The organism is Streptomyces sp. NPDC048018 (assembly GCF_043202995.1).
Lineage (GTDB): Bacteria > Actinomycetota > Actinomycetes > Streptomycetales > Streptomycetaceae > Streptomyces.
The window spans coordinates 1-44,831 of sequence record NZ_JBIDBK010000018.1; the positions used below are offsets into that span (position 1 = coordinate 1).

At 69.2% G+C, this 44,831-nt stretch carries 45 protein-coding genes and 7 pseudogenes; 31 read left to right on the forward strand and 21 right to left on the reverse strand.

What is annotated here, in order from left to right:
- Positions 1–94: 94 nt before the first annotated feature.
- Both ACGF1Z_RS34410 and ACGF1Z_RS34415 read left to right on the forward strand, forming a co-directional pair.
- On the forward strand, positions 95–232 hold the full coding sequence (locus tag ACGF1Z_RS34410; RefSeq protein ID WP_393010396.1) for a hypothetical protein: 138 nt from the start codon (positions 95–97) through the stop codon (positions 230–232).
- Positions 233–335: 103 nt separating this feature from the next.
- Positions 336–1,192 (forward strand): annotated as a pseudogene (locus ACGF1Z_RS34415) (IS481 family transposase); the annotation flags it as partial.
- Positions 1,193–1,350: 158 nt separating this feature from the next.
- Here the strand turns inward: ACGF1Z_RS34415 and ACGF1Z_RS34420 are convergent.
- A complete protein-coding gene (locus tag ACGF1Z_RS34420) occupies positions 1,351–1,998 on the reverse strand; it encodes a winged helix-turn-helix transcriptional regulator (RefSeq protein WP_393010398.1) in 648 nt (215 codons plus the stop codon).
- A gap of 112 nt (positions 1,999–2,110) precedes the next feature.
- On the opposite strand from ACGF1Z_RS34420, the gene ACGF1Z_RS34425 reads away from it, so the two are divergent.
- The 7 genes from ACGF1Z_RS34425 to ACGF1Z_RS34455 all read left to right on the forward strand — a co-directional run bounded on the left by ACGF1Z_RS34425 (position 2,111) and on the right by ACGF1Z_RS34455 (position 6,914).
- A complete protein-coding gene (locus ACGF1Z_RS34425; protein ID WP_393010400.1) occupies positions 2,111–2,671 on the forward strand; it encodes a dihydrofolate reductase family protein in 561 nt (186 codons plus the stop codon).
- Between the two features lie 45 nt (positions 2,672–2,716).
- Positions 2,717–3,394, forward strand: a complete 678-nt coding sequence (locus ACGF1Z_RS34430) for a DUF998 domain-containing protein (protein ID WP_393010402.1) — start codon at positions 2,717–2,719, stop codon at positions 3,392–3,394.
- Between the two features lie 83 nt (positions 3,395–3,477).
- On the forward strand, positions 3,478–3,690 hold the full coding sequence (locus ACGF1Z_RS34435; RefSeq protein ID WP_393010404.1) for a DUF4287 domain-containing protein: 213 nt from the start codon (positions 3,478–3,480) through the stop codon (positions 3,688–3,690).
- Between the two features lie 228 nt (positions 3,691–3,918).
- Positions 3,919–4,755, forward strand: coding sequence for a DUF4397 domain-containing protein (locus tag ACGF1Z_RS34440; protein ID WP_393010406.1), 837 nt, complete (start codon positions 3,919–3,921; stop codon positions 4,753–4,755).
- Positions 4,756–4,865: 110 nt separating this feature from the next.
- On the forward strand, positions 4,866–5,573 hold the full coding sequence (locus tag ACGF1Z_RS34445; RefSeq protein WP_393010408.1) for a class F sortase: 708 nt from the start codon (positions 4,866–4,868) through the stop codon (positions 5,571–5,573).
- Between the two features lie 47 nt (positions 5,574–5,620).
- Positions 5,621–6,178, forward strand: a complete 558-nt coding sequence (locus ACGF1Z_RS34450) for an RNA polymerase sigma factor (RefSeq protein ID WP_393010410.1) — start codon at positions 5,621–5,623, stop codon at positions 6,176–6,178.
- Positions 6,162–6,914, forward strand: a complete 753-nt coding sequence (locus ACGF1Z_RS34455; protein ID WP_393010412.1) for an anti-sigma factor domain-containing protein — start codon at positions 6,162–6,164, stop codon at positions 6,912–6,914. Before ACGF1Z_RS34450 ends, ACGF1Z_RS34455 begins: the two co-directional genes overlap by 17 nt.
- Positions 6,915–7,134: 220 nt before the next feature.
- Here ACGF1Z_RS34455 and ACGF1Z_RS34460 read toward each other — a convergent pair.
- A pseudogene (locus tag ACGF1Z_RS34460) lies at positions 7,135–7,675 on the reverse strand (IS701 family transposase); the annotation flags it as partial.
- Between the two features lie 188 nt (positions 7,676–7,863).
- Between ACGF1Z_RS34460 and ACGF1Z_RS34465 the strand changes: the two are divergent.
- Positions 7,864–8,337: a hypothetical protein gene (locus ACGF1Z_RS34465; RefSeq protein ID WP_393010414.1), complete on the forward strand. Its 474-nt coding sequence runs from the start codon at positions 7,864–7,866 to the stop codon at positions 8,335–8,337.
- A 19-nt stretch (positions 8,338–8,356) separates the two neighbouring features.
- On the opposite strand, the gene ACGF1Z_RS34470 is transcribed toward ACGF1Z_RS34465, so the two are convergent.
- The gene (locus ACGF1Z_RS34470; RefSeq protein WP_393010417.1) at positions 8,357–9,409 is read right to left on the reverse strand and encodes a transposase; all 1,053 of its coding nucleotides are present in this window, start codon (positions 9,407–9,409) and stop codon (positions 8,357–8,359) included.
- Positions 9,385–9,675 carry a transposase family protein gene (locus ACGF1Z_RS34475; protein ID WP_393010419.1) on the reverse strand — a complete coding sequence of 97 codons (291 nt, stop codon included), beginning with the start codon at positions 9,673–9,675 and terminating at the stop codon, positions 9,385–9,387. The genes ACGF1Z_RS34470 and ACGF1Z_RS34475 overlap by 25 nt, the downstream gene beginning before the upstream one ends.
- Before the next feature lie 278 nt (positions 9,676–9,953).
- Here ACGF1Z_RS34475 and ACGF1Z_RS34480 point away from each other — a divergent pair, with 278 nt between their 5' ends.
- Positions 9,954–10,634, forward strand: a complete 681-nt coding sequence (locus ACGF1Z_RS34480; protein ID WP_393010421.1) for a hemerythrin domain-containing protein — start codon at positions 9,954–9,956, stop codon at positions 10,632–10,634.
- Positions 10,635–10,771: 137 nt separating this feature from the next.
- On the opposite strand, the gene ACGF1Z_RS34485 is transcribed toward ACGF1Z_RS34480, so the two are convergent.
- Positions 10,772–10,993: a hypothetical protein gene (locus tag ACGF1Z_RS34485; RefSeq protein WP_393010423.1), complete on the reverse strand. Its 222-nt coding sequence runs from the start codon at positions 10,991–10,993 to the stop codon at positions 10,772–10,774.
- Here ACGF1Z_RS34485 and ACGF1Z_RS34490 point away from each other — a divergent pair.
- On the forward strand, positions 10,983–11,381 hold the full coding sequence (locus tag ACGF1Z_RS34490) for a hypothetical protein (protein ID WP_393010425.1): 399 nt from the start codon (positions 10,983–10,985) through the stop codon (positions 11,379–11,381). The genes ACGF1Z_RS34485 and ACGF1Z_RS34490 overlap by 11 nt on opposite strands.
- A gap of 216 nt (positions 11,382–11,597) precedes the next feature.
- Here the strand turns inward: ACGF1Z_RS34490 and ACGF1Z_RS34495 are convergent, their stop codons facing one another.
- The 4 genes and pseudogenes from ACGF1Z_RS34495 to ACGF1Z_RS34510 form a co-directional block, all read right to left on the reverse strand.
- The gene (locus ACGF1Z_RS34495; RefSeq protein WP_108999122.1) at positions 11,598–11,999 is read right to left on the reverse strand and encodes a DUF5958 family protein; all 402 of its coding nucleotides are present in this window, start codon (positions 11,997–11,999) and stop codon (positions 11,598–11,600) included.
- A gap of 2 nt (positions 12,000–12,001) precedes the next feature.
- Positions 12,002–12,628, reverse strand: coding sequence for a DUF6000 family protein (locus ACGF1Z_RS34500; protein ID WP_393010427.1), 627 nt, complete (start codon positions 12,626–12,628; stop codon positions 12,002–12,004).
- A 125-nt stretch (positions 12,629–12,753) separates the two neighbouring features.
- Complete coding sequence (locus tag ACGF1Z_RS34505) at positions 12,754–13,137, reverse strand: DUF6193 family natural product biosynthesis protein (RefSeq protein WP_393010478.1); 384 nt, start codon at positions 13,135–13,137, stop codon at positions 12,754–12,756.
- Positions 13,138–13,219: 82 nt separating this feature from the next.
- Positions 13,220–14,035: pseudogene (locus ACGF1Z_RS34510) on the reverse strand (IS5 family transposase).
- 103 nt (positions 14,036–14,138) lie between these two features.
- Here ACGF1Z_RS34510 and ACGF1Z_RS34515 point away from each other — a divergent pair.
- Positions 14,139–14,576: a hypothetical protein gene (locus tag ACGF1Z_RS34515; protein ID WP_393010429.1), complete on the forward strand. Its 438-nt coding sequence runs from the start codon at positions 14,139–14,141 to the stop codon at positions 14,574–14,576.
- A 21-nt stretch (positions 14,577–14,597) separates the two neighbouring features.
- Here the strand turns inward: ACGF1Z_RS34515 and ACGF1Z_RS34520 are convergent.
- Positions 14,598–15,178 (reverse strand): annotated as a pseudogene (locus ACGF1Z_RS34520) (IS5 family transposase).
- 267 nt (positions 15,179–15,445) lie between these two features.
- On the opposite strand from ACGF1Z_RS34520, the pseudogene ACGF1Z_RS34525 reads away from it, so the two are divergent.
- A pseudogene (locus tag ACGF1Z_RS34525) lies at positions 15,446–15,757 on the forward strand (transposase); the annotation flags it as partial.
- On the opposite strand, the pseudogene ACGF1Z_RS34530 reads toward ACGF1Z_RS34525, so the two are convergent.
- Both ACGF1Z_RS34530 and ACGF1Z_RS34535 read right to left on the reverse strand, forming a co-directional pair.
- A pseudogene (locus ACGF1Z_RS34530) lies at positions 15,750–16,233 on the reverse strand (hypothetical protein). The pseudogenes ACGF1Z_RS34525 and ACGF1Z_RS34530 overlap by 8 nt on opposite strands.
- Before the next feature lie 153 nt (positions 16,234–16,386).
- The gene (locus ACGF1Z_RS34535; protein ID WP_393010431.1) at positions 16,387–17,649 is read right to left on the reverse strand and encodes a beta-ketoacyl-[acyl-carrier-protein] synthase family protein; all 1,263 of its coding nucleotides are present in this window, start codon (positions 17,647–17,649) and stop codon (positions 16,387–16,389) included.
- Positions 17,650–17,716: 67 nt separating this feature from the next.
- Here ACGF1Z_RS34535 and ACGF1Z_RS34540 point away from each other — a divergent pair, with 67 nt between their 5' ends.
- Positions 17,717–18,334 (forward strand): TetR/AcrR family transcriptional regulator C-terminal domain-containing protein, encoded by a 618-nt coding sequence (locus tag ACGF1Z_RS34540; protein ID WP_393010433.1) that lies wholly within the window; start codon positions 17,717–17,719, stop codon positions 18,332–18,334.
- Positions 18,335–18,600: 266 nt separating this feature from the next.
- Here ACGF1Z_RS34540 and ACGF1Z_RS34545 read toward each other — a convergent pair whose 3' ends face one another.
- The 3 genes from ACGF1Z_RS34545 to ACGF1Z_RS34555 form a co-directional block, all read right to left on the reverse strand.
- Positions 18,601–19,008, reverse strand: a complete 408-nt coding sequence (locus ACGF1Z_RS34545; RefSeq protein ID WP_393010435.1) for a TipAS antibiotic-recognition domain-containing protein — start codon at positions 19,006–19,008, stop codon at positions 18,601–18,603.
- A gap of 448 nt (positions 19,009–19,456) precedes the next feature.
- Positions 19,457–20,254, reverse strand: coding sequence for a CAP domain-containing protein (locus ACGF1Z_RS34550; protein WP_393010437.1), 798 nt, complete (start codon positions 20,252–20,254; stop codon positions 19,457–19,459).
- 129 nt (positions 20,255–20,383) lie between these two features.
- A complete protein-coding gene (locus tag ACGF1Z_RS34555; RefSeq protein WP_393010439.1) occupies positions 20,384–20,974 on the reverse strand; it encodes an RICIN domain-containing protein in 591 nt (196 codons plus the stop codon).
- Between the two features lie 310 nt (positions 20,975–21,284).
- On the opposite strand from ACGF1Z_RS34555, the gene ACGF1Z_RS34560 reads away from it, so the two are divergent.
- The 4 genes from ACGF1Z_RS34560 (at position 21,285) to ACGF1Z_RS34575 (ending at position 24,275) form a co-directional block, all read left to right on the forward strand.
- Positions 21,285–21,845, forward strand: a complete 561-nt coding sequence (locus ACGF1Z_RS34560) for a hypothetical protein (protein ID WP_393010441.1) — start codon at positions 21,285–21,287, stop codon at positions 21,843–21,845.
- A gap of 149 nt (positions 21,846–21,994) precedes the next feature.
- Positions 21,995–22,630, forward strand: coding sequence for an ATP-binding cassette domain-containing protein (locus ACGF1Z_RS34565; protein WP_393010443.1), 636 nt, complete (start codon positions 21,995–21,997; stop codon positions 22,628–22,630).
- On the forward strand, positions 22,627–23,514 hold the full coding sequence (locus tag ACGF1Z_RS34570; protein WP_393010445.1) for a metal ABC transporter permease: 888 nt from the start codon (positions 22,627–22,629) through the stop codon (positions 23,512–23,514). The genes ACGF1Z_RS34565 and ACGF1Z_RS34570 overlap by 4 nt, the downstream gene beginning before the upstream one ends.
- Positions 23,454–24,275 carry a metal ABC transporter solute-binding protein, Zn/Mn family gene (locus ACGF1Z_RS34575; protein ID WP_393010447.1) on the forward strand — a complete coding sequence of 274 codons (822 nt, stop codon included), beginning with the start codon at positions 23,454–23,456 and terminating at the stop codon, positions 24,273–24,275. The genes ACGF1Z_RS34570 and ACGF1Z_RS34575 overlap by 61 nt, the downstream gene beginning before the upstream one ends.
- Before the next feature lie 50 nt (positions 24,276–24,325).
- Here ACGF1Z_RS34575 and ACGF1Z_RS34580 read toward each other — a convergent pair whose 3' ends face one another.
- A complete protein-coding gene (locus ACGF1Z_RS34580; RefSeq protein ID WP_393010449.1) occupies positions 24,326–25,984 on the reverse strand; it encodes a class I adenylate-forming enzyme family protein in 1,659 nt (552 codons plus the stop codon).
- 73 nt (positions 25,985–26,057) lie between these two features.
- Here ACGF1Z_RS34580 and ACGF1Z_RS34585 point away from each other — a divergent pair, with 73 nt between their 5' ends.
- From ACGF1Z_RS34585 to ACGF1Z_RS34600, 4 genes are all read left to right on the forward strand, one after another.
- A complete protein-coding gene (locus ACGF1Z_RS34585; RefSeq protein WP_393010451.1) occupies positions 26,058–26,255 on the forward strand; it encodes a hypothetical protein in 198 nt (65 codons plus the stop codon).
- Positions 26,256–26,426: 171 nt separating this feature from the next.
- Entirely contained in the window at positions 26,427–27,695 is a 1,269-nt protein-coding gene (locus tag ACGF1Z_RS34590) for an acyl-CoA dehydrogenase family protein (protein WP_393010453.1), read from the forward strand.
- A 308-nt stretch (positions 27,696–28,003) separates the two neighbouring features.
- Positions 28,004–28,603, forward strand: a complete 600-nt coding sequence (locus ACGF1Z_RS34595) for a hypothetical protein (RefSeq protein WP_393010455.1) — start codon at positions 28,004–28,006, stop codon at positions 28,601–28,603.
- A 151-nt stretch (positions 28,604–28,754) separates the two neighbouring features.
- The gene (locus ACGF1Z_RS34600; protein WP_393010457.1) at positions 28,755–29,453 is read left to right on the forward strand and encodes a sigma-70 family RNA polymerase sigma factor; all 699 of its coding nucleotides are present in this window, start codon (positions 28,755–28,757) and stop codon (positions 29,451–29,453) included.
- A gap of 256 nt (positions 29,454–29,709) precedes the next feature.
- Here ACGF1Z_RS34600 and ACGF1Z_RS34605 read toward each other — a convergent pair.
- A pseudogene (locus ACGF1Z_RS34605) lies at positions 29,710–29,871 on the reverse strand (DUF4287 domain-containing protein); the annotation flags it as partial.
- 504 nt (positions 29,872–30,375) lie between these two features.
- On the opposite strand from ACGF1Z_RS34605, the gene ACGF1Z_RS34610 reads away from it, so the two are divergent.
- The 4 genes from ACGF1Z_RS34610 to ACGF1Z_RS34625 all read left to right on the forward strand — a co-directional run bounded on the left by ACGF1Z_RS34610 (position 30,376) and on the right by ACGF1Z_RS34625 (position 35,139).
- Entirely contained in the window at positions 30,376–31,545 is a 1,170-nt protein-coding gene (locus ACGF1Z_RS34610; protein WP_393010459.1) for an AAA family ATPase, read from the forward strand.
- Between the two features lie 113 nt (positions 31,546–31,658).
- The gene (locus ACGF1Z_RS34615) at positions 31,659–33,275 is read left to right on the forward strand and encodes a Mu transposase C-terminal domain-containing protein (protein ID WP_393010480.1); all 1,617 of its coding nucleotides are present in this window, start codon (positions 31,659–31,661) and stop codon (positions 33,273–33,275) included.
- Positions 33,272–34,015, forward strand: coding sequence for an AAA family ATPase (locus tag ACGF1Z_RS34620; RefSeq protein WP_393010461.1), 744 nt, complete (start codon positions 33,272–33,274; stop codon positions 34,013–34,015). The genes ACGF1Z_RS34615 and ACGF1Z_RS34620 overlap by 4 nt, the downstream gene beginning before the upstream one ends.
- Before the next feature lie 11 nt (positions 34,016–34,026).
- Complete coding sequence (locus ACGF1Z_RS34625; RefSeq protein WP_393010463.1) at positions 34,027–35,139, forward strand: hypothetical protein; 1,113 nt, start codon at positions 34,027–34,029, stop codon at positions 35,137–35,139.
- Positions 35,140–35,171: 32 nt separating this feature from the next.
- Here ACGF1Z_RS34625 and tpg read toward each other — a convergent pair whose 3' ends face one another.
- Complete coding sequence (gene tpg / locus ACGF1Z_RS34630) at positions 35,172–35,729, reverse strand: telomere-protecting terminal protein Tpg (protein ID WP_393010465.1); 558 nt, start codon at positions 35,727–35,729, stop codon at positions 35,172–35,174.
- 467 nt (positions 35,730–36,196) lie between these two features.
- Between tpg and ACGF1Z_RS34635 the strand changes: the two genes are divergently transcribed.
- Positions 36,197–37,378, forward strand: a complete 1,182-nt coding sequence (locus tag ACGF1Z_RS34635) for a hypothetical protein (RefSeq protein WP_393010467.1) — start codon at positions 36,197–36,199, stop codon at positions 37,376–37,378.
- Between the two features lie 99 nt (positions 37,379–37,477).
- On the opposite strand, the gene ACGF1Z_RS34640 is transcribed toward ACGF1Z_RS34635, so the two are convergent.
- The gene (locus ACGF1Z_RS34640; protein ID WP_393010468.1) at positions 37,478–37,681 is read right to left on the reverse strand and encodes a hypothetical protein; all 204 of its coding nucleotides are present in this window, start codon (positions 37,679–37,681) and stop codon (positions 37,478–37,480) included.
- 265 nt (positions 37,682–37,946) lie between these two features.
- Between ACGF1Z_RS34640 and ACGF1Z_RS34645 the strand changes: the two genes are divergently transcribed.
- The 3 genes from ACGF1Z_RS34645 to ACGF1Z_RS34655 all read left to right on the forward strand — a co-directional run bounded on the left by ACGF1Z_RS34645 (position 37,947) and on the right by ACGF1Z_RS34655 (position 41,186).
- Positions 37,947–38,798, forward strand: a complete 852-nt coding sequence (locus ACGF1Z_RS34645; protein ID WP_393010470.1) for a hypothetical protein — start codon at positions 37,947–37,949, stop codon at positions 38,796–38,798.
- A 385-nt stretch (positions 38,799–39,183) separates the two neighbouring features.
- Complete coding sequence (locus ACGF1Z_RS34650) at positions 39,184–39,399, forward strand: helix-turn-helix domain-containing protein (RefSeq protein WP_055470006.1); 216 nt, start codon at positions 39,184–39,186, stop codon at positions 39,397–39,399.
- Between the two features lie 641 nt (positions 39,400–40,040).
- Positions 40,041–41,186 (forward strand): hypothetical protein, encoded by a 1,146-nt coding sequence (locus ACGF1Z_RS34655; protein ID WP_393010472.1) that lies wholly within the window; start codon positions 40,041–40,043, stop codon positions 41,184–41,186.
- Here ACGF1Z_RS34655 and ACGF1Z_RS34660 read toward each other — a convergent pair.
- Positions 41,134–43,806, reverse strand: a complete 2,673-nt coding sequence (locus tag ACGF1Z_RS34660) for a Helicase associated domain protein (RefSeq protein ID WP_393010474.1) — start codon at positions 43,804–43,806, stop codon at positions 41,134–41,136. The two genes, ACGF1Z_RS34655 and ACGF1Z_RS34660, sit on opposite strands and share 53 nt — an antisense overlap.
- A 43-nt stretch (positions 43,807–43,849) precedes the next feature.
- A complete protein-coding gene (locus ACGF1Z_RS34665) occupies positions 43,850–44,383 on the reverse strand; it encodes a hypothetical protein (protein ID WP_393010476.1) in 534 nt (177 codons plus the stop codon).
- Positions 44,384–44,831 lie beyond the last annotated feature (448 nt).

Sequence of the window (44,831 nt, forward strand, 5' to 3'; positions counted from 1 at the left end):
CCGGTACGACAAACTCGCCGTCCGTTACGAAGCGACAGTGCTGGTCGCAGCCATCAACGAATGGCTGTGACCAGCACTTTCGCAACAGGCCCTAGTGCTGGGCTCCGACCTGATCGGGGCCGACGAATGCGTGGTGGAGATCCAGCACGCGAGCATGTCCCCAACGAAGATCATGGGACGCGAACTGGACCACGGTCACATGGCGTGGATCTGGGACGGCCGCGCCGCCTAGGTGTATTGATCACGAGCGTTGTCGACACTGGTCTGGACTTGGACATGGCGAAGACCTCCGGTGTGGTGGGAGCTGTCTAGGAACTCACCGCACGGAGGTCTTCGTGGTCCACTGTAATGCCCGGCTGACGGTCTTCGGTAGGAGGCTGTTGGTCGAACGTGCCTGTTCGGGCCGTCCGGTCGCTCATGTGGCGGCCGAGATGGGCATCTCGCGGGCTACGGCCCACAAGTGGATCCGCCGGTGGCGGGCCGAGGGCGATGCGGGGCTGCATGACCGGCCGAGCCGGCCTCGCACGACCCCGCACCGGACCCCGGCTGCGCTCGAGGACCGCGTCGGCGGGCTGCGGCGGACCCGCAAGCTCGGGCCCGCCCGGACCGGGCCGATCCTGGGACTGCCCGCCTTCACCGTGCACCGGATCCTGACCCGCCACCGCCTGAACCGGCTGGCCTGGCTGGACCGGCCGACCGGAGTCGTGATCCGCCGCTACGAACGCGACCGGCCCGGCGAGCTGATCCACGTGGACGTGAAGAAACTCGGTCGGATCCCCGACGGCGGCGGCCACAGGACAACGGCCGCGAGGCCGGCCGCCCGGTCCGCGGCATGGGCTTCGACGACGTCCACTCCGCCGTCGACGACCACTCCCGCCTCGCCTACAGCGAGATCCACCCCGACGAGAAGGTCGCGACCTGCGCGGGCTTCCTCACCCGCGCGGCCGCCTTCTTCCACGACCATGGCATCACCCGCATCGAGCGGGTGCTGACCGACAACGCCTGGGCCTACCGCAAGGGCCTGGCCTGGAAGAACGCCCTGGCCGACCTCGGCGCCACCGGCAAACTCACCCGTCCCTACCGGCCTCAGACCAACGGCAGGGTCGAACGCTTCAAGCGCACCCTGCTCGACGAATGGGCCTACCAGCGGCCCTACACCTCAAACGACGAGCGGACCGAAGCCCTGGCAGACTTATTCGCCGGCGTGTCCGGCGAGGCCGTGCAGCAGTGCGATGGGCGGCCCCGAGCTGCCCCGGTCGCGGCAGGACAGACGGACACCCTTGCGTCCCACGGTGCGTTCGGACCAGGTTCTCCGGTGCCCCTTCGGGGCTGGTGGTGCGGTGGCGTTCATCAGAAGCGGAACATCTCCGCGAACCGGCTGAGCAAAGCGGGATCTCCTTCCAGACGCACACTGCCCTCGGAGACTGCTTCGGCAGGGGCCTTGCTGCCGCTCATCAGTTCCATGATCGCCTGGTCGGCAAGCCTTTCGATGACGAGGTCCGGAGCCGGGTGCGTGCCGATGTCGACAGCCAGTTCGCCATCGGTGACCTGCAGGCGGATGGTGAAGTCGCCCATGCGGACTTCAAAGCCGACGGTGCCGCCCTGCGCCGCTTCGGGCCGGTAGGTGGTGCGGAAGGACATGGCCACCGACTCCGCGGTGATGGCCTCGCCGGGGCGGGGCGCCGTCATCGTCCGGGCGCCCCAGCGTCCTAGCGCGATCAGCGCGGGTTCGAGATCACGTCCGTAGTCAGTGAGTTCGTAAACGACTGCGCGCGCGGGGTGGGACAACGCCCGGCGGGTCGCCAGTCCGGCCTCTTCGAGCTGCTTGAGGCGGGTCGACAGGACGTTGGTGGGAATGGCGGGCAGGCCGTTGCGCAGGTCCGTATAGCGCTGGGGCCCGCTGAGCAGGTTGCGGACGATGAGCATGGCCCACCGTTCGCCAACCATCTCCATCGCGCGGGCCAGGCCGCAGAACTGTCCGTACTCGCGAGTCGCCATGATGCACATCGTAATGCAAGGTTCTGTTGACAAAGTTCACTTGCAAAAGACAAGCTCACTTCTTGTTCGGATGTCGCAAGTTCGCCGAGGGACTCTCATGAGGAGTGATCACATGACAGCAGGACGCAAGATCGTGGCCGGACTGTTCGTCTCGCTGGACGGCGTCGTGGAAGGCCCGGAGAAGTGGGGCATGCCCTACAACACCGGTGAGGCGGCCGAGGCGGTGACACGGCTGTTCGATGATGCCGACACCGCCCTGCTGGGCCGCAGCACCTATGAGATGTGGAGCTCGTTCTTCCCGCACGTCACCAACGAGCAGGTGCCCACTGCCGACTGGCTGAACGCCGCGCCGAAGTACGTCGTCTCCTCCACTCTCACCGAGGTCGGTCAGTGGCAGAACAGCCGCCTGATCACGGGTGACGACATCGCCGGCCAGATCCGGGCCCTCAAGCAGCAGTCCGGCGGCAACATCAACGTCGGCGGCAGCATCACGCTCGTCCAGTGGCTCATGAGCAACGGCCTGCTGGACGACCTCTACCTGCAGATCGCCCCCGTCATCGCTGGCATCGGCCGTACCCTCGCCGACGGCGAGCAGATCCCGATGCACCTGGCGGCCACGCGGGCCTTCGCCAACGGCGTCATCGAAGCCCACTACACCCCCCAGCCCCGCTGACCCGCCAGACCGTTCCGTCCACCCGCGACCAGGAAAGACCTCCACGTGTCCCAGACGCTCGACGCGCCGGCCGCCGGCCTCGACGTGGCCCCGGCCCGCCCGGCACCACGGCTCCAGCTGGCCGCCGGCATCGCAGCAGGCCCGCTCTTCCTCGCCGCGGGCCTGGCCCAGGGCCTGACCCGGGACGGGTTCGACTTCACCCGCAACGCCCTGAGCCAGCTCAGCCTCGGCAGCCTCGGCTGGATCCAGGTCAGCGTCTTCCTGCTTACCGGCCTGCTGGTGATCGGCGGCGCGATCGCGATACGCCGGACACTGGGCGATGGACCCGGCGGCACCTGGGCGCCCCGGCTGCTCGGGGTGCTCGGCGCCTCGTTCCTCCTCGCCGGGGTCTTCCCCGCCGATCCGGGGGCCGGGTTCCCCGCCGGTGCCCCCGAGGGCCGGGTCGTCTCACTGAGTGCACACGGCACCGTCCACATGCTCAGCGGCACGGTCGGCTACCTCGCACTGTGCGCCGCGTGCCTCGTGTTCGCCCGGCACTTCGCCATCCGCCGTCAGCGCGGCTGGGCCCTCGTCTGCCGCCTGGTGCCGGTGGGAGTCCTCGCCGGCTTCGCGGGCTCCTCCGTCACCGTCATGGCCTTCACCGCCGGAGCGGGACTCGGCCTCCTCTGGCTCACCGCAGTGTCGGCCCGGCTTCTCACCGCCGCGCCGACAACACAGCGGTAGGCACGCCCCTGCGGCTTGCAGGTCAGGCGAAAGCAACGCGACAATCCAAGATCACTACGCACGGATAGACGGGACACTGCGACATGACTGAACCGGTGAAGGGCCCTGCCGGCTACTTCCCTTCGATCGAGAAGAAGTACGGCCGCCCGATCGCGGAGTGGAAAGACGCCATCAGGGCCTCGCCCCTGACCAAGCACATGGAACTGGTCTCCTGGCTCAAGGCCGAGCACGGTCTGGGCCACGGCCACGCCAATGCGCTCGTCGCGCACACCCTCGCCGAGGACACTGGACAGTGAACCGCGCGTAATCCCGTACAGGGGGCAGACCAGCGGCTACAGGGGGCAGACCAGCGGCTTCTCGCATGCCCCGGGTTGCGTGTGCTGTCCTGCCGGGCGGGGGCAGGGCGGCAGACGACGCGAAGTAAAGACTTCAAGCATCGGGTGCAACCAGTTGGCTGGTCGTGGCGGAATGCCTCCTCACACAGAGTTCGAGACCTTCTCGACCGGATGATGGGGATGATCGTCATGACCGCTCGTTCCGCTGGTGCGGCTCTCACCGCCGCTGTTGCCGTCGCACTGTCCGTCACCGCCGGCGCTCCCGCGTTCGCCCAGCCGCAGGCCGAGGCCGACGGGCAGGCCACGGTGTCGGTCCTGCACGCCGTGCCGGGCCTGACCGTGGACGTGTTCGCGGGGGACAAGGAACTCCTGCCGGACTTCAAGCCGGGCACGCTCACCGACCCGCTGAAGCTGGACGCCGGCTCCTACGACATCAAGGTCTTCAAGGACGGTGAGGGCCCTAAGGGCACCCCGGTGATCGAGAAGACCGTCGACGTGCCGGCCGGAGCGAACGCGACGCTGGTCGCCCACCTGACGGCGGACGGCAAGCCCGCCCTCGACGCGTTCGTCAACGACACCTCCAAGGTGCCGGCGGGCAAGGCCAGGCTGACCGTCCGCCACGTGGCAGCGGCCCCGGCGGTCGACGTCCGCGCGGGCGGAACCCCGGTGTTCAAGGGTCTGGAGAACCCCAAGGAGGCCACGGCCGAGGTGGCGGCCGGCACCGTGAACGCCGACGTCGTGCTCGCCGGCACCGACACGGTGGCGATCGGTCCGGCGAAGCTGGATCTGGCCGAGGGGAGCAACACGATCGTCTACGCCTGGGGCAGCGCGACGGACAAGAACCTCGCGCTGAAGACCCAGACGATCACCGGCATGCACTCCGCGCCGAACGGCGTGCCCGCCGGCGAGACCGGCCAGGCGGCGGGCGGGAACAGCGACGTCGCCCTGGGCGCTCTGGGCACCGGCGCGGTCCTGGCCCTGGGGGCCGGCGGGTACTTCCTGCGCCGCCGCACCGACGCCGCCTGATCCCCGGACTGCCCCGTTTCGAACACGTCATGTGGTGCGGTCATCCCGATCATCCCCGTCCATCCGGGTGACCGCACCACCCGACATCCCTCACGCCGGAAAGGCGGACCATGACCAGCACGCGCAGGATGGCACCTCGCAAGGCCCTCGGAGTGACTGCCGTACTCCTCGGTGTCCTGCTGTGCGCGGTGTTCCTCGTCCTGATCGTGCGTGAAGAGCCTGGGAGGGCCGCCGACTTCGGAAGCACTCCGGCCGGTACGGCTTCCGCCCTGCCGCCGGTGACCAGCACGCCTGCACCGCCCCCCGCACGGCCCACCAGCGCAGCGACCGGTTCGCCCTCTGCTGTCAACGCCGGCCCTTCACGCGTCTCGCCGCCGCAGAAGTTGTCGATTCCGCGCCTGGGCCTGAGTGCTCCGGTTGATCCGGTGGGTGTGGCTGAGGACGGCCAGACGGAGGTTCCGCCCGATCCCGACCGGGTCGGCTGGTACCGCTTCTCACCCGCACCCGGCTCCGACACGGGTTCTTCCGTGATCGTCGGCCATGTCGATGCCAAGGGCCGGGGCCTGGGCGTCCTCAACGCTCTGAACGAGGTCCGCCAGGGGGACCGGGTGCTGATCGGGCGCGAGGACGGCAGCACCGTGGCTTATGAGATCACCGCGCGCCGCACCGTGGGCAAGAAGGCTCTGCCCGCTTCGGATGCGTTTCGCCGGGAGGGGCGCCCGGTACTGACGCTGATCACCTGCGCCGGCCCCTACCTGCCGGACGCGGGCGGATACCAGAACAATCTGGTCGTCACTGCGGTGGAGGCAGCCAAATGACAGCAGTGTGGGGTGGGGCACGGGTGCTGGCGGCTAGTGTGGCCGCTGTGACCACCGTGACCGATGACGACCTGGGCGACGGGTTCGCCAAGGGCGACGAGTCGTGCCTGGCCGAGGCATACCGTCGCTGGGGCGCGCTCGTCTACACCGTCGCCACCCGCAAGGTCGGTGATCCGGAAGAAGCCAAGGACATCACCCAGCAGGTGTTCGTCGGTGCGTGGAACAGCCGGGGCACATTCGATGCGAGCCGCGGCTCGTTGAAGACCTGGCTGATGGGCATCACCTACAAGAAGATCGCCGACGCCCTCGACAAGCGCTCCCGCCATCTGCGCAGCATCGAGGCCGCCACCGCGGAGGCCGCCATGCCGACGCAGCCCACGCCCGTGACCGAGACCCTGCTGGACCACATGGTGCTGACCCGCGAGATGGAAGAGCTGCCCGATCAGCAGCAGCTCGTTTTGAAGATGGCCTTCTACGACGATCTGTCCCAGTCGCAGATCGCCGAGCACACGGGCCTGCCACTGGGAACGGTGAAAAGTCATACCCGGCGTGGTCTGATGCGGCTGAAGAAGCGGTTGGAGGTGGACGGTGAAGCACACCGATGAAGAAACCCTGGCGATGATGGCCCTCGGTGAGGAAACCGACCCCTGGACCTCTCTCCACCTGCACGAATGCGAGCCCTGCCGCAAGGAGTACGACAACCTCCGCCGCATCGTGACCACCATGAAAACCCCCGCCCCCGCGGAACACGACCTGCTTGCCCCACCGGACGACCTCTGGCAGGCCATCGCCGCCGAACTGCAGGTCTCTGACGGCCAGGTCCCGAGCCGCAACCCGCTCCCGGCACCCGACTCGGGCGCCGCCTCTTCGGCAGGACGGCCTCGCCTGAACGTAGGGCGACGCATGGGCCGCAACACCCTGGTCCTCGCCGCCTGCGCCGCGCTGCTCGGCGCCGCCTCCGGCAGCGCGCTGACCTGGTGGCTCACCCGCCCCCCCACACCAGCGGTCCAGGCCGTCGCCGACGGCAAACCCCTGGACTCCCTGCGCCCCTCCTCGGTCGGCTACGCCAGCCTCAAGGACACCACCCAGCGGCGCTCGCTGGAGATCACCGTCAAGGGCCTTCCCAAGACGACCGGATACTTCGAGGTCTGGCTCATGGACCGCACTCACACCAAGCTGGTCTCCATGGGAGTCCTCGGCCCCGACGGGCACGCCACCCTGCCCGTCCCCGCCACCATCGATCTGAACGAGTACCCGGTCGTGGACGTCTCCGTCCAGGCCTACAACGGCAAGCCGGACCACTCCGGCGACAGCATCGTCCGAGGCACCTACACCAGCTGAAGCCACCGCCTCCCCGTATCACCACCACCGCGAGCAGCCCGATCACCAGTACTGCAACGGTCTTTGACGTGATGGTTGGGCAGTTTCTGGTGGTGTGTGGCCACGTTGTTTGTAGTGGCTGATGCGGGCTTGGTGCTGGCGTCGGTGTCGCCAGGTCGACCAGTGCAGGACATGGCCGACCGAGGCCGGCCGGCGGTGGGTGAGGTGGTGGATCAGCCTCTTAGCTCGGGAAGCCTGAGGGGGACAAGGCCGGAGGATCCGTTTCTGCTTTATCGGCATCGAGCCCGCGGGCCCGCAGAACGGTCAGGCAGGCATGGGCGGCCATGGCCAGGGTCATGTGCCGGTGCCAGCCGGGATAACGCCGGACCTGGTAATCGTCCAGACCGCACTCGCCCTTGGCGCTCTGGAAACACTCCTCGACCGCCCACCGGGCCCCGGCGACACAGATCAGCTGGTCAAGTGTGGTGTCGGCGGGGCAGTGGGCGATGTAGTAGGAGATCTCCTGGGGCCGGCTCACGCTGCGGCGAGCAATCACCCAGTGCCGCCGGTCCTCCCGGTGCCGGGGCCGGACCTCGACTCTGGCCCAGTCGAACACGGGGCCCGTGCGAGCCGTTCCCGCAGGACCGGCGCCCCACTTCTGCCGGGGCAGATCGTCAAACAGCTCGTGGACGGGGTGGCCGATGGACCACCGGTCGACGACGGTGTCGTGGCGGGTGGTGGCCATGACGTGGAAGACAATCCGCCCGCTCCAGCTCGGTCCGCCTCGACCGCCCGGCGGACCGTGGCCCGGGCCATCGCGACCTTTTGAGGGAGCCGCGCCCTTACGCCCAGCGCCGGGGCCCGTCCTCCTTGCGCAGTCCAACGTCCCCCACACGCCGGGACCGTCGTGCGGGAGGGGAGGCGCGGCGTGGGCAGGCGTCGCCGAATGACGATCGCTTAGGTCTTGACCGTGGATGACATTGAACCGGCCTTTGACAGCAGCGTGGTCTTCCCCGGGAAGCAGCCCTGGGACGTGGTGTTCGATGCGTTGTGGGTGACTCATGGGGAGTTCTGGCTCGTCGCCGGGAGCGGTCCAGGAGCTGACATCACTTCTGCCGTCCCTGAGGGAGATGGAGTCCAAGGGAACGGAGAGGCCGTTGGCATCCCCGCCTCGGCGAGCGGACGCGTTGGTGTCGCGCTTTCCGTCTGGGCCGGTCCCGCCCCGGACGGCCAAGGCGTGACTCTTGGCGCGTCCCTGATCTCGGTCCCAGACAGAGAGCTCGCCCTGGTCAACGTCGAGGGGAGGGAGCCCGGCCCCGTGCTGGTACTTCCTGATGACGGAGACTACGAGGTGAGGGCCTGGCGGTGCCCTCCAACCGAGGAGCAGACGCTCGTTGAGCGGTACGACATCCGGGCGTGGCTGTGCCCCACGCAAAGGGACTAGTGAGGCACAGCCAGGGACGCTATTCGTCAGAGCTTGAGGACGACTCGCCGCGGCCCGCACCAGCCTCCGCCGCATGATCCGAGACCAGAGCCGTTGACACAACGACTCCGTTACCTGGAGCTTGGCCTCGTTGGACGACGACCCTGAATATGAGCGGCTCGACCGGCTCGACCGGCTCGTCGAGGTGGTCGAGCAGGGCCTGGCGACTGCCTCGGTAGCCGCGTTCCTGGATCTCCAGGAAGAGGCGGCTACCGCTGACCTGGCCGAGACTCTCGGTGAACCGGGTATTGAGGTATGGCTTGAACGGTTCCAGCACTCCTGCCGGGCGTCGTTGGTTGGCGGAGGCGAGCAACTGGTCGAGGTCAGTGTCGCGGAACCGTCGGACGGTCTTGCGGTCGAGGTGGAGACGACGGGCGATGGCGCTGATCGTCCAGCCAGCCGCAACGAGTTTCTGGACGTCGGTGTAGCGGTGCCGGGTCCGTTCGACGATCTGGGTCCGGGGTAATTCGTGGACTGGGACCTGTATGGGCGGTGGTGCCTCTCGGATGTGGCCGGTCTCCTCGTCGGCCGATTTGCGCAGGCAGGCGCGGTGCTGGTGGCAGGTCTTCTCCACTGCGGCGGCGAGGTTTTGGAGCAGGTGCCAGCGGTCGGCGACTTCCACGGCGTCGGGGGCCGCTTGCTTGATTGCCCGCGTGTAGGCCGAGGCCCGGTCTCGGCAGATGATCTCGGCGCCGGGATGGTTGCGCAGCCAGGCGGCCAAGGTCTCGGAGGTGCGGTCGGGCAGGACGTCCACGACCTGGCCGGCCTCCACGTCGACCAGGATGGTTCCGTACCTGCGGCCCTTGCGAAAGGCGAACTCGTCGACGCCGAGGACCCGCGGGGACCGTTCCGGCACCATCGGGGGCTGCAGAAGTCCCAGCAGCCGCGTCCGTCCTGTGACGAGATGCAGGCGACGGCACAGCCGTTCGCCGGCCCGGCCGCCGAGCTCGACCGCGAGTCGGCGGAGCCATGTCTTCAGCCCGAGGCTGGAGCGACGGTAGCGCTCGCTCAGGCCACTGACCTGTTCGACCAAGGTCCGCCGCCGGCACGTGGCCCGTCGCAGAAGAATCGTCGGACGCGCAGCCTGACCAGTAGCCTTCTCCCGGCCAAAGGCCGCTCGGCCAGGCGCCTCTCGTAGCAGGAATGCACCCGTCGAGCCCTGGCGTTGCATTCCGGGCATCTGGGCGGCGGACCGCACGCAGCCGCCACGACGACCAGGATGTCCGCCGTGAACTCCACACCCTCCAAACGCACGTCGACATCCGGAAACAGCACATCATCCAGCGAGTAAACCCCCACCAGCAATGGATGCCCTGCCGGAACGTTCCTTCACGCACCCCCTGACCTGGGGATTCACGGAACTGCGGTCAGAGTCTCGAATTTCCCCGGCCTCGCTCTCAACTCCTCAGATGGTCGTCTGTTGAAGCAAGTGAGGACTTCAGTGAGCAAGGAGGCGGGCGCTCGGATCGGATCACAGCGGGGGCGGGGGGCCTGGCCTGATTGCGGGTGGCAGGGTCGACGTGACTAAGCTGCGGCTTCCCGGAGTGATCACTGTTCCCTCACAGAAACGGACCCTGATGCCCGCCACCACCAACGAGCGTCTGGACCCACAGGAGATGGTCGTCCTGCACCGGGTCTTTCGCCGCGAGATACCGCTCCTGGCCGACCTGATCGAGGCTGCCGTCCCGGGCGACCGGCGGCGCACCGCTGTGCTCGCCGACCACCTTGACCTGGTCCTCGGCGCCCTGGGCGAACACCACGAGGGGGAGGACCACCTGCTGTGGCCCAAGCTGCGCAAGCGCGCCGCTCCCGGCGAGGACGTGGTCGCGCGGATGGCCGACCAGCACGAGGCCATCGCCGGCGCGCTCGCCACGGCTACCGAGTTGTCGCACCACTGGCGCACCCGGACTGACCGTGACACTGCCCTGCGCCTCGCCGGAGCCCTGCGCGTGCTCGACCGGCACGCCGCCGACCACATGGACGACGAGGAAGAACACCTCCTGCCCCTGATGGCCGACCACATCACGCCCCGCGAATGGACCGAAGTCGGTGAACGCGGACGCCGCAGCGTCCCCAAGGCCAAGCTCCTGGTCTTCCTCGGAGCGATCCTCGAGGACGCGACCGCGCAGGAACGCCGACTGTTCCTGTCACAGATGCCCGCTCCGGCCCGCGTGCTGTGGCGCACCCTCGGCACCCGGCTCTACGACCGCACCACCACCCGCGTCCGTCGGAGCGACGCTGCTGTCCCGCGGGTGTAGCACCGATCCCACGCGTGGCAGGGCGGGTTCCAGGCCCTTCCACTGCAGGCGGGGAACAGCGCGAGCAGCTCCGAGGAACACCCGAGCGTGAGGTGAGGAAATCCAGGGAGCCCCATCAACCTGCGGTCGCGCCCTTTTCAAGCCCTTGTGTTCATGAACACGCTTGCGTTCGTTGCTCGTCCTTCGGCCGGACCCGGCCCCAGCGCGGCCGATTGGAGGAGATCCGCGACAACCTCCTCGCCCGCATCGCCGAAGCCGAGAAAGAGGGTTGGCTCGGCGAAATGGAGGGCCTGCGCGTCCGCCGGCGCCGAATCCAGAATCGACCAGATCGACTCCGCGCCCGGCAGCGTGGCGATCAACCTCGGCATGTCGCGCAAGGCCCCGACGCACCCCGCGCAGAAGGAGGGAGCAGGGTCGCTGAGACAATCGCGGATGATCAGCAATGAGATCCGGTTCGATTGCCAGCACCGTGGCGACAGGGGTCCGCTCGTGGTCGTCCCTCACATCGACGGAGCACCACTCACCGAGCTGATCGATGAGTACGAGATCGCGGCCGGGATGCAGCCTGCAGGTGATGCCTACGGTGGTCTGATTCCGGAGTTCTTCCGGTTCGGCCCGATGCAGGACCACTTCCTCGGACTGTCCACCAGCGCGATGGGGCCGAAGATCCCCGTCCTCGGTTGTGAATGCGGTGAGTGGGGTGCTGGCCGCTCATGGCCCGCATCACCGCGACCGCGGATCTCGTAAACCTGGGACGCCTTCGAGCAACCCCACCGCAAGACCCGCGACTACGTGGCATTCGGTCCGTTCCAGTTCGACCGCCACCAATACGATGACGCCTTGCAGGCCCTGCGCGCGGTGATCGGCTCCGCCGCCGACGACACGAGCGCATGAACACTGCCGTCAGTCCGTCTTGCCGCACATGGAGTCCAGGGGCGGAGGCCAGCGGCGGGGGACTCGTCCTCACCCGTCGGCGACGGGCAGGTTGTGCCACCAGTGACCGCATCCGCCGGAGCAGAAGCGTTCGCGGCGCCGTTCGTCTGCGACCGCGAGGACCTCGACCAGTAGCCGGAACGCCTTGCGTCGTTCGTCGACAGGGGTGAGGCCGGCGATCTTCCCCAGTTGCTGGTCGATCGGGCCGCAGGTGATCAAGACCGCCGGGGTGTGCGTCGGGCGCAGCCCGGCACGTCGGATGCTCTCCGGTCCGTCTTCGGTGACGGCGCGCGCCTGCACGCAGTGGTGGCGCAGGAACAGGAGTATCTCGGCCTGCTCCTCCGGGCTGTGGGTGTCGAACCACTCGATGCCCTGTGACATCGGGCGCAGTCCTTGGGCGAGTTCGTTGAGGATGATGTCCCGCTCGGTCATGATCAGCTCCCGCAGGCCAGCGAGGAGAAGAACTCAGCGGTCTCGTCGACGAAATCGCACAGTTGCTGCACGTCCTGCCGGCAGTCATGCGGGTCGAGAGCCGCCAGGGCCCGGACTTCGAGCCATCGGTCCCAGGGACCGGCCGGGGCAAGGAACCGTGTCGTGTACTCGGAGCCGAGAAACTCATCGAGGTACAGAAGCGTCCCAAGGACGACTGCCTGGTCGTAGTCGAGGTCGGGACGCGACAAGTAGTGATCAAGGTATGCGCTGAGCAGTTCGGCATCCGCTGCAGTGCCGAACTTCGCAAGGGCGACGCAGTATGCCGCGCCCGCATACGGCCCCTCGCTGGCCAGCAGGAGCCGGCCTATGAGCTCGCGGAACTCGGACCTGTGGGCCACAGCAACCAGCCAGGCGGCAGTCTTGCGCTCGCGCCATCCACCCTCGAAGAGGACGCCGAGCTCCGCCGGAGTGATTTCGTACGCAGCCTGAGCCAGAACCCGCACAAACGCGGAGCGCTCGACCGGGCTCAACCGGAAAACGCTCCCGCCCAACCGAAGGTATCGCCGATCAGGCGTGACGAACCGCCGAACCAGATCCTGCAACTCGGGATCGCTCTGGACATCACGCATAGCCGCATCCTGGCCCGGGACGGTACTCATGTGCCACAGGTTTGCCGACTGCCTCAACGGACCCGTCGACGGTCGCGTAATTCCCCAGGGCTGCGGTCACGTAATTCCCCAGGCCCTGGCCTGACTCACTCGTCCAAGATCGTGTTGCCTGACGGCAGGTGAGCCACGACGAGGGCGGCGGCTTCCTCTGGTGTCGCTGCTTCGCCGAGGAGGGTGGAGTAGGCGGAGGTGTAGACCTTGTAGGGCGGTCCGCCGCAGACGATGTAAGGCAGGTCGTCGTGGTCCCCGTCCCATGGCGGGGCAGATCGCAGGAACTTCAACGTGCCGTGGCTCGGCCACGGGTAGAAGCCGCGGAGTTTCGGCTGGGCGTGCGCGGCTTCGACCACCAATGGATCCCCTTGCCGGGTTCCCGGGGTTCGTTGCAGTAGCTGGCGCCAGGCAGTCGGAATGTCAGGAGCTTCAGGCATGGGCCGATCTTCCAAGATCGCGGGGCTTCGAACAAGTGGCATTGCCCGCAGCCCCACGTCGTCAGACTGGTCCTATTCGGTCGGCGGCTTGGCGGGCTTGTCGGTGGGGTTCTTAGACGGTGTCTCACGTGGTGATCTTGGCGAGCTTCTTGTAGCAGGTCATGACTGCCGCGAGCCCGAGGAAGGCAAGGAAGTGGCTGCCCTTGCGTTCGTAGCGGATGGTCAGGCGGCGATACCCGAAAAGCCAGGAGATCGATCGCTCGATCTTCCATCGGTGCCTGCCGAGGCGTTCGGAGGACTTCACGCACGGTCGGGCGATCCGTGGAGTGATGTGGCGTTCGCGCAGCCACGCCAGGTTGCCGGCGGAGTGGTACGCCTTGTCGGCCCGGACCTTGTCGGGACGTCGCCGGCGAGGGCCGCGGCGCGAGCGGACGGCCGGGATCCCGAGGATGAGCGGGCGAAGCGCTTGGACGTCGTTGACGTTTGCGGCGGACACCCCGATGACCCCGGGCAGTCCCTGCGCGTCGGTCAGAACGTGCAGTTTGCTGCCCGCTTTGCCTCGGTCGACCGGATTCGGTCCCGTCAGGGGACCCCCTTCTTCGCGCGCACCCAGGCGACATCGGCGATCACGGAGCAGTCGAGTCCGCCACGGGCTCCGATCTCGTCCAGCACCACGCGGTGCAGCCGACGCCACACTCCGGAGGCGGTCCAGACGGAGAACCTCCGGTGAGCCGTCGCCGGCGATACCCCGAATGTCGGTGGCAGATACCGCCATGCGCACCCCCTGGCCAGCACGTACACGACGGCCGTGAACACGGCACGTTGGTCGATCGGTGCGGTGCCACCGCCCTGCGGGCCGCGAGCGGAAGGGCGGCAGTACCGGCTCGACCATGGCCCATAGATCATCCGGCACGAGCCGCTGCGACAGATCCCCACCCATGAACGATCATGATGCCGCTGCCGGCCACCCCGGCCACCCCGGCCACCCCGGCGACGGCCGGTGGAGCGTTGGGCGGGTTGCCCCGTCACCTCAGAATGGGCGCATGGCACCTCTTTCCATCGACCCGCGACCGTTGAACGCCGACGAGCGCGCAGTACTTGAACACATCCTGTCGGCGGAGTTCGTCGGCTCGTCGCAACTGCGGAGTCAGCTGGACCGCACCGAGGCGATCGCCGTCTGGGGGCCCGATTCCGTCAGCGTCGATCTGCAGGTCCGGGAACCGTGCGAGCACGCAGCACTGGCGACAGAGCTCGTGCCCGTCGACGCGCACGTCCATAGCCTGTCCGGCGCCTACGTTGGCGAGATCCTCGTATGGACGGACCGCGGAGCCACGCTCGCGGCCCTGGAGTTCGCCTGGGTCACCGACGAGATGCCCACGTCTCTCCCGGCCGTCGTGGACGGCCACCTGAGCTGGCCGTCCACGACGGCTGTGCCCGTCCGCACCACCTATGGCTCCGCAGCGGACGAGATCGCCACGTGAGACACCGTCTTAGACCGTGTCCTATGTGGTGAGGCGGACGAGTCGCTTGTAGCAGCAGATGGCTGCGGCGAGACCGAGGAAGGCCAGGTAGTTGCGGGGATGGCGTTCGTAGCGGTGGTTCAGGGCCTGGCTGTCGTGGACGTTGGCCGCGGTGACACCGACGACGAGGGGCAGTCCGTTCGCGTCCGACAGGACGTGCATCTTGGAACCCGGCTTGCCCCGGTCCACGGGGCTCGGACCGGTGAGTTCGCCCCCTTTTTCGCCCGCACGTGGGCGGAGTCGAGGACGGCGCGGGACAGGTCGAGCAGGTCGGCGTCGTCGAGGCGGTGCAAGATCTCCTCGTGCAGCCGGCCCCACACCCCGGCCCGTGACCAGATCAGGAACCGGCGATGGGCGGTGGACTTCGATATCCCGAAGCAGGGTGGCAAGGCCCGCCAGGCGCAGCCGCTGACCAGGACGTAGATGATCGCGGCGAACAGCGTCTCATCAGGCGTGTCCTGCGTTCCGCCACCGTGCGGCCGCACCTTCGACGGTGGGATCAGCGGCTTCGCAATCTCCCACAGTCCGTCTGGAACAATCCAACTCCACGTGCCCCGCCCTATGACGTCCTCAACGACTGCCTCACCACATAGGACACGGTCTTAGAGAGCCAAATAGAGTTGCGGGTGGAGTACCGCCGTCCGGCTGGTCCTGGTCGTCGCCTCGTCGGCGCAGGGCCGTGTGTCCTCGAGGCCAAGAGCCAAGGGGCCCGCAGTACAGCTCGGAATGCCGGGAGCCAGGGACACCGAGATCTGCACCGACATCCGCAAGAACGAGAACGCGCCCCGCATCGTGGCGACCCTCGCTGACTGAGCCCGCATCCTGGTGACGGCAGCACCTTCCCGACCGCGGACCACCTCGCCGCTAAGCCGGACCCGCCCCTGCCACCCGGAGCTCGGGCTCCTCGATCCGCGGCAAACAGCCCTCCAGACAAGGAAGCAAGCAGCTCAAACGAGCCTTCTCTCTCCGCATTCGCCGCCCTGGGTGACTCATCCCGGGCCTACTACGACACGAAGATCACCCAGGGAAAGCACCACACCCCGGCCCTGCTCTTCCTTGCCAGCCGACGAGCCAATGTCCTCTTCACCATGCTCCGCGACGGAACCTTCTACGAACCCCAGCCATCGGCCGTAGTCACCTGACCAGCGGGTCTGCGAGGACAACGACTCGATCGGCCTCGACGTCGAAGCCAAGCACCGGATGGCCATCGTCGCCTTCCGGGTCCATCAGCACCGGCTCGCCCAGCCGCTCCGATCTCCCGAAGGAACCCGCAGAACACAACAAGTCGCGCCTGGTCCTGCAACTCCCGCAGGTCGACATCGAAGTCGACTTCATCGGCAGCATGGAAACGGAAGATCGCCAGCACATCGGGCGCCGGCCAGACCCGCAGGTCCGGGCACTCGGCATCCGCCGGACGGGACAGCACGGCCTCCGCCCGGGGCACCGGAAGCACTGTTCCTCCCTCGGAGTACTGGCACTTCCAGCCCTTCTCCGCGACCAGATCAAGGACCGCCTGCCAGCCCTCCACCGAGGCATCCGGGACACGCACATCCGGCAACGACCCCATCAAGTCAAGGTCGAAGAAGCACTTCACGTCATCCCACAGCAGATCAGCCACCCCGCCATGCTGCCCCGGCCCACCGAGACCCGACGCACCCCCGTTTTCCTTGACCAAAGACATAGGGGCACCACCCCCCACCGGCCACTCCTCCATCCCTGCCCCCTCTTCGTTCAGAGCGCGATCGTGGCAACGCCGGTGCGCTCGTGTGGGTCATGGCGTGGTGGAGGACGTTCGGGACGGGTGGTGGCGTGCGCTGGTGACGATGAGTGAGACGTTTTGCCCGCCGAAGCCGAAGGAGTTGCTGAGTACGGCCTCTTGGGGGACGTCTCGTCGATCTGTGACGACATCGAGGTCGATGTCGGGACCGATGCCTGCAGTGGTGAGGTTGCGGGTCGGCGGGATGACACCGTGCTCCACGCTGAGGACGGCGATGAGCGCTTCGATAGCGCCGGCGGCGCCGAAGAGATGGCCGAGCGCCGCCTTGGGGGCTGTCACGGTGGCACGGCCGAAGACTTTCCCGATCGCGTGCCCCTCGGCGACGTCGCCGAGGGGGGTTCCGGTGGCATGGGCGTTGATGTGGCTGATCTGCTCGGGAGCCAAGCCGGCTTGGGCGAGGGCCTTGCGCATGGCGGAGATCTGGCCGGAGCCGTCGGCAGCGGGGGCCGTGATGTGGTGAGCGTCGGCGGCGATGCCCGCGCCCGCGAGTGCCGCGTGGACGCGCGCGCCTCGGGCGCTGGCGTGCTCGGCGCTTTCGAGCACCACGACAGCCGCGCCTTCACTGAGGACGAATCCGCTGCGGTCCGCGGCGAACGGCCGGGAGGCTGAGGCGGGTTCGGCGGTGTAGCGCGACAATGCCTGTGCCTGGACGAAGCCGGCGACCGTGATCGGGGTGATCGCGGCCTCGGTTCCGCCCGCGATGACGACGTCCGCCTCGCCGGCACGGATGAGCCTGGCCCCCAGGGCGATCGCCTCGGCGCCGGAGGAGCACGCCGAGACGGGCGTGTAGACCCCGGCCCGCGCGCCGTATTCGATGCTGATCAGCGCTGCCGCCGCGTTGGGCATGAGCATCGGGACCGTGCGTGGCGAGACACGCCGTGTCCCGGCCGACTCCAGTAGGTCGTCTTGCTTGAGCAGCGTGCCGACGCCACCGATGCCCGTGCCGATCGCTGATGCGAGCCGGTCCGGATCCACTTCGGGGGCGCCGGCATCGGCCCAGGCTTCGGCCGCCGCAGCGAGGGCTGCCTGCTGTGAGCGGTCGAGCCGCCTGGCCTGCACCGGCAGCAGCAGCGTGGCGGGGTCGATCGCCATGGCGCCCCCGACGATGTCGGGAAGGCCGGTGTCCTCGTGGTCCGGCAGGACGCCGCCGCGGATGCCGGACTCCCCGGCCAGCAGGGCGTCCCAGGTGGACTCCACGTCTCCACCGAGTGGCGTGATCGCGCCGAGTCCGGTCACGACGACTTCAGTCCCATGCATGCCCTTGGGCCTTTCTTGTATGCGATACAAGCGAATGAAGCCTTGTTGTATCACATACAATCAGGGCGTGGAAAAGAAGCGAACCGAAGGACGATCAACGTCGGCCCGGTCGCGGGACCGCGGTCGCGCGACGAGACGCCGGCTGATCGAGGCGACCGCACGGCTCTGCCGTGAGCGGCCCGGCGCCGAGGTCAGCGTCGCGGAGATCGCGGACGCGGCAGGCGCCTTCCCCAACCAGGTCACCTACTACTTCGGCTCCAAGGACTCGCTACTCGTGCACGCCGCCTTTCTCGGCTTGCTGCACGACGCCCGACGGATCGAGCGCATCGGCCGCCAGGCCCCCGACGCGGCGGCCTTCCGACGCAACATCGCCCGCGCCGTACTGGCGATGCCCTCGCTCCCATCGGTCGCGCGAGCACTCGCCGCCGGGATCTCCAAACCGGAACTCGCCCCCGTGGTCGACCGGCACCTCCAGCTGCTGTTCCGGCAATCCGAACGGTTCATGAGCCAGATCGTCGACAGTCGCGGCTGGGGAACCCGTCGACCGCTCAGCGTGGAGACGAGGACGTTCTGGAGCACGGCGCTCGGCGCAGTGCTGCTCGTTCGCGCCGGGGCACACGGCACCGTCGCCGACCTCGACCTCGCCGGAGCACTGACCCTCCATGACGAGCCCAAGAACGGCTAGGTCGGTTCGTTTCGATCACTTTCACTGACCGAGGGCTGTCGTTGACGGTGTCGCTGCGAATCACCGCATCAGCGCTCTGTCTCGGCCTTCGGCGTCCTGCCGGCCTGGTGCGGCTCGTGGTGCCGTTGACGAACACCCCTCCGGGGGCATCGGCCCTACAAACGTCGGGCCCTTGGTCCTGAATCCCGCCCCTCCCCTGCGGCGGGTGCGCCCGGACCGGGTCCGGGCGCACCTCGCGCGTGCATGTCGGAGCCCGTGGCGTCCGACTACGCCGACGCCTCGGCCCCTGCGCTGGGGGCGAACCCGCTGCCCTGATCGGCGAACACCTTGATCGCGGCGCCCAGGAACTCCACCAGCCGCGGGTCGTAGGAATCGTGGAACGCTCTCATGGCCTCGTCCTCGGCGTAGAAGAGCGACATGCCGACGTAAGCCTCCCTGGAGGGAACATAGAACCGGCAGACGACGTCGAAGTGCCTGCGCACGAGCTCCTGGACCTGCTCGTCCCCGGGAAGACAGCCGCCGTCCAAGAAAACCGTGATCTCCCGGTACAGCACGTCCCAGTCCTGGTGGACCCGCTCCCTGTCCACATGCTCCCAGCCGTTGGTCTCGGCAAGGCTCCTCGCCTGCTCCTCGGCCAACGCACGGCGACACTCATCCTCGTAACTGTTCCCCACTCCACCACTCCCCATCGTTTCCTCACCTCTCCGGGACATCCCCAAGAGGCCGCCCGGCACATCGACACCGACGGATCGCCGATGATCAACTCCTGGGCCAGGCCGAAACATGGCATACAGTCACAAGGCTGGCAAAACATTATCTTTGGAGGAGGGGCTTGGCCGGCACCGGGCCCGATCCACGACGGCCAGTCGAGCGGTCTGGGCAACGCGGGTCGTCCCTGCGCGAGCCGGGCCGTCCGTCACGCGGCCGAGGGAGCTGAGGTGGGATACGCGGCACCGGCCGTGGAGAACCCTACGTCAACTGCGAAGCCCGGGTCCGGGGCTGCTCGTTGTCCACTGGCGGCGCGGCCCAAGAAGCGCCGTGCCGGACGCTGACTGCGGATCCCGACGCTCGATGCAGGAGTGACCCGTCCGAGAGCGCAGTATGTGGCGCGCGCAGAGTGGACTAGCTGTAGCAGCGCCCGAACATCTGCACATACGTCGCCGCCGGCTCAGTCGACCCGGTTGTCGGGTCTGCGCTGCCCAACATCACACGCACGCTCATCGAGTTGAATTCCGGATTGAGAATGTTGGCCCGGTGCCCCGGACTGCTCATCCACCAGTCGAATGCAGCCTTCGGCGTCACCAGGTCGTTGCGGCCTGCCGCCGTGTATACGTTCTCGGCCATTTTCCAACCGCCACTGCAGTTCCTTCCGTAACCGCGTTCCTGCGCACGCTGTTGGGGTGTCGATCTCGTCACAGGATTGACGTGTGGATCACATAGGAGGCTTTCATCTCGGCTGGTATTGGTGTCATCTTTCCTGGGCGTACAGGACGGGTAGTTCGCCACAGTAGTCCACCAGCGCAACTTCACCGCTTCGCTCGCGTGGTCGTACGCCGCGCCCCCAAGCCCGGCCGGAGGACACTTGGCTCCTGGCCCTATTCGGCATAGGATCCTCGGGACACTTACCCCGGGCAAACCTTGAGCCGCCCGCTCTTGGTTCACCAGGCAGGCGACGGCTATTTCCATCCTGCTACTCTGCAACCGATAGTTTTGCTCACCGATTTTGGTATCCGGGTAGGCGGACCTCGGCCTGATCACCTTGTCCCGGTCCGCGCAGTACGCCGCCGTCAACACCTCTGCCCTGCCGTCGACGCGTGAGACGGCAGACGCCTGGGCTGTCGAAAAAGTCGGCGCCATGAGAGCAGTTGCCAAAGTGAGAGGCATCACGAGCGACGAGGTCACAGCTTCCTTGGCGTACATACTGACTCCTTTTGGGGTCGGCGAGACAACCGAAGCACTAGGAACGTCACAACCGGGAAGCGCCGTAGAGGGCTCGCCCTTGTTTTACCGAAAAGGTCGCAGAGTGCGGCGTCCAACGGGCCCAAACGACTATCCGACGGAGCGTATCCTCAAGGCCTGGTTTCCGCCGCCGTGGCAGCGCCAGATTTGCAGGTGTGCCCCTAGCTGGGGTGTCCCGGATGGGCTGTAGATATCGAGGCATTTACCGCTTTGGGCGGAACCGATCTCCCACTGTTTGTCGCCACGGCGCCAGAGGTACCACTTCTGATTGCTGTTGCCGGTGCATCGGCACTGCTGGACCCTCGTGCCGCTCTGTGTGCTACCCCATTCGACATCCAGGCATTTACTGCTGTGCTTCGCCACGATTTGGAAACTGTTTCTGTAGACGGTTCCGTCCACGATGCGTGGGGCTTTGAAGTAGAATTTCTGGTTGTCACCCCGTGCCTGCCCCACACGCCCAGCTTGATCTCGTCGGCCTCGCTTGCGGCGAATACGTCGACCACGAGCGATTGTCGGGCGATCCGTGCCCCCGCTGGTGATCGTGTACGCCTCGCCGCTGACGTCGAACGGATGCAGGACGGTGCGGATGTCGCGGTCACGGCTGGCAGTGCCTGCCCTACCGTAAGTCTTCGGTGCGCGGCTCTCTATTACCAGGGTCCCACTGTGGCCAGATTGGCGCACCGCGGAGAAGCCGTCACCGAACCCGGGATCACGTCGACGGGATCTTCCATTCCGCGGGCGAGGTGATGTGTCACCACCCTCTGGCCACGAGATCGACGCGCTGGTTGACGTACCGGCATGATTCGGCCGCTCTCATATCCAGACAGGCTGTCAGACTGCTGGCTTAGCGCGGGTGTGGGGGCGTTCAGGGGCCAGCACGGCTCATACCCTGCGGCCCACATCGCGAGGTGTCCGGCCCCACGACGCCGGCGCACCCCGGCGACGTGACAGCACCCGATCAGCACCCCTCGACCGAAGGGACCGACGAGTCGTGAGCACCCTCCCCGGACCACGCCGCCCCGGCAGGACCTGGACGGTCTGTCTCACCGGCCACCGGGACCGCACCGCCGCCGTCACCTGCACCAGCGAGGCCTGCCGCATGCCTCCGCGCTCCGGAGACCTGACGGCCCTGCGGCGCTTCGCCGACCAGCACGCCCGCGCCCACGCCCGCGTCACCGGTCCGCGCCCGGACGCCGCCTGCGCCTGCGGCGCGACGGGCTGCCGCTACCACTCCGCCCGCGCCGCCTGCAGCGGCCGCAGCCTCCTCGTCCTCATCCACAACCGGGCGGTCGCGGAGATCTGGACGGTCATCGAGATCTGCCAGGCCTGCGCCCCACTCGTCGCCCACGCCACTGTCCTGGCCGGAGCCCGGCAGACGTCGGCGCCGGTACGCACGACCGGTGTCGTCAGGACCCCAGCGGCGCCACGCGCCGTCCCCATGGGCTTCTCCGCCCCCGAGCCCGCGGGCGGCGGGGAACCGCCGCCCCGCCGCCGTCCCCGCCCGAGGGGACCCCGCGACGAGCGGCGCGCCGTTCTGCGCAGCCCGCGCTAGATCCCTGCCCGCCCGGCACGGGTACGCCGCGCCGCGTACGGCCCCGGTCCGGGCCGGCCGCCGCGTTCCGCCCCCTCACGCGGGAACCCTGCGTCCCTTCCGTCCGACTTCCTCACCGCACGGGCAGCGGCGGAGGTGAAGGGCGCGCGATGGGCGGACTGGACATACGGATGCGGGGCGTCGGCTGCCGACACGGCCGCGTCGAGGCGGTCACCGGCGTCGACCTGGAGATCGCCGCGGGCGAGCGGGTCGCGCTGACCGGGACGAACGGGTCCGGCAAGACCACGCTGCTGCGCGCGGTCCTCGGACTGCACCGGCCGGGCAGCGGCGTCATCGAGGTCGGCGGGCGGACCGCCCGCACCCCGGCCGAGTGGGCGTGGCGGCGGCGGGCCTGCGCCTGGATCCCGCAGAAGCCGGCGGCCGGAAGGTTCCCGCTGCGCGGCGAAGAGCTCCTGGCCAGCAGCGGCGCCCCCGCGGAGGCGGCCACCGCCGCCGAGCTGCTCGGCGTCGGAACGCTGACGGGCCGCCCTGTGGACACCTTGTCCGGCGGCCAGCTGCAGCGCATGTACCTGGCCAGGGCCATGGGTTCCGTCGGGGCGGGCGCGCAGGTGCTGCTGGCCGACGAGCCGACGGCCGCCCTCGACTTCGCCGGACAGGAAGCGGCCGCGGACGTGCTGACCGCCCTGCCGGTCACGCTCGTCGTCGTCACGCACGACCGGGCTCTGGCCGAACGGTGCGACCGGGTGCTGGAGATGGCGGCCGGGCGCCTGAGGGAGGTCCGGTGAGTGTGCTCGCGGCGGCGGATCTCGGCGCCATGCTGCAGCTCGTCCCCGTGCAGCGGGCCGGAGCCGGCCTGCTCCTGGCGGCCGTCGGGCTGCCCGTCGTCGGCGTCGTCATCGTCGGGCTCGACATCATGCCGGTGCGTTTCGCGATGATGCACGTCGCGCTCCTCGGCATCGCGGTCGGCCTGCTGACCGGTCTCGACCCCGTGCTGTGCGCGCTGGTGGCCTGCGCCCTGTCGGGCGCCGGGGTCGCCCCGCTGGCCCGTACACCCGGCGGCCTGTCGGGAGCGATGGGCCTGCTCATGAGCCTGGCCATCGCCGCCGCCCTGCTGGTCCTCGCCGTCTCCGGCGTCAACGCGTCAGGTGCTTTCGCCCTGTTGTGGGGATCGATCCTGTCGGTCGGCACCGCCGATCTCGTCGTCCTCGGCCTCCTCGCCGTGGTCGTCCCGTCCTTGCTGTGGTGGAAGCGGCGGGACGTGGCTCTCCTGCTGTACGACCGTGAACTGGCCGAGTGTTCAGGAGTGCCGGTCCGCCTCCTCACCACCGTGCTCCTCGTGCTCGTGGCCGTGGCGGTCGCCGGCGCGATCAAGCTGACCGGCGCCCTGCTGGTCGACGCCCTCACCCTGCTGCCCGCGCTCGCCGCGCGGCGGCTGGGCCGCTCGCTGTGGTCGATCACCCTCTGGGCGGTCGGCATCGGCGTCACCGTCAACCTCACCGGCTTCCTTCTCGCCCTCTGGCTGGACTGGCCTCCGGGCCCGGTCCTCGTCCTCACGGCGGGGGCCGTCGTCCTTGCCGCACACCTCTTCCCCGAACGGAGCAACCCCTCATGGCGCGCACCTGCGTCCGCAACGCACGAACCATCCGTAGGGCATCCCTCGTCGCACTGAGCGCGGCGCTTCCGCTCATCGCCGCGTGCGGGACCGAGGACGCCGCAGGTTCGGAGCACCACCACAAGGGCGCCGACCACAAGCCGGTGGTGGTCGTCACGACCACGTGGGAAGGTGCGTTCGCCAAGGCCGCCGGCGCCGAGGACGTCACGGTGATCGTGCCGCAGTCGGTTCACCACGCCCCCGACTACGACCCCAAGCCCTCCGACCTCGCGGCTGTCGCGGAGGCCGACTTCGTGCTCTACGCGCCGTTCGAGCCGTACGCGGCGAAGATCAAGGAGGCAGCCGGCTCCCGGGCGAGGCTGGTGGAGGTGAACCTCGACAACGACCCGGCGAAGGCAGGCGCCGAGATCACGCGGCTGGGAGGCCTGTTCGGCACGAAGGACGCCGCGGCCCGGTTCAGGGCGCGGCTGGACGGCGAGGTCGCCGAGCTGAACGGCGAACTGAAGGCGGCCTGGCCCGGCGGGAAGAGCCCGAGGGTCGTCACCCAGGCCTTCACCGGCTGGGCGGCCGGGCTCGCGGGCGCGACGACGGTGGGTACCTACGGTCCCGAACCGGTCACCCCGGGCCGGCTGGCCGAGCTGTCGGCGAAGAAGCCCGCCCTCGTCCTCGACAACGCGCACATGACGACGGGCACGGTGCTCCCCGACTCGGGCGCCGGCCAGGTGCAGATCGTGAACTATCCCGGCGAGGACCTGGACCTGCTCGCCGTGTACAGCGGCGCCGCAACCGAGCTGAAGAAGGCCATGAGCAAGGGCTGAACGAAGGACAAGGGTGAAGGGCCGCCCCGGCGGCCCTTCACCCTTGTCCTTCAGCCCCGGACGGGTACGGCGTCCCGGTCGGCCGCGGCCTGCCGTCGGAGCGCGGCACGGTCCGGCTTGCCCGCGGCGTTCAGCGGCAGTTCGTCCAGGATGAGCACGTGCTCGGGGTGCTTGTGCGGGTCGACGCCGCGGGCCGTCAGATACCTGCCGAGGTCGTCCGGGGTCGGCCGCGCCTCGCTCCTGGCGACCACGCACGCGGTGAGCCGCTCTCCCATCAGCGGGTCGGGGACGGCGACACAGACGATGTCGCGGACCGCGGGGTGCCCGGAGAGTTCGCGTTCGACCTCGGCGGGGCTGATGTTGACTCCGCCGCGGATGACGACGTCCTTGAGCCGGCCGGCGACGTGCAGGACTCCGGCCTCGTCGAGGTAGCCCAGGTCGCCGGTGCGGACCCAGCCGTCCGCGGTGCGGTAGCGGGCGTCGAGTTCGGGGGAGGCGACGTAGCACAGCGGGGTCATGGGGCCGCGCGAGATGATCTCGCCGATCTGCCCGCCGGGCAGCGGCTCGATGCTGCCGGGCGCGGTGATCCGGATCTCGGCGACGCGTGGGTCGGGCCGTCCCGCGACCACGCCGGAGCCGTCGGCGGGCGGGACCTTGTCGTCCAGGCCGGTGTGGCAGTTGACGCCGTCCGCGGAGCCGTAGAGGTTCACGACGTGGCATCCGAACACCTCGGCCGCGGCGGAGGCGGTGGCCTCGTCGAGCGGGGCGCCGCCGAGCACGAGAGCCGTCGGAGCGGGCACGTGTTCCCCGGTCCGCTCCAGGTGCTCCAGCATCATCCGGACCATCGTGGGGACGCCGAGGACGTGGGTGGGCCGGTGCGCGCGCATCGCCTCCAGCGCGGCCTGGGGCGTGAAGTGGTCGAGCAGGACGAGGGAACCGCCGTGCCGGGCGAGGGTGACGGCCGTGCCGTTGGAGCCGAAGGCCGATCCGAGCGGGACGAGGAAGAGGGCGCGGAGCGGGGTGGCGTCGGGGATGAGGGAGGCGAGGAAGTTGCCTCGTCCGCCGGCCAGGGCGTTGTGGGAGTACGCGACCATCTTCGGTTCCGCTTCGGAGCCGGAGGAGACGAGGATGCGGGCTGCCGCGTCCGGATGGGGCCGGGCGGCGACGAAGCCATGGGCGTCTGTGCGCAGGAGGTCTCTGAGCGGAATCGTTCCTTCGGGCGGGTTTCCCGGTCCGGCCGAGATCACGTGCCGCAGCGCCGGAAGGGCGGGCGCCAGCGTGACGAGGTCGGCGGCGTGCGCGCGGCCCCGGTGCTCGGTGACGGCGATGACAGCGACGGCTTCGGCCCGGCGCAGCAGGCACTCCGATTCCACGGCCCCGCGTCCGACCGGGTAGGGGAGTGCGACGGCGCCCAGGGCGGCGATGGCCAGGTCGGCGATGACCGCGTTGCGGCCATTGGGCAGCTGGACGGCGACGACGTCCCCGGCGCCGATGCCGAGGCCGCGCAGCCCTTCTGCGAGACTGCGGACCTTGCGGTCCAGGGCCGTGTAACAGAGCTTGCCCTTGGCGTCGTGGAGGGCCGTCCGGTGAAGGCCGGCGATCTGCCGGGCGCGGAACAGGCTGTACAGGTCGAGGTCCGGGCAGGTGCCGTCCGTCGCCCACGAGCGGCGGAGTGCGGAGGGCACCAGATCGGTGAGGGCGACGGTCACGCGAAGCTCCAAGGGTCGGGGACGGCCGGGCACCGTGCGCGTCCCGGCTGATCGAGCCGGACAGACGCACGTCGTGGTGCAGGGCGGACAGGTCGGTGGTGACGGCGGTCGCCGTCAGGGCGAGCAGGGTGCCGGACACGCCCAGGAGGGAGGAGCCGACCCGTACGCCGCGGCCGGTGTGCTCGCGCAGCGGCAGGCCGGCGAGCACGGCCTCGGCGCCGTGCAGGCCGCCCAGGAGGTCGAACAGCGTCATGAGCGAACGGGCGGCTGACCGCGTTGCGCGTGGGCGCTGGTGACGCCATGCCTCTCCTCTCCTCGCGCGGCGAGGGCCGGCGCTCGGGACCGGGACGGTCGCGGGAACCGGCGGACCGGTACGCCCGACCACCTCCTCGGGCAGACAGTCGGACGCGTGTTCTGTCAAGTTCCCAAGACGGAGGAAACAGTGACGGGTCATGACGTAACGGCGGTCTGCAAAGGCATCGAAACGGGCCATTCCGCGCTCACGGAGCGGGTTTCCACATTCGTCCGCGACCGCGTGTTCCCCCACGAAGCCGGCCTCGACGCCGGTGGACCGGACAGCCACCAGCTCAGGGACCGCCTGCGTACGCAAGCGCGCGCGGCCGGACTGTGGGCGCTGCCGCTGCCCTCCGAACTGGGCGGCGGGGGAGTTCCGCTGCACGCCTACGCGGCCATCGCCGAGGCCGAGGGAGCCAGCGACCACGGGCCCGCCGCACTCGGCTCGGCACCCCTGCTGGACGTGACCATGCTGGCCCGGCACGGCACTCCCCACGTCCGGTCGGCCTACCTGCGCCGCCTGGTCGCCGGAGACCTCCGCACCTGCTACGCCATGACCGAGCCGGACACCCCCGGTACCGAGCCGCTCCTCACCGCCACCCGCGCGCACCGGCGCTCCCCCGGCGGCTGGACGCTCACGGGACGCAAATGGTTCGTGTCGAACGCCGCGGACGCGGACCTCGTGACCGTGCTGGCCCGCACCAGCGGCACGACCGGGGACCGCGACGGCCTGTCCCTCCTCCTCGTCCCCACCGACGCCCCCGGCTTCCGGGTCGTCCGCGAGCTGCCCGTACTCGGTGCCACCGGCCAGTACGAGATCGCGTTCGACCACGTGGAGGTGCCGGACGACCACCTCGTCGGCGAAGCCGGCCAGGCCCTCGCGATCGCCGGCGAACGACTCCAACTCGGCCGCATCCTGCGCGCCCTGCGCTGGACCGGTCAGGCCCAGCGTGCCTTCGACCTTCTGTGCGACCGCGCCGTGCGGCGACGCGGCGCTCGCGGACCGCTCGCGGACCGGCAGCTGGTCCAGCAGCACGTCTTCGAATCCCTGCTGGCGCTGCGGACGACCCGCCCTCTCGTCCACCAGGCGATGGCTTCGGTCGTGGAAGGGCGCGACGCCCATGTGGAGGTGGGCCTGGCGAAGACCGCGGCGGCCCGCACGCTCCAAGAGGTCACCGACCGGGCGATCCAGGTATTCGGTGCCGCCGGACTCGGTCCGGACACCCCGTTGCCGGCGATGTTCCGTACGGGTCGGACTGCGCGGATCCTCGACGGGCCCGACGAGCAGCACGTCTCGTCCGTCGCCCGCCGGGTGCTGCGGAGCCGGCCGTCGGAGCCGGCCGCCGCGTCCGCAGGGGTGGTCCGGCCGACGAGTGGCCGAGTCGCCGACGGAAGAAGCCGCCGGACGCATCCATGAGCCGCTCTGACCGACGGCGCCCTGCACGACGCCCCCCTTACCGAAGTCGACCGCTCCGCCGTCGACTTCGGTAAGTCGTCGCGAGCACCCGTCAGGTTCCCGGGGACCGCTTGTGGGTGAAACACGGTCGCGTAGTCATGAGGGGACAGGTCGAGGGGGCGGCCGCTACCGCCGTGCCCGCACTCACGTCTCCGAAAAGGACTGCGAGGACCCGGCACGCCATGACACCAGGCCGATGTGCGCGAGGTACACGGGCTGCGCTGTTCGCGGCCGTCTGTGTACTGCTCGCGGCAACCGGGCACACCCTGATGTCAGGTCAGGACCTGCCCGCTCCGGTGCTCGTTCTCGCGTTCGCGGGGAGCCTCACCGTCGCCTGGACCCTGGCCGGGCGCGAGCACGGCCTCATCGCGGTGACGGCGACGACCGTGGCCTTCCAGGGCACGCTGCACGCCGTGTTCTCCGGGTACCGGCACGACAGCCTGACGGGCGCACCTCGCCTTTCACCGGGCCGGGCAGGAGCGACGGCCCACGCCTCGATGGATCACCTGAGCACGGCCCACGCGGCCATGGGACATGCGGCACCGGGCCCCACGACTCTCGCCCACGACATGACGGGCATGACCCCCTCGCTGGGCATGCTGTCCGCACACCTTCTCGCCGCGCTCCTGAGCGGTCTCTGGATGGCCTACGGCGAACGGGCGTTCTTCCGCCTCGTGCGGGCCCTGCGCCTGTGGCGCTTGCGATCACTGCGCCGGCTGTGCCTGCTGCTCGCCCACGCCGCCCTCGTCCCTCCGCCGCATCCGCCGCTCCGGCCCGCTCACGTCGGACACGAGCGCGTCCCCCGACAGCCTCTCCTTGCCGATTCCGTCATCTCCCGAGGGCCGCCACCGGTAGCCGCTGTCGCCTGACAGCCGGCTCCCCGAGTTCGACGGCACTGCACCCTTCACTTCCGTCGCTCGGGCCTCGGCCATGCCGCCCCGGCAGGCCGTGACCGATCCTCTCTCCCGGCGCCGCCGCCATGCGTACGCCGCCGGAGACCCTCGAAAAGGACGTGCGGCGATGACCACTGCCCATGACACCCTCCACCAGGAACCGACGAAAAGCTCCCCCACCTCCCACGCGACGCACGCCGACAACGACGCGGCAACCACCCGGCTCGCACTCGCGGCGCGGAACGGGGATCCGGCCAAGGCCGACCTGTTCGTCCGAGCCCTGCACCGCGACGTCTGGCGATACGTGGCCTACCTGAGCGCCGACCGTCAGGCGGCCGACGACCTCACCCAGGAGGTCTTCCTGCGCGCGATCACCGCCCTGCCCCGGTTCCAGGGGCGTTCGTCGGCCCGCACCTGGATTCTCTCGATAGCCCGCCGCACCGTCGCCGACAGCCTGCGGCACGCGGCCGCCCGTCCCCGGCTGTCCGACCGCGACGACTGGCAAGCAGAGGTGGAGCACACGCAGCGGCCGGGCCTGCCCGGCTTCGAGGACGGTGTCGCCCTTGCCGAGCTGATGGCCGCCATCCCCGCCGAGCGGCGTGACGCATTCGTGCTCACCCAGCTCCTTGGCCTGCCGTACGCGGAGGCGGCCGCCGCCATCGGCTGCCCGATCGGCACCGTCCGTTCACGCGTCGCACGGGCCCGGACGTCACTGGTCTCCCTTCTGCGGGGTGAGGAGGGCATCGACCAGGCCGCGGTCCGGCCCACGCCGACCGGCCCGGCGCAAGCACCCAGGCCGTTCACCAGGGCACTGGCTCTCGCCTGACCTGCGCGCCCTTTCGGACCGGGGCCGCCCGGCGGCCCCGGCGTGGGTGAGGGGCCTGTGCTTGCGGGTTCACGTACCACCAGGGCCGGCTGGCAGGGGACCGCTCAGACGGCCCCTCGTGCGGTTGCCGTCACGTCCCGGCGAGGATGGCCGCGGGCAGGTCCTGCGGCCCTTCGCCCGTGGCCGACCGGGACGAGCACCGTCGGCTCTGATCACGCGCGGGGCCGCGGTCACCCTTGCCGGGGGCAGGCCCGGTTCACTGTCCGGCGTCCTCGGCGAGAGTGTGCGCGACGAGAGCGTTGGCATGGCCGTGGCCCAGTCCGCGTTCGGTCTTCAGCCATGAGACGAGCTCCATGTGCCTGGCCAGGGAGGAGGAGCGGATCAGGGCCTGCCACGCAGCGATCGGGCGCCCGTACCTCGATCGACGGGAAGTAGCCGGCGGCCACTACCCCGGCTGCATCAGCGGAGTGCTCTCGGCTCGAGCGGGGGTGAGCGGGGATTTTCCCTCGCGTCGAGTTCGAGGCGCAGGTGCTGTCCGCTCGGGCGGGTTGCGCGGTCTTTCCTGGCATCAAGAGACCCCGGGCTTTGGAGGGGTGCGGGGTCCGGTCACGGTGCTGGGAGTGGTCAGGTGCGATCTCTCGGGTTGGTGTCGGTGGTGGTGAGAGTCGGTCGGGCTGGTGCATGGGTTGGTGTTACGGGGCTGTTCAGTGGGTGCTTTTGGGTGGGTGGGCTGCTGTCATGAGGTGAGAGATTGATGGGTGGGATCGCTGTCGTGGGGCTTTATCGCATGGCAGCTGATGCTGTCTCAGGTTTGAGAGTTCTTATGCGCTGAGGTTGGCCCGGTCGGTGTGATCGTGGGGTGGATCAAGAGGTAAGGGCCGGTCGTGGTCCTGTGCTGCCCCGGGGGTTGGTGGTGCGTCGTTTGCTGGAGCGGCAGCAGGCGGGGGAGCTGGCCACGCGGCATGTGCGTGCGGTCGCGGAGACGGTGGGTGTCTCGGAGCGTACGGTGTGGCGCTGGCTGGAGCAGGCCAAGACGACCGGGCAGCTGGAGGCGCCGGTCCGGCAGGGCTATGCGGTGTCGGACGAGGTGTGGGCGTTGCTGGGCGAGGTCGGAGGGAATGTTGCTGAGCTGAGGCGCCGGCTGGCCGCGGCTGGCGGCGGGGATTCGGTTCCGTCGGCGTCGACACTGCACCGGGTGATCCGCCGGGACCGCCGGGCGGGCCGGGCGTTGATGGTCGAGCGAGAGCCTGAGGTGGCCGGGCCGCGTAGGCCCGATCCGCTCAGCGAGCTGGGCTTGAACGTCGTGGCCGGCCAAGGTACCGGCGGGCAGGTCTTCCTGCGGGAGCAGAAGCATCTGGCGCAGGTCCCGGTTCTGGTGCCGGGCGCGCAGGTGGTGCACACGCCTGCTGTGCGGTCGGTGCTGCGGACGGTCGCGCACGCGGCCGCGGTGGGGGCGGTGGTGTGTCTGTACGGCGACGCTGGCTATGGGAAGACCGTCGCGTTGCAGTACGCCCTGTCCCAGCTGCCGCACCCCGCCCGGGTCCGTCGGGTCCACGTCGGTGTGCACCCGACGGTTCCCGAACTGCGCCGGGTGCTAGCGGACGCCCTCGAGCTGGGCAGGCGTCTGCCGCGCGGGGCGGGGGAGGCCGACCTGACGCTGGTGAACGCGCTACGGCAGCCCCGCGTGCTGGTACTGGACGAGGCACAGCGCCTTCCGGGGCCGGCGCTGGAGTTTCTGCGCGGGCTGTGGGACCACCCGGACACGGACACGGCCCTCGTGCTGGCGGGCGCGGGCAGCGAACGGGCGCTGCGCCGCGTGCCTGCGCTGGCCTCTCGGGTGCTGACCTGGGAGTTGGTGCCGCGCCTCATCCCGCGCGAGGTGGCCACCGTCATGGCTGCCTTCCATCCCCTTTGGGAGGACGTCAGCGAGGACGATGTCGCGTGGGTGGACGAGCATGTGGGACACGGCAATTTCCGGACCTGGGCGAAGCTCACCTCGCACCTGACCGCCGAGACCTACGGCAAGAGCCGGCCGGTGGTGGACCGCCGGATGCTGGAGCGGGCCTGCGCACGGCTCATGGGGCCGCTGTGACCGGCGCGGCCGGGCCGACAGAGGGCGCTTCCCGCTCCGGAGTGCACGGGCACGGCCCGGACGCGCGGGGAGGTCTGCCTTCTTCCTCCCTGTCGGCGCTGCGCGGCCCTGCCGTGCGCAGGCTGCTGGCCCTGCGGCAGGAACAGAAGCTGACGACCCGGCATGTACGGCTGATGGCTCAGTCGTTGGAGGTGACTGAGCGCACGGTGTGGCGGTGGCTGGCCGCTGCCGAGCGTGACGAGTCCGCGGCCGCGGAGCCCGGGGCGCGGGCCCAGACCCGGGACCGCTTCACTGTCACCCCGGAAGTACGCCGCCTGCTCGCGTTGTGGAAGGGCAACGTCGCGGCGGTGCATCGTGAGCTGACGGCCCGCGCTGCCCGCCGGTCCCCTCCGGCGGCTCCGCCGCCGTCGCTGCCCACCTTGCACCGCGCGATCCAGCGGGATCTGACGCCGGGGGAGCGGGCCGGGCTCGCGGGAGGAGAGCGCGCGGCGCGCAAGCATGATGTGTTCCTGGCCCGGCCGCGCCCATGGCGGAACAAGGTGTGGGAGACCGACCACGTACAGGCCCCGGTTCTGGTCGAGGTCGACGGCAAGCCCCGCAGGCCGTGGATCACCTGGTTCACCGACTGCGCCACCAACGCGATCACCGGCGTCGCGGTCACGCCCGGGCATCCGTCGCGGGAGTCGGTGCTGGCCGCGCTGCGCTCCGCGGTCCTGCGCGAGGAACCCTACGGCCCGTTCGGCGGGCTGCCCGAGAAAGTGCGGGTGGACCGCGGCAAAGACTTCCTGTCGAGGACGGTGACCGCCGCGTTCGATCTCCTCGACGTCACCGTGGAGGACCTGCCCGCCTACACCCCTCACCTCAAGGGCACGGTGGAGGGCCTGAACCGGGCGGTGGAGAGCATGTTCCTGGTCGCGCTGCCCGGCTATGCCCGCCAGCCACGCCCGGGCAAACGGGCTTCCCGCCCGAAGGACGAAGTGCTGCTCGGCTTCGAGGACTTCACCGCCCGGCTGCTGGATTGGACACGGTGGTGGAACACCGAACATCGCCCCTCGCCGTTGCGGGGCAAGACCCCGCTTGAGGCGTGGCAGGACGATCCCACCCCGCTGCGGGACGTGCCGGCTGCGGATCTGTGGACGTTCACCCTGGAGGACGCCGGCACCCGCACGCTGACCACCCGCGGCATCCGCTTCCGCAGACGCGACTACGTGGGGCCGTGGATGACCGGCCAGGCCGGGATCCAGGTCCGCATCCGCTTCATGCACCACCACGACCACCGCATTGAGGTCTACGACGCCGCCACCGGCCGCTACCTCGGTCCTGCGGACCTGGCTGACCAGGCAACCGAAGAACAGCTCCGCGCCGTACGGCGGGCGCGGTCTGCCCGTGCCCGCCGTCTGAAGAAGGATCTCGAAGCTTCCCAGCGGGAGCGCTACGCCGCCGCCACCCAGGCCGAGGCACCTCAGCGGATCGGCGCGCTGACCACCGCGCAGGCCGAGGCCGAACTCGCCCAGAATGCCGACTCCGACCTCGCGCAGCTCGCGATGCCGGACCTCATCCCGCACGCCGCGCCCCCGGCCGACTGGCGCACCCCGGCTTCCCTGGCCGCGCTGACCACGCCAGGCCCGCCCGTCCGGTACCCGTACGGCCGTGACGGCGCTTCCGCCCCGGACGGCCCGGGCGGGCGGGCCGCACCTCCCACCACCGATGAAGACGGAGACGCCTCGTGACCGCGGCCACCTATCAGTACGTCGACCTGCCCGACGCATCCGTGGTCACCACCCGCGCCCTGCTCACCGCCCGGGAGAACATCACCGACACCGTCGCCGCCCGCGCCATGATGTGCATCCACGGCGGCGCCGGCTTCGGCAAGACCCTCGCCGTCAACACCTGCCTGCGCGAACTCGAACCCGGCGAGGACGTCCGCAAGATCACCTTCCGTGCCCGTCCCACGGCCCGCGCGGTGCGCTACGAACTGTTCACCGCCCTCGACCTGGCCGGCGAGCCACCGCGCCACCCCAGCGAGTTCGACCGCCTGCTGAAAACGGTCCTGGCCGAACGCCCCCGTACCTTCCTCGTCGACGAGGCCCAGTGGCTCAACGGGGAGGCGTTCGAATACTTCCGCTACCTCTGGGACGAACCCTCCACCCAGCTCGCCATCATTTTCGTCGGCGGCGCGGGCTGCCACACCGTGCTGCGCCGCGAACCGATGCTCTCCTCCCGCGTCTTCATCTGGCAGCAGTTCACCCGCCTCACACCCGACGAGGTCCTCGAGGTGATTCCTCTGTTCCACCCGGTCTGGGCTGACGCCGACCCCGAGGACATCGCCTTCGCCGACCAGCACGCCGCGCACGGCAACTTCCGCGCCTGGGCCCAGCTGACCGCCCACACCCGTACCGCACTGGCCCGTACGGGACGTGCCCGCGTCGACCAGGAGCTGCTGCGCTGGGCCTTCAGCCGCCTCGCCTGACCACACCGTCCATGCCTCCTGCCCCGCCGCTGCCGTCCGTCACCGTGGTTCTCGACCGTCACGACGACGTGCTGCACACGCACACCGCTCTGGCCGCCCACCATCCGCCGTCCGGCCGGATCACCCTGCACCCCGGCCCGGGCACCACCAGCCAAACCGGCCTTGCCCACGACCTTCTCGTCGCCCTAGGCAAACCGCCCCTGCTCCCGGGCCGCTTCCCCGGCGGCCGCCAGCCCGCCTGGGAAGCCGCCACTGCCTGGATGACCGCCCTGCCCGTCACCCGGCTGACCGTCCTGCGCGCTCACCGCCTCACCGCTCGCCGCACGATGCGCCTGCTACAGCTACAGGCCCGCACCGGTATCCACCTGACCCTGATCTGCCACCGCCCTCACCTTCCCGCCGCTCTGCACCAAGCCCTGCGGACGGCCGACTACTCCGTCACCGCCGACATCGAAACTGCCCGCCGCCACTACTACGGCACGCCTACCGCCGAACCCCCGCCCCCAGACGAGCCCGCCGCGCCGGCTAGCCGGTGGCTCACCCTGCCCGCACTGGACCGCCTCGTCTCCTACGACAGCCCCCGCCCCTGCACCGCCCCGTGCACACCGCCCCCGATCGCCTGGCGGCACCGCCCACCGCCCGCGCCTCTCACCGCACCCACTGCCCAGCGAGTCGCCCACCGGCTGCACGCAGCGACCGCACATCCCCGCCTGGCCGCAGCCGTCGCCGCCGCACTGTTCACCGGCGCCTCCCTCCAGCAACTCGCCACCGCACGCCCCCGCGACTACGACACCGCCGCGGCCACGCTCGCCCTGCACGACCGCGCCCGCTACACCGACGGCTGCGCCGCCTACCCTGTACCGCCCTGGGCAGGCTTCTTTTTGCGGGCCGCGGCCTGCTTCACCCGGCTCGTATCCGGCGAGGACCAGGAACTGCTCGCCGCGCCAGGTGACCGTGGGCACCTGCTGCGCGTGGCGGAGACGGCTAGGTTGCGCCCGCCTCAGCCGCCCGCAGCCCGCCGCAAAAGCCCGGTCGGCCGGGTGGAGTGGGACTGGCGCGAGCGGCAGGAAGCCGAGAGGTACGAAGCGATGCCGGCCAGACGCGCCGGGTCCTCGCGACGCTGAACCCCCTGACGCGGTCGCTTGAAGAGGCAGGCTCAGCCGATCGAAAATTCAGCGAACTCGACGTCGCTGAAGGCGATGTGCAGACCGTGTGCGCGGCGGCCCCATTCGCGGAAGTAGGCGTGTCCCAGCGCGCGGGCCAAGATCACCGTCTGCTGCTGTTCGCCCGCGCCGGCGTCCCGAGCGGCGAACAGTTCACGGGCCACCTCTCCTGGCAAATACTGAGTGATCCACCGCACCCGCGGATCGTCCGAGGACCCCGCAGGAGCCGCGAACCCGAATCGCGCACGGGTATGGAAGACGAAGCCCTCCGCCTCTGCCTGGGCACGCCGACGGGCCCGTACCCGGGGCTGCCACCGAGTCAGAACCGCTTCCTCGATCGCCCGGACCTGCAGCGGACCCGGCGGACGACGTGCCTCGGCTCTCTTTGACACCCACCGCTGCACAGTGCGCTGCGAGACTCCCAGCATCGTGGCCACCTTCCGGGTGGAACCCCGGTTCCTCGCCAGCAGGAAACGTAGGCGGGCGTCAGTGCTTAAGGGAATGGGCCGGGTGCGCAACGCGCGCTCCAGTCCCTGCTCGATCTGTCCCACGTCCGCCTCCCCAAGCGACCAGCCCGCACGGCTGGCGCCCCCACAGTCGGTAGTGTCAGTTCTCCCGCATCGCCCGCCCCTGCCTGCCAGTTTCTGCATTCTCGGGACAGCGCCGGATGACGCAGGCTACGAGCCCCTTGGGGGCACCGGTGACAAGCCGGCGGCGCGCGTCAGGACGGACGTCGCCGGCACCCCGGTGCTGTCCTTCGATACCGAGTCCCATCAAGGTATGAGGCCGAAAAGTCCCGCCGGATGGAGGCCTGGACTGTCCGGATGCCGCACCCATCCAGGCCGTGTGATCTTGAGGAGCCGGGGCGGCCAGGCGGAGTCGGAGAGGGGCGTCGTGCCGGACAAGGCCACACCAATTCCGTCACTGGTGCGGCGCGTTGCACGTCCGCTGCGATGCGTCGTCGGCGATTCCTCACATTTCGAGGGCTGTTGGCGGTGGGATGCGTGAGACTGCCAAGGTGCTGCTCGGTCTCCTCTTCGCGATCACTCCATGGTTCGCCTTGGTCGCAATGGCTCTGTTCCTCTTTCCTGGGCCAGTTCAGCGCTGGGGATTGGAGTCTTTGGAGCGCTTCGAGCGATGGCGTGCCGACTCGGGGGTGCGTCGAGCTGCTCCGCTTCTGACGCAGATGCTGCTGGTGCCGCCGCGCATACAAGATCGTGTTGGCGGCCATGGGTTGGCGCCTGGGTATGTCGTGCGGTGGTGGCGTGCCCGGCCTCTGGCCGGGCCGTTCAAGGTCGTCCGGTTTGCACTGCTGCTGTACATTGTGGCGCATATCGACGACATGGCCGACTGGGAGAATCTGCGGTTAAGCGCTGAGCCGGGTCCGCATTCTGGTGTGGTGCAGGGGTTGCTCAGCAGTTTCGTGGCCATGCCGATGGCGGTTCTTACTGGGGGTTCCTCTGCAGTCGGCCGAGTGTCGGCAGTTCTGTTCTGGGCCTTGGTTCTGACCGCTGAAGTGCGGCTCATCAAGCGCATGAACCTGACCAGCTCGGGCAGAGGTGCAACGCTTTCCGCCTACGACCTGGAGGGCCTCACCCGGTACGCCGACGGGGACAGTGCCCGCATGGAGGACCGACGCTGCTGGCCGGTCGTGGCCCTGCTGACGGTCGCTGCCCAGTGCGCCGCGGTTCTGCGGCGCTGGGAGGAAACCCAGCCGGACTGCCAGATCCCGCGCGTCTCCGTGCAGCCGGTCGAGCGCGTCATCTGGAGGGCCCACCGCACCCGCCGCGCCAGAGCCAGACGACACAACGAACGGCAGTTCAAAGCCCATGCCGCCCTGGTGGTGGGCGCGCTGCGACAAGCCGAAGCACGACAGGACTCCAAGCCGGGCCCTGCTCTGGAGGACCTCACCGTGATGCTCCTGACCATCGCCGAACGCTACGCCGAGGGCCGTATTGACGACCTTCTCGACGCAGACCACCTCGCAGGCGTGACTCCAGCCGCACCGAGAGAGCGTCTGCGGGGGATCGTGGTGGGGCTCACGGTCGTCCTGGTGATGGCTGGAGCAGCAGTCCTCGGCCTACCTGACGCAGCTCTCATCCCTCTGCTGCCGGTCGTGGCCATTTTCGTCGCGGTCGTAGTCAACCGCGGGCGGATGCCAACCGCGGGGCAGCTCACCGATCTGATCATCCCCCGATGAGGCGGAAGACCTCGATGAGCAGCGTCCTGTCCTGAAGCCCGGCGGGGAGCTGATCCACGGTGCCTCCTTCAGAAGATCCTTGAAGGCCGTGGCTGGACCTCACTCGATGAGTGTGCGGAGCACCGGGACGCTGACACCGGCTGCGGTCAGACCAGCCAGAACAGCAGCGGCCACGGCACCGCCACTGAGGAAGGTGAGCCCTCCGGCGACCAGGCCGATGACGACCGCGATCAAAAGGACGACGGCCGTGTGGATCGTCAGGAACGGGGCCGGCCCTTGCGGCGTCGGCACGGGCGAACTCACTATTTCTCCCCATAGGTTGATGATGTGACGTCCGCTCGTAAGTGCCCGTCCGAGCCCCACCCCACGGCCTGATTTCCCGGCTCCGAGGGCCGCAAAAGAATCTTGGAAAAGTCCGTGGGGTGGCCGTGGAGGGCGCACTTACAAGGGGTCGTCTCGGCGCCGGCCGCGGCGGCCCGGGAGCTTGCGAGTGGGCTGGCGCGGTTGGTGGTGAGCCGTCCCCTTGCACAGCTAAAGGGGGCGGAGACGACAACCGGAAGGGGAGGGCATGCAGGGCGACGGCGCGGGTGAGGAGGTCGCGGCCGCGCGCGCCCGCAACCTACAACCTAACGACGGCCCGCACGACGCGCAGCGGCTGCTCGGTGCCCCGGTCACCCCCCAGGACGTGCGTGCCATGAACGGCCGCCAGGCCAAAACCGCCCGGCGGCTGCAAGAGAACATCGACCGCCGGCTGGCCGACGGACGCCTGGTGGCCCTGCTCGAACAGGACGGCTTCACCGGCCCGCGCTACGACCTGTTCGTGGAAGAACTCGTCCGCTACGGGATCTCTGTCCTGCGCGGCTGGATGCATTCCGGCTACATCTTCGACCTGGTCGCCCAGCGCGGCTTCAATCTCAACCCCCACGAACTCGACTTGGAGGACCTTGCCACCGACAGCGACCTGCGCGAGGAACTGGCCACCATGACCATCGCCCGAGCCCTGCCGCGTTTCCGCCAGCAGGCCCTGGTCGACAAGGGATGGACCCCCGAAGGCGGAGCAAGCATCACCACCTACTTCATGGGGGCGTGCGCCTACGACTTCCCCAACGAGTTCCGCCGTCACAGAGCCAGCGAGGCCCGCCAGCACCGCGCCCTGCGCCGGGAGAAGGAGCTCTACAGCCCACCCGTCAGCACACTCAGCGTTGCCCAGGAGGTCCTGGGCAATCTGAGCGTCCTTGACGAACTGGGAGAGATCACCGACCCACGCGTCCAAGCCATCGTCGCGCTGACCCTGGACGGCTACTCGCAAGACGAGATCCGTGAGCTGGTCGACGCCACGACTGTCCGAGCCGTCGAAGGCTCGCTCTACCGCTGGAGAACCAAAGCCAAGCAGAAGAGGAGGGGGGACCGTGATGACTAGCCGAGACGACGAGTTCAACGCACTGCTCAACGCGTCATCGCTAGGCACTGACGCGGCACGACGCCTCCGGGAGCGGACCCCGAAGAGCACCGCCCAAGCCATCCGCGCCATCACCCATCTGCGCAACACCATCGTCCACCAAACCAACCCAGTATCGGAGCAGGACGTCACTGGGGTCCTCACCGCGCTCGACTCCTTGACCAGCGACGACACCGGCCTGCGCAGGCTGCGTGACGCCATGGCCCGCCTTCATGCCCAGGAAGGGACTGAAGCGATCGACGACCTGCCCGAGGCTATGGAAGCCCTCAGCCTTTTGCCCTTGGACGGACTCGACGCCGCTACGTCGCAGAAACTACGAGCGGCTCTCGCGGTCGTCGCCACCCGCCTGGCAGCACAGGCCGCGCCTGTCCTCCTCACCGTGGCTGAGACCGCTTCGATCATGAGGGTGTCGAAGATGACGATCTACCGCTTGGTGCAGAGCGGACACCTGCCGTCCATCCGCTCCGGCCCCTCCGGCCGGTCCTTTCGCATTCCCGAAGCCGCTGTACACGAGTACCTGCGCACGTCATTCATGGGAGCGCCGGTCAACCCGCCGCAGTGATCACGATGGGTTCGCGGAAAACGACGCACGCTGGCGGAGCCGCCACAACAGGGTTCCTTGCCCGCAGCCGTTCAAGAGCTCGCTGTCCTGAGTCTCCTTGTAGGCCCAGGCCCGTACTGAAGTGGCTACCGTGCCGCATGCGCGGCCGGGGGTCGGGGCACGTTCGGTCCGGTTGCGCGGCGGCCGGGCCCGCCGCGCCGCACCCGCCGACAGCCTCCCGGGCCGGGACGGAAGTTGCCGACACCCTGGTGCTTGAGGGAACGGGGCGGGTACGCAGCGCACACTCCATCCCCTGCGCGATCTCTCCCATGTCCTGCCTCCAGTGCCCTGCCGACAGCCGGCTTTCTGCGCCGTGCTCTCAGGTCTCCCACACCCGCCCGCCCCTGCCCGCTGGTTCTGGCATCTTCGGGACGCACCGGCCAACGTCGGCTACGGAGGCGCTTTTCGGTTGAGCAATGGCATGACGGGGCCTGTACGTCCCGTGCACCGCGACATGGGTGAACGACGTCGTTCTGACGCAAGTCCGGGCCACCGCACCGCGCTGGCAGTGCCGCTGCTGGCCGCGAAACCTTCAGTCCTGCAACACCGCATGGCGGCCTGCGCTGGCTCGCCTTGCACGGCAAAATGCCTGATGAGCGTGCATGGAAGCGTGGGAGCATATGGCCATGGGTGAGGATGGGGAGCCTAACGAGTTCGAGGATCCGGACCAGGCTCAGGGCCAGGAGTCCGGCGAGTCCGAAGAAGCGGGCATGACGGGACCGATTGATCTCTCGGGCTTCTACGCGGCGGCGTTCAATCCGCTGCAGGACTATGTGCGGAAGCAGAACGCGTGGATCGGCAAGATTCTTGCTGAGTCCGCCGCAGTGAGGATGCGGCCGGTTCTTCCACGGATCGTGTTGGATTCTCCGCTGATCCGTATGAACGCCGTGACGGAGAACCTCCGCAGGCAGATGGCAGACCTGACGGGCTTCAACGACATGGTCCGCCAGGCCCTGCAGCCGCTCGGCGGGACCTACCAACCGCCCCAGTGGCACGGCGTTTTCGCCTCCCTCGGCGACATCATCAACAGGCTCTACCCGGAGAACCTGCGCGACGTCACGCCAGACCTGGATGACTTGGAAAAGCTCCTGGTCGACGAGGGCATCCCTCTCATGTGGGTGCCCGGGACCCAGACGGTGCGCGCCCTGCTGGAAGCGCCGGATGCCGCCACTCGACGCCGCATCATCGGCCGACGTTGGAAGAGCATCGTCAACGACTGCGAGGCAGTACTCGAAGAGGTCCACCACCCAGCGGTCCAGGATGCCCGCGGCTTCGCCCTCGATGTCGTCCATGCCCTACGAGCCGGCCACACCAGCGCAGCTCAGGCACTGGCCGCCAATCTGCTCGACTCCATCCTCCAGCGCCACTTCGACAAAGCTGCCCGCATCCAGCTCACGAAGAACGACTTCAAGGCCAAGGGCATCAAGTTCAAGCTGGACGACTACAAGTTCAAGGTCGCCTGCACCTTCGCTCCGGTCTGGTACGCGCACGCCAAGTATTTCCCGCAGAACGGCGACCCCATCCCGCGCACCTTCGGCCGTCACCCCAGCGCACACGGCGTCTCCCGAACTCAGTACTCGCGGATCAACGCGGTGTACGCCCTCATGCTGTTCACCTCGGTGATCAAGTTCTTCGACACGGGGTCTTCTGTGCACTGGTGTGTCCGGCCAGACCAACGACCTGCGACTGGCGGCGTCACGCCCACTCCACGCCCAGCTCCCGCAGCGCGTCCAGCTGGTCCTGGGTGAGCTTGTCGCGGCGGCTCTTGGTGTTCGAGACCCATACGCCCAGTTTCACGGTCACCGGCTCGGCCTCGCCGTCGACCGTGATCTCTTCGGCGTGGCTGCGTGGTACAGGCTGATGGCCTTCCCGTTCAACCCACTGCGCGAGGGCCGTCAGGCCCCGCTGGAACGCCTGCTGCGCCTTGCTCGGACCCTTCGTCGCACGCCCGGCCGCCTGGGCCGGAGACGGCGCCTGAAGCGGCTTGATGCCTAGCCTGGACAGCCGCTCCTGCTGCTCGTTCGACAGTTGCGCCCAAGTGGCCGGCTGCTTCTGTCGCTCCAGCCACCGGCCGATGTCGTCACCGTCCATGAGTACGCCGGGTGCGATGTCTGGCAGGTGGCCGTCGGCGTCGACGAGGTCGGCGAGTACGCGGTAGTGCCGCTGCCAGTCCAGGGGCCACGGGCAGTCCCAGTCGGGGTCGATCGCGGTGAGCTGCGCCGCACGCTGCTTGGCGCGCTTCGGGTCCTTGCCCAGGCCGTTCTTCGCGCCCTTCCGACGGAGGTTGGCCATGTGCTGCCCGACCGGCACAGGCCCGTTGCCGGCCGGATCGTCCCAGACGGCGTCCTGGCGGGGTGCGAGGTGCCCGGTGGCCCGCCGGTACGACCTGAGTGCGGCGAGCTTGGCCTCCCACGCCTCCTCGCCGGGCTCCCACACCATTCCGGCCTCCGGCAAGTCGAGCAGTTCCTTGCGGCGCGGCTCCAGCTCTCCGGCCCGCAGTGCCTTCCTCTGCTGATGCACCCACCTCCCAAGGGGAAACGACTTCGTGACGCCGACTTCGACCTCGGTGTCGTAGGGAACGGCGTAGAGGCCGGTGATCTCGTTCTCCTTCCGCCACCGCAGCAGGGCCTGGTAGCCCTCCAGCCACACCAGCGACTCCGGCCGGTAGACGCGGGTGCGCAGGAAGGCCGCGATGGTCGCGGCGTCGCGCGGGCTGGAGAAGTGCAGCAGCGCCGCTTCGGCAGCGGCCTGCGTGTCGTCCTCCTGGTCCTCGCCGTCACCCTCGCCGCCGGCCCCGACGATCTGCCCGTCCTCGTCTCGCCGGATGTGAACCTTGCGCTTGCCGCTGGTGAGCGCGCGGGAGGCGAGCTGCTCGACGAGTCGTTCATCGTGACTGCGCAGGCCCTGGAGGACGGCTACGAGGGGGCGGTACGAGGCGCTGGCGACCATGTCGGTCGGGTTCTCGCCGGGCTGGAGGAAGACGGGCACGATGATGCGGGCAACCTTGGTGGAGCCGTCGCGGTTGAGACGGAGCGCCCGGCCGATGTTCTGGACGATCTCCACCTGCGAGCCGCGGGTGTCGGCGAAGCAGACGGCCTCCACCCCCCGCTCGCCGGTGATGTCCACGCCTTCCCCGAGCACGCGACAGCTCGCAAGGAACGCCCGGTGCACCCGCCGGCCCGAGGCGTCGATGCCGTTGGCGAACTGGCGCAGTACTTCGCGTCGCTCGGCTACGAGGTGGTCGCCGCATAGCCAGGCGGACCAGACGCGGTCCGGGGGTACGTGGCGGCCGGCCTCGAGTTCGTAGAACTCCGCGTCGATGGAGGACTTCGGCAGTTTCTCCGCCTGCGTCAGGTCCTCATCGGAGGCGTCGTTGACGTACAGGTGCGCGGCCGTCTCCGGCATCTTCTCCGCGAAGGCCATCGCCTCCTCGACCTTCTGGTGGAAGGTCATGACCGTACGCAAGTTGTACGCCGCCGCGTGCTCCAAAAGTGCGGTCTGCAGCAGGGCCAAGCGCCGGCCCCGCTGCGCCTCTTCCGATTCCCCGAGGACGGGTGAGGGGTCGCGGATCTCTAGCACGTCGATCTCGAATCCGGCGAGGATGCCCCGTTCGATCGCCTCGCTCAGCCCGAGCTCGGCCAGCCAGGGGCCGTAGGTCCGGGAGTCTTGGCCCATCGACGCGAGCACCAGCTCCTGGCCGTCAGCGCCCTTCTGCGGCCGGGGCGAGGCGAGGATGCGCGGGGTCGCGGTGAGGTACAGCCGGAAGTCGGCGGGGATCCGCTGATTGTCGTGGATCGCGGCCCACGGTCGACCAAGATCACCGGCGGTGCCGTGTGCCTCATCCACGATCGCGAGGTCGAAGCCTGCCATCTGCTGGCCGTAGAGCCGCTCTCCGCCCGCCAGAGCGGTCTCCAGCGGCCCGCGAACCTTCCCCTTGCCCATCGGGTCATCGAAGTCCTCGCGGTCCACGAGAGAGGCGTACGTGGCGAACACGACCACAGGCCCCGACCCTGCCCACAGGGCGAGCTGGATCGGGTTGGTGGTGGTGCGCACGCCCAGCTCGTTCAGGACCGGGTCGTTCTCCAGCGAGCACACCGCCACCATCGGGGAGCGGTGGCCCACTAGGCGCCACGCCTGGGCGGTCTGCACGAGCAGGTCCAGGGTGGGCACGGTGACGAGGATCCGGCCGTGCGGGAAGCACTCCAGCGCGCACGCGGCAGCCGTGATCGTTTTTCCTGAACCGGTCGCTGACACGATGGTGCCCCGCGCCCCTTCCGGGGGCACAGATGATCTTGCAGGGAATCCAACCCACTTGTGGAAAGTCGATTTCTGGTCGACCTGGTGTTCCCGAAGCTGAATACCCGGCATTTAATGATCCTCCCCTAGCTCGTTTCCTGGCCGCTTCGGGAAATCAGCGGGACGGCGTGAAGGGCGGGACTGACACCGTACCGTCCTCGCCCACCACGACCCGCTCGGCGAGCTGCGCCAGGACCTGGGCGGGCATGAGCCCGGCCCGATCGGCTGCCGCCCGGACCAGCCGGCTGGGTGCGGCAGACAGCCACAGCTCCGCCCGCAGCTCATCCGCCTCCTCCCGCCGCCGCGCCTCGAAGGCGGCCCGGGCCGCGAGAGCACCGTCACGCCGCTCTTCGCGCTCCTGAGCCCACTTGGAGCCTTGGGTGTCCCGCTCCGGCTCGTACTCGCCCCAACCGGCCCGAGCCATCAAGTCCCTGACGCGCTGCCACTCCACATGCCTTGCCGCCCAGACGGCAGCCGGCCGCTCCGGGTCCGCCTCGAACTCGGAGAAGGAACCGCCTCGCCTCAACTGCTCCACTGTCTCACGCTCGCGGACAGCAGCCTCCGCGACCTTCTCCGCAACGGCGGCCATATCGAGGCCGTTTGCCTGGCGCCTAACCTGATCCCGCGCCACATCCTGAGCACTCCACATGTTGTTTCCCTTTTCCTGTCACCGAACCCAGACCCGGCCCTGGGTTGGAGGGCGTCCTGCATTTCCGCCAACGGTACATGCTGCATCAACCTGATGCAGCCACTACACTAGAACCCGACACGAACGAGCGACCCCCAACCTCGTAGCCAGCCTGGCCCGCGACAGCGGGCCCCAACGGTCCTGGAGGCGCAGCCGAAAGGACCGTTGGGCGGGGGAGCGCAGCGGACCTGCCGGCCAGGCTGGAGCGAAGCGAAAGCCTGGTAGCGGGACGAAGTCCCGTCGGTCCGGGAGCGCAGCGGACGGACCGTCACCCCTCTTGCGCAGCAAGAGGGGTGAGCGGGTGGCGCAGCCACCCGCCAGCGCTCCCGCGGAGCGGGAGCGCAACACCCGCGCGCAGCGCGGGTGTTCGCTTGCACATCGCGCAGCGATGTGATACCCGCTCCGCGGG

Excerpts from the sequence above, each read along its gene's own strand:
- ACGF1Z_RS34420 (WP_393010398.1), bottom strand. The coding sequence starts at position 1,998 with ATGGCGACTCGCGAGTACGGACAGTTCTGCGGCCTGGCCCGCGCGATG.
- ACGF1Z_RS34425 (WP_393010400.1), top strand. The coding sequence starts at position 2,111 with ATGACAGCAGGACGCAAGATCGTGGCCGGACTGTTCGTCTCGCTGGAC.
- ACGF1Z_RS34435 (WP_393010404.1), top strand. The coding sequence starts at position 3,478 with ATGACTGAACCGGTGAAGGGCCCTGCCGGCTACTTCCCTTCGATCGAG.
- ACGF1Z_RS34440 (WP_393010406.1), top strand. The coding sequence starts at position 3,919 with ATGACCGCTCGTTCCGCTGGTGCGGCTCTCACCGCCGCTGTTGCCGTC.
- ACGF1Z_RS34445 (WP_393010408.1), top strand. The coding sequence starts at position 4,866 with ATGACCAGCACGCGCAGGATGGCACCTCGCAAGGCCCTCGGAGTGACT.
- ACGF1Z_RS34480 (WP_393010421.1), top strand. The coding sequence starts at position 9,954 with ATGCCCGCCACCACCAACGAGCGTCTGGACCCACAGGAGATGGTCGTC.
- ACGF1Z_RS34495 (WP_108999122.1), bottom strand. The coding sequence starts at position 11,999 with ATGACCGAGCGGGACATCATCCTCAACGAACTCGCCCAAGGACTGCGC.
- ACGF1Z_RS34500 (WP_393010427.1), bottom strand. The coding sequence starts at position 12,628 with ATGCGTGATGTCCAGAGCGATCCCGAGTTGCAGGATCTGGTTCGGCGG.
- ACGF1Z_RS34505 (WP_393010478.1), bottom strand. The coding sequence starts at position 13,137 with ATGCCACTTGTTCGAAGCCCCGCGATCTTGGAAGATCGGCCCATGCCT.
- ACGF1Z_RS34515 (WP_393010429.1), top strand. The coding sequence starts at position 14,139 with ATGGCACCTCTTTCCATCGACCCGCGACCGTTGAACGCCGACGAGCGC.
- ACGF1Z_RS34535 (WP_393010431.1), bottom strand. The coding sequence starts at position 17,649 with ATGCATGGGACTGAAGTCGTCGTGACCGGACTCGGCGCGATCACGCCA.
- ACGF1Z_RS34550 (WP_393010437.1), bottom strand. The coding sequence starts at position 20,254 with ATGTACGCCAAGGAAGCTGTGACCTCGTCGCTCGTGATGCCTCTCACT.
- ACGF1Z_RS34565 (WP_393010443.1), top strand. The coding sequence starts at position 21,995 with ATGGGCGGACTGGACATACGGATGCGGGGCGTCGGCTGCCGACACGGC.
- ACGF1Z_RS34575 (WP_393010447.1), top strand. The coding sequence starts at position 23,454 with ATGGCGCGCACCTGCGTCCGCAACGCACGAACCATCCGTAGGGCATCC.
- ACGF1Z_RS34595 (WP_393010455.1), top strand. The coding sequence starts at position 28,004 with ATGTCAGGTCAGGACCTGCCCGCTCCGGTGCTCGTTCTCGCGTTCGCG.
- ACGF1Z_RS34600 (WP_393010457.1), top strand. The coding sequence starts at position 28,755 with ATGACCACTGCCCATGACACCCTCCACCAGGAACCGACGAAAAGCTCC.
- ACGF1Z_RS34625 (WP_393010463.1), top strand. The coding sequence starts at position 34,027 with ATGCCTCCTGCCCCGCCGCTGCCGTCCGTCACCGTGGTTCTCGACCGT.
- ACGF1Z_RS34645 (WP_393010470.1), top strand. The coding sequence starts at position 37,947 with ATGCAGGGCGACGGCGCGGGTGAGGAGGTCGCGGCCGCGCGCGCCCGC.
- ACGF1Z_RS34655 (WP_393010472.1), top strand. The coding sequence starts at position 40,041 with ATGGAAGCGTGGGAGCATATGGCCATGGGTGAGGATGGGGAGCCTAAC.
- ACGF1Z_RS34660 (WP_393010474.1), bottom strand. The coding sequence starts at position 43,806 with ATGCCGGGTATTCAGCTTCGGGAACACCAGGTCGACCAGAAATCGACT.
- ACGF1Z_RS34665 (WP_393010476.1), bottom strand. The coding sequence starts at position 44,383 with ATGTGGAGTGCTCAGGATGTGGCGCGGGATCAGGTTAGGCGCCAGGCA.